A 56,635-nucleotide genomic window follows, 5' to 3' on the forward strand; every position below is an offset into this window, starting at 1 on the left:
AGGACGTTCATGAAGAAGTACGGCAAGGGCCCGGTGAAGACGCGTCTTCAGGTCATCCAGGGCGGCGGCCACAACGCCAAGGGCTACATCCGGGGCATGGGCGACGGCTCGATCGGGTGGATCAGCGGGCACATGCAGGGCCCGATCCCGGCGCCGTAGCCACCGCCACGTAGCCGCCCGGCCCCGGAGCCGCCCGGCCGGAGCCGCCCGGGCCGTCGCCGCCCGCCCCGCGACCGCCCGGGCCGTAGCCCGCGCCGTCGCCGCCGCGCGCGCCACCGCCGCGCGGCCTCGGCCTAACGACCGCCGAGCAGCTCCACCCGTACGTCCGCCGGGAAGCCGGTCGTCGGTCCGGTCCGGCGGGCGAACTCGCGCACGCCGGCCAGCTGCTCGGGCCCGAAGCGGAAGTCCAGCGTCCTGAAGTACCGCTCCAGGAGCTCCGCGTCGAAGGACTCCCAGCGCGCGGCCTGTTCAGCGACCTTGGCGACCTCCACCAGCGACAGATCGCGCGAGGCCAGGAACGCCTGATGGACCTCGCGCACCGTCTCCGGCTCGCGGGCCAGGAAGTCCTTGCGTGCCGCCCAGACGGCGAAGACGAACGGCAGCCCCGTCCACTCCTTCCACATCAGCCCCAGGTCGTGGACCTGCAGACCGAGCCGCGGCGCGTCGTGCAGCGACGCGCGCAGCGCCGCGTCTCCGATCAGGACGGCGGCGTCCGCCTCCTGCATCATGAGGCCGAGGTCCGGCGGGCACGTGTAGTAGTCGGGCCGGACGCCGTGGCGCTCGGCGAGCAGCAGCTGGGCCAGGCGTACGGAGGTGCGCGAGGTGGACCCGAGGGCCACGCGCGCCCCGTCCAGCTGACGCAGGGGGAGCTGGGAGACGATCACGCAGGACATGACGGGGCCGTCGCAGCCCACGGCGATGTCCGGGAGGGCGACGAGATCGTCCGCGTTGCGGAGGTACTCGACGAGGGTGATGGGCCCGATGTCGAGGTCACCGCGCACCAGCCTCTCGCTGAGCTTCTCCGGCGTGTCCTTCGTCAGCTCCAGATCGAGGAGCGTTCCGGTGCGGGCCAGACCCCAGTAGAGGGGGAGGCAGTTCAGGAACTGGATGTGTCCGACACGGGGCCGGCTGCGCTGGTGGTCATCGGTTGCATTGTCCACAACGCGAGGCTAGACCCGTCTCGTACGGTGGACATCGCCGGGGCCACGCGTCAGCGCGTCGGGGGCGCGTCAAACGTGTGAGTGACGTGATCTTTCCCTCTAGTGCGTCCCACACTCTGCGTGCTACGCTCATCGCAAGTTGCAGTTTGGTTTCCCTTGCAGTACAGAGCCTGCGGAGCATGTGACCCGCAGGCTTTTGTAGTTTTCAGACTTGTTTGCAGGTTCTGGAGCAGGGCAACCCTTTGGCCCAAGGAGGGCTTATGGCTACCGGAACCGTCAAGTGGTTCAACGCTGAAAAGGGCTTCGGCTTCATCGCCCAGGACGGCGGCGGCCCGGATGTCTTCGTCCACTACTCCGCGATCAACGCGTCCGGGTTCCGCTCCCTCGAGGAGAACCAGGTCGTGAACTTCGACGTCACGCAGGGTCCGAAGGGCCCGCAGGCGGAGAACGTCACCCCGGCCTAAGTTGCCCGGGTCGGCGATCGCGCACGGCTAGAGAAGTACCCAAGGAGCCCCGCTCCGTGTCCTCGGGCACGAGCGGGGCTCCTGCCTTTGCTCCCCCCTCTGCTCCTGCCTTTGCTCCTGTTCCTTTCTGCCCCTTTCTGTCGGCCCCGGCTCGTAGGTTGGAGGGCATGACCGAACGCAAACCACCGGGCGTCAGCTTCGAGTCATTCGTGGACAAGCAGATCCGCGAGGCCGCGGAGCGGGGCGAGTTCCGGAAGCTGCCCGGCTTCGGCAAGCCGCTCGACGACGACCGCGCCCCCTACGACGAGTTGTGGTGGATCAAGGGGAAGCTGCACCGCGAGGGCGCGTCGGTCCTGCCGCCCGCGCTCGCGCTGCGCAAGGAGGCCGAGGACGCGAGGGAGGCGATCGGCCGGGCCGTCTCGGAGGCGCAGGTCCGCCGGATCCTCGGGGAGATCAACACCAAGATCGCCGCGGCGCTGGCCAGACCGCCGGCCGGTCCGCCGCTGAACCTGAGGCCGTTCGACGTCGAGGCGACGCTGCGGCAGTGGCGGGCGGGGCGGTCCCGGCAGGATCGGCGAGATACCCCCTAGCCGGCCTTCAGGGCGCTGCGGGCGCGGGCCCAGGTCGTCGCCGGATCGAACGTCTCCGTCTGCCAGGTCAGGGAAGTCAAGGATCCCCGGCCCCGGTACGCGCGCACGATCTCGACGTGCGGCGGCCAGGCGACGAAGCCGTGCAGGGCGGACTCGTCGCGCCAGACGGCCACCGAGCCCACCCGGCGGGACAGCGGCTGCGCCCACAGCCACATACCGTGCGCCCCGTCCAGCTCCGCCCAGCTCGCCGCGAGCATGCGGGCGGCGCGCCGGATCCCCGGCACGTCGGTGATCCGGTCGGGCCGGAAGGCGGTGACGCTGACGAGGACCGGGCCGGGCCGGCCGCCCTCCCGGCCGGGTGTCCAGGACGACCTCAGCACGCGGCACCGACGGAGCGGCCGAGCATCGCGAGGATCCGTTCCAGCGGGCCGGCGTCGGCCGCCGGCGCGAGGCCCGGCCGGAAGGGGCTGGCCGGAGCGCGCCGGAAGTCGTCGTCCGGGACGGCGCCGGCGATCGGCAGGGCGGCTGCCAGGACGTCGGGCCCGGGGTCATACGCACGTCCCAGGCTGCGGGCGACGTCCCAGCTGTGCGCCACGTAGTCGAGGAAGTGGAATCCGACGGCCCGTCGCGCCGGGAAAGTCCTCCCGGCGCCGAACTCCGGGAGGGCGAAGGGCTGCTCCGGGCCGTCCACGGCCGCGAAGGCGGTGAGGACCCGCTCGGCCGCCGCTTCGTACCCCCAGGGCGGCACTCTCCAGTGCGCCAGGTCGTGGCCGTGCCCGACTGCCGCGGCGGCGAACCCGTGGTGCTGGGCCGTCATATGGGCGAGCAGGTCGGCCAGGTCCCAGCCGGAGCAGGGGGTCGGCCGGGTCAGGTCCTCGGGGGTCACCCGACGTACCAGGGTCACGCTGTCCCGGATCACGCGCGCGTGGAGGCCTCGCAGGCGGTCGAAGTCCTCCCGTACGGCGTCCACCGATTTAGTAGGCATGTGCTTACGATGTGCCGAGGCATACGACTTGTCAACGGGTATTTTCGTGCCCATGTCCGAGTACGCAGCTCCCGGGGAGGAGCGCCGCCCCGATCTCGCCGCGATGGTCGTACCGCTGGGCCGCGCCCTGATGGCCGCGGAGCGGCCGATCCTGGACGCCCACGCGCTGACGATGTGGGCGTACGCGGTCCTGCTGCATCTCGACGAGGCCCCCATCCGCACCCAAGCGGCGCTGGCCGAGGCCATCCGCGCCGACAAGACCCGGATCATCGCGGTCCTCGACGACCTGGAGGCGCGCGAGTTGATCCGCCGCGTGCCCGACCCGCAGGACCGCAGGGTGCGCCTGCTGTCCCTGACGCCCGCGGGCCGTCGGCTGCGGGACACCGTGCAGTCCGCGATCCAGGAGGGCGAGGAACGTCTGCTCGCCCGTCTTCCGGCCGCGGACCGCGAGGCTTTCCTCAGGGCGCTTCGGGCCCTGTCGGACGCTTCCTAGCGCGTCGGGCGTCGGGCGTCGGACCCCGGCGCCCGTCGACACGCTCGCGAGGATCGCCGCACGCCACGCCGCTTCCATCGCCCAGGTGAAACTCGCGTGGCTCCTGGCCCAGTCCCCGGCCGTCCTGCCCGTCCCAGGCACCTCCTCGGTGGCCCACTGGGAGGAGAACATCGCGGCGGCCGGCCTGTGCCTCGACGACGAGAGCCTGGCCGAACCGAACGCGCTCACCACGGACGAATGGGGAACGACATGAAGAGCGCCGACCTGCTTCTCGACGCGATGGGCCGCGTCCAGGAGGCCGTGCACGGGGCCGTGGAGGGCCTGTCCGAGGACGACCTGGCGGCCAGGATCGACGCGGACGCCAACTCGATCGCCTGGCTCGTCTGGCATCTGACCCGTGTCCAGGACGATCACATCGCGGACGCGTTCGACACCGACCAGCTGTGGACGTCCGACGGTTGGAAGGGCCGCTTCAAACTCCCCTTCCCCGCGGGCGCCACGGGCTTCGGCCACTCCAGCAAGCAGGTCGGCCAGGTCCGCGCCCCGGCGGAGCTGCTGCTCGGCTACTACGACGCCGTCCACGAGCGGACCCTGGAGTGCCTCGCGGGCGTCACCAACGCGGACCTGGACCGCATCGTCGACGACTCCTGGGACCCGCCGGTCACCCTGGGCGTCCGCCTGGTGAGCGTCATCGCCGAGGAGAACCAGCACGCGGGTCAGGCGGCGTATGTACGAGGGGTGGTGGAGCGACGAGGAAGGTCGTGACGCGAGTCGGCATACGCTGTTATTCTCCGGCGGATCACGCACGGAAGCGACGTTCCGGGTGGGGGGAACCTCCGGCCGCCTCCACGCGTCCCGACCGCGCTCCCGAAACACAACCGCGGTCGCCTTCAGCGGAGGACCGCCTTGTCCCACTACGCTCGCGTGCCGCGTCGCAGGCTCGCCGCCGCGATCGGCACCGCTCTCGCCGTCACGGTCAGCACCTTGGCCGCCGTCCCGGCGGTCGCGGCCGGCCCGGCACCGGCCGACGGCACCGGTGTGACGGCCGCCGAGACGGACCAGCAGGACGTGCTCCCGTTGCCGCGCGACGCCGAGATCGTCGGCGCGGGGTCGACGGGCTTCCTGACCTGGGACGTGGACCGGGTGTGGACGAGCTTCGCCGACGGATCGTCGACCGCCTTCTCCTCACAGACGGCGGTCTACGGTGCCCATGGTTCGGACTCCGTGGTCCTCCACCGGAGCGACCTGCTCACGCTCAAGGACATGATCACGGGAGCGGTGGTGGTGAGCGTCGCCCCGGCGAGCGTCGGCGCCGGCAGCGTGTACGCGGGAGCCGTGGACTCGACCCTCCTCGTGGCGGTCGACAACGGGGTGGGGGGCAAGGACGTCCACCTGCTCGACCAGGCCGGCGGCACGGTGTCGGACCGCAAGGTGTCCGGCCTGCCGGCGAACGCGACCTCGGTGTTCGCCTGGACAGGTGGGTCCGGCGAGGCCCTGCTGACGTACCGCACCGACACGGTTTCGACGGGAAGGACGTACTGGGCCCTGCTGGACATCGCCACCGGTGCTGTCACGGAGACCCGCGAGGTGGTCTCCCCGTACCGCTCGAACGGAGATGTCGCCCTGTCGGCCACGCACCTGGCCTGGGTCGAGTACCGTTCCGCCACCGACACGACGGTGGTCGTCGTCGAGCGGGCGACCGGCAGGACGCAGCGCGTCCCACTGGGAGCCTCCACGCGGCACGTCGAAATCGGCCTGGTCGGACGGTGGTTGACGTACGGCCAGGTCGACGGCCTGCAGGATTACGAGCCGCACGTCCTGCACGCGGTGACCGCACGGTCCCTGGACACCGGGGCCACGCGCAAGCTCCTGGACCACCTGACCTCCGCCGTCACCGCGCCCGACGGCACCCAACTGGTGCGGGGCGGCACGACGGCGAAGGGCGAGGGCCTGTACCGCCTCTCCCCCGACGCCGACGGGGCCCCGGTCGGCGCGCTCGTGGCGAGCACGGGCGAATCGACCGGCGTGGCCGTGCTCGGTCACAACGTCCCCGCTGTGATCGACCTCGACCGCAACGGCGGTCGGACTCGGCTGGAGTGGCAGCTGTCGCGGTTCAGCGTGCTGGCAAAGGTCACGCTGCGCCATGTCAGGACCGGGGCGGCCGCCGAGGAGTACCTGTTCGTCTCCGGGGCCCCGAGCGGGCCCAACGTCCCCATCGGCAGTTACCCGTGGGCGGGCGAGGTCACGTCGGAGTGGGGCGGTTGGGAAAGCGCGCCGAACGGCGCGTACACCTGGGAGCTCCGGGCCGAGCCGCTCAATGGCATCGGGCCCACCCTGGTCACCTCGGGGAAGTTCACCGCCACCCGCAAGGCCGCTCCGCACGACTACACCGATAACGGCTCCCCGGACGTGCTCGCGCGCGACACCTCGGGCCGGCTGTGGCTCAACGACACGTTCTACTCGACGTCCGGGGAGAACCAGCTCACCCAGTTCCCCGGCACACCCCTCGGCAGCGGCTGGAACACCTACAGCCAGATCGAGGCGGCCGGGAACATCGCCGGCGCCCCGGCGGGCGACCTCGTCGCCCGGGACAAGGACGGCGTCCTCTGGTCCTACCTCGGCAAGGGCGACGGCACCTTCGCCCCGCGCACGAAGATCGGCACAGGCTGGAACACGTACACCCACCTTGTGGGCGTCGGCGACGCCGACCGCGACGGCCGCGCCGACCTCTACGCGTACAGCCGCGAGGGATCGACCTACCTCTACAAGGGGACCGGCGACTGGCGCGCCCCGTTCCGGACGCGCGAGCAGGTCCGCGTGGTGTTCACCGCCTCACGCACCTACAACCATTTCGCCTGATCACCGGTCCCACCAGGCGCGGCGCACCGTGCGCCTGGTGGGACTCGCCGCGCGGTTCGGCATCACCTTCGCCGGCCTCACCGGCTTCCTGACGGATCCGGCATCGTCGCCCAGACGGTCTTGCCGACCGGCCGGGCCTTGACGCCCCACGCCGTCGCGAGGGCGGCTACGAGCACCAGCCCGTAGCCGCCCTCGTCCGGTTCCCGGACGGGCTCCGGTTCGGACTCTCCCCGGGCGTCGGAGACCTCGATACGGAGGTGGTCGTCACCGAGGGCCAACCGCAGCTCGAAGTCGCGCCCCGGGACGCGGCCGTGGGTGACGGCGTTGTTGGCGAGCTCGGCCACGACGACGGCGATGGAGTCGGTCGCGGTGATCCCCCAGTCGTGGAGCTGCTGCACGGCGAGCAGGCGGGCCAGCCGTGCGCCGCGTCGGGTGGCCGACAGGCGAAGGGCGAACTCACCGGTTGGAGTGGTGGTTTCCGTCTTCATGGGGCCGAGCCTGGTACCCCGGTCGTACGCTGACCAGCAACGACGGCACGACGCTGAGTAGCGGTACGAGCACGCCCAGAAGGCGGTACGGATGTCGGGGAATCAGGAGGAGCGGCCGGAACGGCCGTCCGAAGTCGACGGTACGGCGCACCTGTTCAGTGCGCTCGGGAAAATCATCAAGACGCTGCGGAGGAACGCGGGCCTGAGCCAGGCGGAGCTGGCCGAGGCCACGCACTGCAGCGAGGACCTCGTCTCGTCCGTGGAGCGCGGGGTACGGACTCCCCAGCCCGACTTCCTGCTGCGGGCGGACCGGGCGCTGGGAGCCGGGGGCGTTCTGGTGGCGGCGGTGGACGACGTCCGGGAGGCGCTGGCCAGGGCGCGGACACGGCACCCGGACTGGTTCCGGGACTTCGCGAAGGCGGAGGCGGAGGCGGTGGCGCTGCACTATTACGCCGTGCAGGCCGTACCGGGCATTTTGCAGACGGAGGCGTACGCGCGGGCGGTGTTCCGCCACCGCCGCCCCATGTGGGACGAAGAGACGATCGAGAAGTGGGTGGCCGACCGCCTGGCGCGGCAGGCGATCTTCGACAAGTGGCCCGCGACCACGATCAGTTTCGTGCTGGAGGCAGCCGTGCTGCGCCGCCCTACCGGTGGATGGGAAGTACACCGCGAGCAACTGCGCCGCATCCTGGAGATCGCCCGGCTCCGTACGGTGCACCTCCAGGTGATGCCTCTGGAGCACGAGGAACACCCGTCCCTGGACGGGTCCTTCACCCTGCTGACCCCGCGAGGGCGGCGAGAGGTCGCGTACACCGAGATCTACGGGCATGCCCGGCTGATCACCGACCCGGAAGAGGTACGCCAGTACACCGAGCGCTATGGGATCATCCGGGCGCAGGCACTCACGCCCCACGAGTCCCTGGCGGCCATCGAGAAGATGCTGGGAGAGCTATGAGCACCACGGAACTGGCCTGGTTCAAGAGCAGCTACAGCAGCGGTGAAGGCGGCGAGTGCATCGAAGTTGCCTATGACTGGCAGAAGTCCAGCTACAGCAGCGGTGAGGGCGGCAACTGCGTCGAAATCGCCGCCCACCCCACCACCGTCCACGTCCGCGACTCCAAGAACCCCCACGGCCCCCAGCTCGCCCTCGCCCCCGCCGCCTGGGCTTCCTTCCTCCGGCCGTACAACCAAAACGCCTGACCAGAGGTCCAACCGGGCGGGGCGCAGTTCGCGCCCGGTTGGACCTCTGGAGGATCAGGCCTTGGCCCACGCACGTACGTCCCGACGGCGGCTCGGTTCGGCGGTCACCGCCGTCCTGGCCCTGACCGTGGGCACCCTGGCCGTACCGGCCGTCGCCGCCCCGGCCGATCAGGCTGTGGCGGCCGCGGCAGCCGCGACGCAGACCACGTCGGTGACGTTCCCGCTCGGCGCCGAGATCGTCGGTGCCGGGTCCGCCGGTTTCCTCACGCGCGGCACCCGGGAGAAGCCGGAGCTGCGCTGGACGCGGTACGCGGACGGCACCTCGACCGTGCTGTCGACGACCGGCAACGCGGCCGACGGCTCCGCCTCGGACGTCGTCGTGACGGGTGACGCCTCCGCTCCCTTCCAGTACCGCGTCGTGCAGCTGCACGACATGGCCACCGGCGCCGCGCCCGTGACGATCGATCTGGACGCGCTCGGCTCGAACTACGCCTACGTGGAGGCCGTCGGCTCGACGCTCCTCGTCGAGGTGGAGAACACCGACGGCACGCGCGAGCTGCACCTCGTCAGCAAGTCCGGCGAGACCGTTTCCGACCGGAAGGTGACCGGGCTGCCGGCCGGTACGGGCTGGTTCACCGCCACGGCGGGTGTGCCCGGCCAGGCACTCGTGGGCTTCGACCGGGGTTCGGGCAGCAATGCCAAGGGCGGCGGCCGGGCGGTGGTCGATCTGGTCACCGGGACCGTCACGGAGACGTACGAGGGCTCCCGGGCCGGGTATCTCAGCTCCCAGCTCGCCCTCTCCGCCACGCACGCGGCCTGGACGGAGTACGTCGACGGCGTCGGCGTCGAGATCGTCGTGGTCGAGCGGGGCGCCGGCAGCGGCCAGGCACCCCAGCGGATCCTCCTCGGCAAGACCGAGGAGTTCTCCATCGGGCTCGTCGGAAGCTGGCTGACGTACGCCGACCCCGAGCCGCTCACCGCGAGCATGGGCAGCGCCCTCGCGCCGTTCCGGGCGCGGTCCCTCGTGTCCGGGGAGACCGTCACACTGCTTGAGCACATGACGTCCGCCCAGCCGGGGCCCGACGGCACCCTGCTCGTGCGGGGCGGCACCGTGGACTCGGGCGAGGGGCTGTACCGCCTCTCCCCCGGGCAGAACGGCACGCCGCCGCTCGCGGAGCTGGTCGCCACGACCGGTGAGCCGACCAAGGTCACGCTCACCCGCGGCGACACCGTCCCCGCCGTCATCGCCCTCGACAAGGACCGCGGCCGGGTGCAGCTGCAGTGGCTGCTCAGCCGCCGCAATGTCGATCTCTCCGTCGAGCTGACCCACACGGCCACCCGCCGGGTGTGGCAGGAGTACGTTCCGGCGAACGGCGCCGCGACCGGGCCGGGCGCCCTCGGTGTGGTGTGGGACGGCTCGTTCCGCGACGACCGGGGCGACGCCGACGCCCTCACCGCCGCGTACAACGGCGACTACACCTGGCGGATCACGGCGAGTCCGACGAACGGCATCGGACCGGATCTGGAGACGACGGGAACGTTCAAGCTCGCCCGCAAGGCCGCCCCGCACGACTTCACCGACAACGGCTCGGCGGACCTGCTCGCGGTCGACTCCTGGGGCACGCTTCTCACCTACGACAGCAACTACCTCGTCGGGGCGGACCGCATCCACTGGCACTACGCCGCGACGCTCGGCACCGGCTGGAACATCTACAACAGCGTCACGGCGGCGGGGAACCTCGGCGGCTCCGCGCACGCCGATGTGATCGCCCGCGACAAGAGCGGCGCCCTGTGGTTCTACGCGGGGCGCTACGACGGGTTCGCGCCGCGCGTGCGGATCGGTACCGGCTGGCAGATCTACGCCAAGACGGTCGGGGGCAGCGACCTCACCGGGGACGGCCGCTCGGACCTGCTCGCCACCGACACGGCGGGCGCCCTGTGGCTCTACCCGGGCACCGGCAACGCGACCGCGCCCTTCGGCGCGCGCAAGAAGATCGGTACCGGCTGGGGCATCTACAACCGGATCACCGCCGTCGGCAACATCGCCGGAGGGACCGCCGGAGACCTCGTGGCCCGCGACAAGGACGGTGTCCTCTGGTCGTACCTCGGCAAGGGCGACGGCACCTTCGCGCCGCGTACGAAGCTCGGCGGCGGCTGGAACGCCTACAGCCACATCGTCGGCATCGGCGACGCCAACAAGGACGGCCGCCCCGATCTGCTGGGATACACCGCCCGGAGCCTGTACCTCTACCCGGGCACCGGAGACTGGCGCGCCCCCTTCGGCCCCCGATCGGAGCACGCCAACCCCAACTACGGGGAGGCCGCCGAGTCCCCGTTCTGACCGCCCCGCGCGATGGGGTGGGCGGTGACCGCGTCCTTCGAGCCGGCCGCCGCTCACCCCACTCTTCGTCCTCGCCGGACATCTGTGGCGTGACGATCGATTCAGATCGTAGGATAGCTCCGCTATCCTGTCGCCCATGCAGGGGGAACTGGAAAACAGCTCTGGTTTAGCCGGTAGCGGGGCCATGCCGCTCGAGTCGGGCGATCCCCGGCGGATCGGCGCGTTCAAGCTGCTCGGCGTGCTCGGCTCCGGCGGCATGGGGCGGGTCTATCTCGGCGCCGTGCCCGGGAAGTTCGCGGCGGTCAAGCGGGTGCTGCCCATTCTCGCCGAGGACGCGGACTTCCTGAGCCACTTCGGGCACGAGCTCGACAACCTGGCCAGACTGCCCGGCAGGGCCAGCGCGAGGCTACTGGCGAGCGACCGCACGGCACAACCACCTTGGTTCGCCACCGAGTACATACCCGGCATCACCCTCAACGAGGCGATCCGGCTGAACGGCGGCCCGCTGTCCGGTGCCGCGCTGTGGCGGCTGCTGCGGGACGCGGCGGCCGGGCTGCGCGCGGTGCACGAAGCCGACATGGTGCACCGGGACCTCAAGCCGTCCAACGTCATGCTGACCACCGACGGGCTGACCCTGATCGACTTCGGGGTGGCCCGGGCGGCCGACCAGAGCCGGCTGACCCGGACCGGCATGGTCATCGGGACTCCCGCCTACATGGCGCCGGAACAGGCCGTGGCCGAGCGGGAGTTGACCGGCGCGGCGGACGTCTTCGCGCTCGGCAGCCTGCTGCTGTACGCGGCGAACGGCCGTCCGCCGTTCGGTGACGGCTCCGGGCCCGGCCTGCTCTACCGCGTCGTCCACGGCGATCCGGACTTCGGGCGGCTGGCCGAGGACGACCCGGAGCTGGTGGAGGTCGTACGGTCCTGTCTCGCCAAGGACCCGGCGGCCCGGCCGACGGCCGCCGAGCTCGTCGGCCTCACCGGCGACCACGCGGAGGCCGCGCCGTGGCCCGCGGTCGTCGCCGAGCGGATCGCCGAGCGGGCCGCCTTCGCCGCGGAGGCGCCCACGGCCGAGCAGCTCGCGGAGCCCGAGGAGGCAGGGCAGGCGGGACCGGGAGGACCGGCCGGGGACATCGGGACGATACCGCTCACTCCACAGGGCTCGAAGGAGCCCGCGACCGCCTCGCCCGACCCCGCCGTCGCCACCGGGCCCGTCGAGCCCGGCAGACGGCGCGAGCGGCGCAACCGCTTCGTCATGCTCGCCGTGCCCGTCGTCGTGGCCACCGGCACGACCCTGACCGTCGCCCTCGGTCCGTACGAGATCGGCCGGCTGGGCGCCGGCCCCCGCCCCTCCGACTCGCCCTCCGTCGTCGTCTCGCAGCCGCCGCCGGGCGGGCCCGCGTCCGTGACCCCGTCCTCCCGGCCGCCGTCCTCCGGCCCCGCGGGCTCCCCTTCGGGATCCCCCTCGGGCGGGCCGCATCCCGTACCGCCCACCACCGGCGGAGCGGGGGGCGGCGGCGCCGCGGGCGGCACCCTGCCCGGCTCAGGAAGCGGGTCCGGTGGCGGGTCCGGCGGTGGCTCCGGAAGCGGCTCAGGTGGCGGCTCCACGGCGACCGGCGGCGGCGGGTCGAGCACCACGTCCGGGGGCTCCAGCACGTCCAGCTCCTCGGGCGGTTCCGGCGGGGGTTCCACGCGGCCCGCGCCGCCGCCGACCACCGGCGGCTCGGCACCGTCGGGGACGTACTCCCTGAAGAACGCCTCCAACGGCTACTGCCTGGCCGAGTTCACCTCCGCCTACAGCTCCATGCACACCCAGGCGTGCGGCTCCCCGGCGTCCAACGGCGGCAGCGTCTCGTACGCCTGGACCTACTCGGCGGGCTCGGACGGCACCTTTCTGCTCGTCAACAAGAAGACCGGCCACTGCCTGGAGTCCAGGGGCTATGCCGGCGTCCAGGCCGTCGCCTGCAGCGGCTCCAACGCTCAGTACTGGCGGATCGGCGCCACGAAGTCCGCCGGGCGGACCATCCAGAACGTGGGCGACAGCCTCTGCATGGCGACGAGTTCCCTGGTGGTCGCGGTCAGCTGCAACGCAGGGGACAGCGCGCAGCTCTGGCGGAACATCTCACCCGTGTGAGCGGCGGGGACCGAAGACCGGGACCATGACGTCTCCCTCCGGCCCCTCCGGCCGGAAGCCGACCTCCAGCTCCATGCCGATCCGGAGGTCGGCCTCGGGGGCGTCGACCACCTCGGTCATCATCCGCGGGCCCTCCGCCAGGTCGACCACCGCGGCGACGTACGGCACCCGTTCGCCGAACGGCGGGAGGTCGTTGCGGTGGACGACGGACCAGGTGTAGAGCGTGGCCCGACCGCTCGCCGTCTCCCACGCCACGTCCTCGCTCCAGCAGAAGGGGCAGAACTCGCGCGGGTAGTGGTGCGCCCGGCCGCAGGCGGCACATCGCCTCAGCAGCAGACGGCCCTCCCCCGCCGCTTCCCAGTACGGGCGGGTGAAGGCGTCGACGTCCGGCACGGCGGTCACCGGAAGAGTCCGATCGCGTGGTCGAGGGACCAGGTCTGCCAGGACATGGCGAAGAGGGCCACCAGCGAGATCAGCGCCATCATCGCGTTCTGCCCCTGCTCGGCCCAGTCGTGGATCATCAGGACGAGGTAGAGGAGGTTGAGGAGCAGGCCGCCGACGAGGGCGACCGGGGTGAGGAAGCCGGTGACCAGGCCGAGGGCGAGGGCGAGTTCGGCGTAGACGACGACGTACGCCATCAGCTTGGGGCGGGGGGCGACGACGGCGTCGAAGCCGCCGCGCACGGCGGCCCACCGGTGCTTCGCGGCGACGTCGGCAGCCCAGGCGATCCCCGTGCCGCGCTCGAACCAGCCCTTCCTGTCCTTGTGGCGCCAGCTCTCCAGCCACCACAGGCCGAGGCCGATGCGGAGGACGGCGAGCCATTCGGCGCCGGTGAGCCAGATGGTCTGCATCGCTCGATACCTGCCCCTCGCGAACCTGATCTGACGGTACGTCAGTTCAGCGGATGAGGGGGGTTCTCCGCAAGACCTCCGCGAGCGTGACCGATTCGCAACCGATTCCCATCTTGACCGAGACCCAACAAGTGATCACGCCATTACGCTCAGCATTCATGGCCAACACCCCCCATGGCAGACCCAACCATCCCGTATACGTCATCGGCGGCGGACCCGGCGGGCTCGCCGTCGCCGCCGCCCTGAGCGCGCGGGGCGTACGAGCCGTGGTCCTGGAGAAGTCCGACGCCGTCGGCGCCTCGTGGCGCGGGCACTACGACCGGCTGCGGCTGCACACGACCCGCCGCCTCTCCGGTCTGCCCGGGCTGCCGATGCCCCGCTCCTTCGGGCGCTGGGTCGCCCGCGCGGACGTGGTGCGGTATCTGGAGAAGTACGCCGAGGCGCACGAGCTGGAGATCGTGACGGGCGTCGAGGTCTCCCGCGTCGAGCGGGCCGAGGACGGGGAGAGCTGGCTCCTGCACGCGACGGGCGGGCGCCTGCTCACGGGACGGGCCGTCGTGGTGGCCACCGGCTACAACCACACGCCGCACATGCCGCAGTGGCCGGGACTCGACACGTACGGCGGCGATCTCGCGCACGCGAGCGCCTACCGCGACCCGGCCGCCTACCAGGGCCGTGACGTGCTCGTCGTCGGCGCCGGGAACACCGGGGCGGAGATCGCGGCCGATCTCGCCGAGGGTGGCGCCGGCCGGGTGCGGCTCGCGGTCCGCACGGTCCCTCATATCGTGCGCCGCTCCACGGCGGGCTGGCCGGCCCAGCGCACCGGCATCCTGGTGCGCAGGCTCCCGGTCCGCCTGGTCGACAAGGCGGGTGAGCTGATGTGCCGCCTCTCCGTGCCGGACCTCGCGCGGCACGGGCTGCCCCGGCCGGACACGGGGCTCTACTCGCGGGTGCGCGAGGGCGCGATCCCGGTGCAGGACGTCGGCCTGATCGACGCGGTGCGCAGGGGCGCGGTGGAGATCGTCGGCGCGGTGGAGTCCTTCGACGGCGGCAAGGTCGTGCTCGCGGACGGCACACGGATCACCCCGGACGCGGTGATCGCCGCAACCGGCTACCGGCGGGCCCTGGAAGGGCTGGTGGGGCACCTGGGCGTGCTCGACGAGCGGGGGCGGCCCGCGGTGCACGGTGCCCGGACGCCGCGCGAGGCGCCCGGGCTGTACTTCACGGGCTTCACGAACCCGATCAGCGGGATGCTCCGGGAGTTGGCGATCGACGCGGAGAGGATCGCCCGCGCGATCCGGAAGGCGTCGGCCCGCCCGGCCCGCCCGGCCCGCTAGGACCACCCGGACCGTCAGGACCCCGGGCCCGCGAGGACGCGGTGGGGCGGTGGGGCGGTGGGGCGGTGGGGCGGTGGGGCGGTGGGGCGAGCCTCCGCCCCGCCTCACCCTGCCTCACCCCACCTCACCCCGGCTCAGACGACGGCGTTGAAGCCGCCCCAGCCCGTGCCGATCTTCACGCGCGGCTTCAAGCCGCCCCGGCCGTCGCCGTCGTACCGCCACAGCACGCCCGAGCCGTCCCGTGCCAGCAGGTCCGCGGCACCGTCGCCGCTCAGGTCGCCGACGCCCGTCAGCCGGTAGCCGCTCCAGCCCGTGCCGATCTGGACCCGCGGCTTCAGACCGCCCGCGCCATTGCCGTCGTACCGCCACAGGAGACTGCCGTCCTGCACCAGCAGATCCGCGATCCCGTCACCGCTCAGATCGCCGACGCCGGTGAGGCGCAGACCGCTCCAGCCTCCGGTGCCGATCTTCACGCGCGGCTTCAGACCACCCGCACCCGTGCCGTCGTACCGCCACAGCACACCACCGTCCTGCACCAGCAGATCCGCGATCCCGTCACCGCCGAGATCGCCGGCACCGGTGAGACGCAGACCGCTCCAGCCTCCGGTGCCGATCTTCACGCGCGGCTTCAGACCACCCGCACCCGTGCCGTCGTAACGCCACAGCGCACCCGCGCCGTCCTGCGCCAGCAGGTCCGGGACTCCGTCACCGCCGAGGTCGCCGACGAGCGCGAGCCGGTAGCCGCTCCAGCCGGTGCCGATCTGGACCCGCGCCTTCAGACCGCCCGCGCCGTTGCCGTCGTACCGCCAGAGCAGGCCGCCGTCCTGGGCGATCAGGTCGGGAGCACCGTCGCCGGTGAGGTCGTGCTGGAGCTGTCCCGGGGCCGGGAGGCCGACCGGGACGACCCAACCGGCTTCGGGGACGGTCACGTCGGTGGTCGTGAGCGTGGTGCCGGGGCCGCCGGGGGTGGTCGCCGAGTGGACGGTGAGCTGCTGCCGCGTGCCGCCGGAGATGTACACGATGCTGCTGCCGTCCGGGGACCACTCCGGCAACATCACGGACTCGCCCGTGGTCATCCGCGTCTCGACGCCGGTCGTGAGGTCCCGGACGTAGACGTCGTAGCCGTCGCTCCGGTTGGCCGCGAAGGTGATCTTCCGGCCGTCCGGGGAGAACGAGGGGTGCAGGCCCTGGGTGACCGGCTGCGGGGCCGCGCCGGTGCGCGGGTCGTAGAGGTGGATCGTGCTGCCGCGGAGGAAGACCAGGCGTCCGTCACCGGCGACGTCGATCTGGCCGTCCCAGGTCCGCTCGGGCTCGGCGAAGACGTAACCGAGGCCCGTGCCGTCCAGGTTGACCTGCATCACGCGTCGCCGGTCGTGTCCCGGCTTGGTTCCGAAGCCGAGGTAGAGCTTCGTCCCGTCGGACGACCAGTCGAGCTCGGCGAGCCAGCCGTCCGGCTCGTCGATGTCCATACGGACGGGCCGGGCGCCGGTGCCGTCGGCCGCGGCCACCCAGATGTCGGCGTAGCCGTCCTGGCTGATGAAGGCGAGACGGCGGCCGTCCGGGGAGTAGGAGGCGCCGGTGATCTCGGCCTTGGGCAGACCCGTACCGCTCGGCACGAGGGCGCGCCGGTCCGTGCCGTCGGCGTCGACCGTGACGAGGCGGGTGGTCCGCAGGCCGTCAACGGTCGCGTGTTCGGTGTAGACGACACGGGGCTTCGGTGCGCCGGCGACGGCGGCCGGGGTCGCGGCCTGCGCCGGGGCGGCGATGGTGGCACCGAGCCCGGCCGACGACGCGAGGACCGCGAGGGCGACACCGAGGGCCCGGGCGCGTCCCCGCGCACGGCGACGGTTCGTGACGTGGAACAAACTTCCCCCTGGAAGTAGATGCGGTACGGACGCAATGACTCACGCGTCCCGGGGTAGACCCTCAAGCGACCCGCATGGTTGTACGAGACATCCGGCCGCCCGTCCGCGGTACTCCCTGCACGCCCATTCCTGACTGAGCGTCAGACTTGTAATCTGACTATGCGTCAGGTCACAGCGAACGGGACGGACGGGCGGAGCGCAACGATGCTTGGATCGACTCACGGCACCTTCACCACCGATCTCCGCGCCCGCGTGGTCGCCTGCGGAGAGCACCCCGGGGCCCGCGGGACCGCCGTCCACGGCGTCACCGCCGTGGACGGTGACCGGGACGTCAGCGGGCGACCCCTGCATGCCCCCGTCCCCGACCTCGACCGGTTCTTCCGCCCCCGGTCCGTCGCCGTCGTCGGGGCCTCCGACGCCGAGGGACGGCCCAACACCGGTATCACCCGGCAGCTCATCGCCTGGGCCGAGCGGGTCGGCGCCGACCTGATACCCGTGCACCCGACCCGCACCGCCGTCTTCGGGATCCCCTGCGCGCCCTCCGTCACGGCCCTCGCCTCGACGCACGCCGAGCCCGTCGACCTCGCCGTCCTCCTGGTCGCCGACCCGCTCCCCGTCGTCGAGGAACTCGCCGAGGCGAAGGTGCGGTTCGCCGTCGCCTTCGCCTCCGGCTTCGCCGAGACGGGACAGGAGGGCGCCGACGCGCAGGAGCGGCTCGCCGCCGCGGTGCGGCGCTCGGGGATCCGCCTCCTCGGGCCGAACACCAACCTCAACGCCTTCGAGCGTTTCCGCGAGGACCTCGACGGACCCGCCATCGCGCTGATCACCCAGTCCGGCCACCAGGGCCGGCCCGTCCACACCCTCCAGGAACTGGGCGTACGGCTCTCCCACTGGGCGCCCACCGGCAACGAGGCCGATCTGGAGACCGCCGACTTCATCTCGTACTTCTCGCAGCTGCCCGAGGTCGGGTCCATCGCCTGCTACGTCGAGGGCCTCAAGGACGGGCGCTCCTTCCTGCTCGCGGCCGACCGGGCCGCGCGGCGCGGGGTGCCCGTCGTCGCGGTGAAGGTGGGCCGGACCGAGACCGGGGCGCGGACCGCCGCCTCGCACACCGGCAAGCTCACCGGCGCGGACCAGGTCGTCGACGCGGCCATGCGGCAGTTCGGGGTGATCCGGGTCGACGGGCTCGACGAGCTCCAGGACACCGCCGCCCTGCTGGCCCGCGCGCGCAGGCCCGTCGCCGACGGCGTCGTCGTCTACTCGATCTCGGGCGGCACCGGCGCGCACTTCTCCGACCTCGCCACGGCCGCGGGTCTGCGGCTGCCGACACTTACGCAGGCCAAGCAGGACGAGCTGCACCAGTGGATACCGCCGTACCTGAACGTGGCCAACCCCGTCGACAACGGCGGCCACCCGGTGGGCGACTGGCGCGGCCGGAAGATCATCGACGCGATCCTCGCCGACCCGTCCGTCGGCGTCCTGATCTGCCCCATCACCGGGCCGTTCCCGCCGATGAGCGACCGGCTCGCCCAGGACCTGGTGGACGCGGCGGAGGCCAGCGACAAGCTGGTGTGCGTGGTGTGGGGTTCGCCGATCGGGACCGAGGCCGCCTACCGCGAAACCCTGCTCGGCTCCTCGCGCGTCGCCACCTTCCGTACGTTCGCCAACTGCATCGGGGCCGTGAATGCCTACCTCGACCACCACCGCTTCACCGCCGGCTACCGCTCCCCGTTCGACGAGGCCCCGCGCACCCCCTCCCCGTCCTTCCGCAAGGCGCAGGCCCTGATGCGCCCGGGCCGGCAGCTCAGCGAGCACGCCGCGAAGCAGCTGCTGCGGGCGTACGGGATCCGGGTGCCGCGCGAGCAACTGGTCACCAGCGCGGCCGCCGCCGTCCGGGCGGCCGGCCTGGTCGGCTACCCGGTCGTGATGAAGGCGTCCGGCGCCCAGATCGCGCACAAGTCCGAACTGGGCCTGGTCAAGGTCGGCCTGACCTCGGCGAGCCAGGTGCGGGACGCGTACCGCGAGCTCACCGACATCGCCCGCTACGAGGGCGTCGACCTCGACGGCGTCCTGGTCTGCCAGATGGTGGGGCGCGGGGTCGAGATGGTGGTGGGCGTGACGCGCGACCCGCTCTTCGGGCCGACGGTCACCGTCGGGCTCGGGGGCGTCCTGGTCGAGGTCCTGAACGACACCGCCGTCCGCGTCCCGCCCTTCGGCGAGGCCCAGGCCCGGGACATGCTGGGCGAACTACGCGGCCGGGCGCTGCTCGACGGGGTACGGGGAGCGCCGCCCGCGGACGTGGACGCGCTGGTGGAGGTGGTGCTCCGGGTGCAGCGGATGGCCCTCGAACTCGACGGGGACCTCGCCGAACTCGACATCAACCCGCTGATGGTGCTGCCGCGCGGACAGGGCGCGGTCGCCCTGGACGCGCTCGCGGTGTGCCGATAGGAGGCCTGTCACGTGGAGGACGCAGGGGAAGAGGTCCTGCACGCCGTCGAGAACGGCGTCTCGTGGATCACGCTCAACCGGCCCGGGGTGATGAACGCCGTCACCTGGGACCAGCGGGAGCGGATCATCGCGCTGCTCGGGGAGGCCTCGGCCGACCCGGACGTACGGGCGGTGGTGCTGACCGCGACCGGCCGGGGGTTCTGCGCGGGCGCGGATCTGCGCGGAGGGCCCGCCTCGCGGCCGGAGCGGGTCCCCGGTGACGTGGCGCGGACGATCCGGCTCGGGGCGCAGCGGCTGATCGGGGCCGTACTGGACTGCGAGAAGCCGGTGGTCGCGGCGGTGAACGGGACGGCGGCCGGGATCGGCGCCCATCTGGCGTTCGCCTGCGATCTGGTGCTGGCGGCCGAGTCGGCGACGTTCATCGAGGTGTTCGTCCGGCGGGGTCTGGTGCCGGACGGGGGCGGGGCGTACCTCCTGCCCCGGCTGATCGGTCCGCGGCGGGCGAAGGAGCTGATGTTCTTCGGGGACGCGGTGGGTGCGGCGGAGGCGCGGGAGATGGGCCTGGTGAACCGGGTCGTGGCCGCGGAGGAGCTGGAGAAGACCGCACGGGAGTGGGCCGAACGCCTCGCCCGGGGCCCGACCCGGGCGCTCGCCCTGACCAAACAACTGGTGAACGCCTCCCTGGACTCCGACCGCGCGACGGCCTTCGCGGCGGAGGCGGCCGCGCAGGAGATCAACATGACGACGCGGGACGCGAACGAGGGGGTGGCGAGTTTCGTGGAGCGGCGGGCGCCCCGGTACGAGGGCCGGTAGCGCGGAAAGGGCCCCGACGACGTACGTTGTCCCCTCAACGTCCTTTCCACGAGGGGTACATCATGAGCGTTTTCGGTACAGGTCCGGTCAGCCGGAGAGGACTCATACGGCTCGGCGGGGGCGCCGCCGCCGGTCTGGTGCTCGGGGGCGTCGGCGCCACGACGGCGCAGGCCCGGACCATGGCCGGGGAAGCCGGGGTCACGGCGCTGCCCGGCTCGATGGCCTTCGACCTGAGCGACCCGTCGGACGCCCTGTTCATGCACAAGCAGGCCTGGTGTCCCACGGTGATGCAGTGCGCGGGCTATGACCATCTGAACAAGCACTGGTACGTCGCCCAGGTCATGTACAACCCGGGGGACGGGGTGTCCTACGCCACGCGGAAGCTCGAGGGCGACATCGCCATCACCAAGCTGAGCGCGGACGGCTCGACCAAGCTCGGGCGGATGTATCTGCGCGGGTTCGGGCACGGCGCCCAAATCGGCATCGAGGCGACGGCGGCGGGCTCGGCCCCGTACATCTGGATCGAGTACGACTCCGAGCCGAACTCGGACGCCACGGGCTTCGGTACCAAGGTGTGCCGGATCAAGTACGTGGGCCCTGCGGCCGATCAGCCGCCGCGGAGCTTCCACTGGGACGATCCCGAGGACCGTACGGCCATGAACTTCAAGGACCGTACGCCCGACGCACTCAAGCTGCCGGGCGCCGGGACGACGCTGAGCGCGCCGCGGCCGGTCGTCGACATGCAGCACCGCCGGCTGCTGGTGCGCTTCAACCGCAACGGGCAGCTGCAGTGCGCGGTCTGGGACCTGGACGCCGCCATCGCCGGCCCGCTGGGCGAGCCGCTGCACCACTTCGCGGATCTGCCGAGGCCGGTGTACGACGCGCAGGGGTTCTGCCTCTACGGCTCGTACATGTACATGTACGAGGGCGAGGCGTACGCCAGCGGCGGGCCGACCGACACGACGGACGTGGGCACCACGTACATCACCAGGGTCGACCTGAACACCGGGGTTTCGGAGCGTGCCCTCACCCGTGCCCTCAAGAGCCTCACCTTCCGGGAGCCGGAGGGCATGAACGTCATGCTCGTCCCCGACCCGGCGCGTCCCGGTGCGTACCTGCCCCGGCTGACCTTCGGTTTCGCCTCGGGCGAGTCGGGCGACCGCCGGGTGAACATCGCGTACAAGGACGCGTTGATCTGATCGCGGCACCGTCCGACGGGGGCCGGCCCGAGGGTTCCTATCTGACGACACGTCAGGTTCAATGGACGGTGTGATGGGACACGCTGGGATGGCGGCCACCGCCGTCCGATACCTCAGGTCGGCCGGTGCGCCCACGGCCGTGGAGCACCACCCCGCGCCACGACTCCGTGCGGTACGGGACGACGAGCGGCTGCCCGTCGACCCGGCCGAGTTCCGGCGTGTGCTCGGGCACTTCGCGAGCGGGGTCACGGTCGTGACCTCGCTCGATCCCGGCGGTCCCGCGGGCTTCGCCTGTCAGTCCTTCGCGTCCCTCTCCCTGGACCCGCCCCTGATCGCGTTCATGGTCGCGCGGACCTCGACCACCTGGCCCCGCATCGCCCGCGCCGGTGCCTTCTGCGTGAACATCCTCGGCTCCGACCAGGGGGAGTTGTGCCTGGGCTTCGCGCGCAGCGGCGCGGACAAGTTCGCGGGGGTGGCGTACGACCCGGCGCCGGTGACCGGGGCGCCGCGCCTGGAGGGGGTCCCCGCCTGGGTGGACTGCACGATCGCCCAGGTGCACACGGGGGGCGACCATCTGATCGTGGTGGGGAGGGTCGAGGCGCTGGGGGCCGAGGACGAGGGCGCTCCGCTGCTCTTCCACCGGGGGCGGTTCGGGCGGTTCACGCCGTAGCGCTCGCGGCCACCACCGGCCTGCGGCGGATCACCAGGGCCATCAGGGCCGCGGCGGCGCACAGCGCGCCCGAGGCGTACCAGACCACGTCGTACGAGCCGAAGACGTCCCGGGCCAGACCGCCCGCGAAGGCGACCACCGCCGCGCCCACCTGGTGGGAGGCGAGGACCCAGCCGAAGACGATGGCGCTGTCCTCGCCGTAGTGCTCACGGCACAGGGCGAGCGTCGGCGGGACCGTGGCCACCCAGTCCAGGCCGTAGAAGACGATGAAGAAGACCATCGGCGGGTGGACGGACGGGGCGAGGAGCAGGGGCAGGAAGAGGAGCGACACCCCGCGCAGCGCGTAGTACGTGGCCAGCAGGCGCCGGGACTCGAAGCGGTCGGTGAACCAGCCGGAGGCGATGGTGCCGACGACGTCGAAGACGCCGATCACGGCGAGCAGCGAGGCCGCCGCGGTGACGGGCATGCCGTGGTCGTGGGCGGCCGGCACGAAGTGGGTCCGCACCAGGCCGTTCGTCGAGGCGCCGCAGATCGCGAAGGTGCCGGCGAGGAGCCAGAAGGGGCCGGTGCGGGCCGCCTTGAGGAGCACGGTCACCGCGCGGCGGGCGGCGCCCTGGACCGGTGCGGGCTTCGGGACGAACTCCGCCGCGCCGTAGGGCGCGAGGCCCACGTCCGCCGGGTGGTCGCGCAGCAGCAGCCATACGAAGGGGACGATCACGAGGGCGGAGAGCGCGACGGTGACCGAGGCCGGCCGCCAGTCGTGGTGCTCCACCAGCCACGACAGAAGGGGCAGGAAGACGAGCTGCCCTGAGGCGCCGGCCGCCGTGAGGATGCCGGTCACCAGCCCGCGCCGGGCCACGAACCACCGGTTGGTCACCGTCGCCGCGAACGCCAGCGCCATGGAGCCGCTGCCGAGGCCGACGAGGACGCCCCAGAACAGGACGAGCTGCCAGGCCGCCGTCATCCACACGGTGAGCAGCGAGCCGAGCGCGATCACGCTGAGCGCGGCCGCGACGACCCGCCGGATGCCGAACCGGTCCATCAGCGCCGCGGCGAACGGCGCCGTCAGTCCGTACAGCGCGAGGTTCACCGACACCGCGAAGCCGATCGTGCCGCGCGACCAGTCGAACTCGTGGTGCAGCGGTTCGATCAGCAGCCCGGGCAGCGAGGCGAAGGCGGCGGCGCCGATGATCGTGACGAAGGTGACGGCCGCGACGAACCAGGCGCGATGGAGGCGAGGGGTGCGGACGGTCGGGGTCGGCGCGGGGGCCTTGGTTGTCTGGGTCACGTCACACAGCATCGTGATCCGTGACCGCCCCCACCACTGGCCCGAATGACAGCTTTCGCAAAGATCGGGCCACGCGGCGGAAGACCCTCAGATCCGCGGCAGGGTTCTGATCGGGCCACCCGGCGGGAGACCCTCAGATCCGCGGCAGCGTTCTGATCGGCCGCACCACCAGCAGCGCCACCACCACCAGCACCGCGATCCCCGCCCCCGCCAGCAGGACCTCCTCCGTGCCCACCGCCTCCGCCACCGGGCCGGCGAGCGTCCGCCCCGCCGCCATCATCAGCAGCGAACCGGCCACGTCGTAGGCGTGCATGCGGTTCAGCGCGTCCTGCGGCACATGCGTCTGGACCGAGGTCGACCACATCACCAGCCAGAACGCGAACGCCGCCCCGCCCAGGAACTGACCCACCCCGAGGACCGCCACGGAGGCGCCGGATCCGAGCAGGAAGAGGTTGACCGGCAGACCCAGCAGCGCCACGGCGCCCGCCGCCAGCGGGCGGCGCGGGCGCAGCCGCAGGGCGAGGAGCCCGCCGGCCGCGCTGCCGGCGCCGTTGACCGCCATCAGCACCCCGTAGGCCGCCGAGCCGTGCTCGCCGGTCACCAGGGTGGCGGTCAGCGGGACCATCGGCCCGGCGACCGTCAGCCCGTACACCGTCCAGATCGCGATGACCCCCCACAGCCAGCTGCGGGCCCGGAACTCCCGCCAGCCGACGGCCATTTCGGCGCGCAGCGAGCCGCGCGCAGCCGTGTCCGCGGGAACGGCGGGGATCCGCATCAGACCGAGGCACAGCGCGCTGACGGCGAAGGTCAGGCCGTTGGCGCCGAAGGCGGCCCCCGCGCCGGAGAGCGCGACGAGCAGACCGGCCACGGCTGGGCCCGCCATGGTCATCAGGGACTCCACGACCCGCAGGACCGCGTTGGCGCGCTGCACGTCGGGGGCGATGCGCGGGATCGTGGAGGCCACCCCGGGCTGGAAGAGGGCGGCGCAGACCCCGCTGACGGCGGAGAGCGCGTACACCGTCCACAGCGGCGGGCTGCCGGCGGTGAAGGTGACGGCGAGGACGGCCGCGCCGGGCAGCCGCAGCACATCCGCGATGATCATCATCCGGCGGGCGGTGAAGCGGTCCGCGAGGACGCCGCCGAAGACGACGAAGAGCGCGAAGGGGCCGATCCAGGCGCCGAGGGCGTATCCGACGGAGGAGCCGGAGTGCCCGGCGCCGAGCAGTCCGGCGGCGAGGGCGACGGGCACCATGCCCTCACCGAAGACGGCGGCGGCCCGGGCCACGAAGAAGAGCCGGAAGTTACGGTTCCAGAGGGCAGCCGCCCCCGCGGGTACGGGAATGGGTTCCCGGACCTCAGACTTGTACGGGAAGTGCTCCGCTTGCTTGTCCGTCACGGACCCGACTTCTAGCAGCAAATGGTCTGGACCACAAAGGGATTTACGAGGGGTCTCGTCGTGCCGCACCGTATCGCCGTCCTCGCCCTGCCGGGCCTTCTCCCCTTCGAGCTGGGCATTCCGCACCGGATCTTCGGCCGCGCCAAGGACCCCGAGGGCCGTCCGCTCTACACGATCGCGACCTGCGCGCCGGTCGCCGGGCCGGTACCGACCGACGCGGACTTCGCCATCCAGGTCGAGCACGGACCGGAGGCCCTGGCGACGGCGGACACGGTCGTCGTCCCCGCCTCGTACGAACTCGGCCCGGTCTACGACGAAGGACGCCTGACCGACGAGCTGGCCGCCGCGCTCGCCCACATCCGGCCCGGAACACGGCTCGTCTCCATCTGCACGGGCGGGTACGTGCTCGCCGCCGCCGGCTACCTCGACGGGCGCCCGGCCACCACGCACTGGGCCTCGGCCGAGCACTTCCAACGGCTGTTCCCGAGCGTACGGGTCGACGCCGACGTCCTGTTCGTCGACGACGGGGACGTGCTCACCTCGGCGGGCGTCGCCGCCGGGATCGACCTGTGCCTGCACATCGTCCGCCGGGACCACGGGACGGCGGTCGCCAACGAGGTGGCGCGCAGGACCGTCGTACCGCCGCACCGGGACGGCGGGCAGGCCCAGTACATCGCCCGCCCGCTCCCCGAGCCCGGGTCGGCGACCACGACGGCGGCCCGCGCCTGGGCCCTCGCGCATCTGCACGAGCCGATCCAGCTGCGGGACCTGGCGGTACGCGAATCGATGAGCGTACGGACGTTCACGCGCCGCTTCCGTGAAGAGGTCGGCGTCAGCCCCGGCCAGTGGCTCACCCAGCAGCGCGTGGAACGGGCCCGCCACCTCCTGGAGTCCACCGACCTTCCGGTCGACCAGGTGGCGCGGGACGCCGGCTTCGGCACGCCCCAGTCGCTCCGCTCCCACCTCCAGGCGGCCATCGGCGTCACCCCGACGACCTACCGCCGCACCTTCCGGTCGGGCGCGGTGGGCTGAGCGGCCGGCCGCCCGGGGACCTCGATCCGGCGCTCCCCCACCGCGCCGACCGCCGTCAGGAGCACGGTCAGGCCGACACCCCACAGGATGGCCGTCGAGGGCGCCACCACCTGCAGCAGGCCGCCCGCGAGCGAGCCGCTCGCCGCGTAACCGGCGCCGACGGCCGCGTACATGACCGAGTACCCGGCGGCCAGAGCGCTCGGCGGCAGCATCTGGCGCAGGGCCAGATTGCGGGTGAGCATCGCCGGGGCCTGGAGGAGACCGGCCAGGGTCAGCGCGACGGCGATCGCCCCCGCCGAGGGCAGCACGGCCATCAGGGCCACGCCCCCGGCGACACCGAGGATGAGCACGAGGGACTGCACCGGGAGCCGGCCGGGCCAGCTGCCCCGCAGTCCGTACACGAAGGCGCCCACCGCCGAGCCCATCGAGAACCCGGCGAGCAGGGGCCCCGCCCAGCCGATGCCGATCGCCCGCTGTTCGAGAAGGGCGGGCAGGATCAGCTCCGCCAGGGCCAACAGGGTCAGACTCCCGGCGCCCATGACGTACACCGGCCACACCCGCATGAGGACGCGCCGCATCGGCTCGCCGTGCTCCTGCGCCTGCGACGGCCAGCCGGCCGGCAGCGCCCACAGCCCGGCGACCGAGGCCGCCATCAGCCCGGCTTGGAGCAGCAGCGGGACGGCCGGGTCGACGCCGAGCGCCAGACCGGTCACGAGCGCGGGTGCGGCGGCCCAGATGGCGAAGGTCAGCACGGACTCCATGCTGAGCGCCTGGGTGACGGCCTTCTCCGGGACCAGGCTGGTGAGCAGCGCACGCAGACCACCGGGAGAGGCGGCCGGCCCGGCGCCCGCGAGGAAGGCCGACAGACCTAGGAGGACGGGATGCGCGCCCTCGGCGAACCCGAGCCCCGCGAAGCCGAGAGCGCCCACCACGAGGCCGACCGCCAGATGCGGCCGCGCCCGCTCGGGGTTCATCCGGATGCCCAGTACGGGCGCGGCGACGATCTCGCCGAGGACGTACGCGGCGGCGAGCACCGCCCCGAGGGTGTATCCGCCGGGCCGCTCCCGCACCAGGAACACGAGCGCGAGCGGCGCCATCGCCACCGGCAGCCGGGCGGCCAGGGCGACGGCCGACCAGACGAGGACGGGGCGGGTGACGAGCGCACGGTAGGACATGGCCACGACCGTAACGGGCGGACGGTCGTGGTCGGCCGTTCAACCGAAGGTGAGCACCCCGCGCGCCACACGCCCCTGTTCGGCGTCCTCGGCCGCCATGGCGAAGTCCTCCACCGGATACGTCTCGGTGACGAGTTCGTCGAGGAGGAGCCGGCCCTGCCGGTACAGCTCGGCGTAGAGGGCGATGTCCTTCTGGGGGCGGGAGGAGCCGTAGCGGCAGCCGAGGATCGACTTGTCGAGGAACATCGCGGCCGGCGGGAAGCTCGCCTCGGCGGTGGGCGCGGTCATGCCGAGGAGGATCGCCTGGCCGTGCCGGTCGAGCAGATCGATCGCGGTACGGACGAGGCCGGTGTGGCCGACGCACTCGAAGACGTGGTCGGCGCCGGTGGGCAGGATCTCCCGTACGCCGTCGGTGGAGGTCAGGAAGTGGGTGGCGCCGAAGCGGCGGGCCGTCTCCTCCTTGGCCGGGTTGGTGTCGACGGCGACGATCGTGAGCGCGCCGGCGATCCGGGCGCCCTGGAGGACGTTGAGGCCGATGCCGCCGGTGCCGATGACGACGACGGTCTCGCCGCGGTCGACCTCGGCCCGGTTGAGGACGGCTCCGACACCCGTGAGGACGGCGCAGCCCAGGAGGGCGGCGGAGGTGAGGGGGATGTCGGAGGGGATCTTCACGGCCTGGACGGCCTTGACGACGGTCCGTTCGGCGAAGGAGGAGTTGGAGGCGAACTGGAAGAGACGCTGCCCGCCGGGCCGGGAGAACGGCTGCCCGGGCATGCCGATCGCCTTGCGGCACATGGTGGGGCGGCCACGGTCGCAGTCGGCGCAGGCGCCGCAGTTGGCGAGGGTGGAGAGGGCGACGTGGTCGCCGGGGACGACATGGGTGACGCCGGGGCCGACGGCTTCGACGACGCCGGCGCCCTCGTGGCCGAGGACGACGGGGGCGGGGAAGGGGATCGTGCCGTCGACGACGGCGAGATCGCTGTGACAGACCCCGGCGGCCCGGATACGCACGAGCACTTCACCGGGCAGGGGTTGGCGTATCTCCAGATCGCGCACGACCTGGACCTGCTTGCCGTCGAACACAACACCACGCATGCTTCGTGCTCCTCGTATCCGGGGGCGGTAGGTTCCCTCGCCCCACCCCGTTGTGGGCATTCGTCCCGCTGGGCGGGACGGGTGGGCACACGGGACGGCGCCCTTGCCGGGCCCAGGCTCCCGGTCCGTACGCTGCCCACAGGTGCGGCGCCGTCGTGGGTTGTGCCCACCCGTTCCTCCCCCTAGGGCTCCGCCCTGGGGGGACCCCCACAGCGGAACAGTTGCCCACAACGGAGTGGGGAGAGGGCGGCGGGCGGCGCCCCGGGCCGGGGGGTCCTAGGCGTTCGGGCGGGAGCCTCTCGCTGCCGCCTGGGTCATTTCCTCCAGCCGGGACAGCAGCGGCATCGGGTCCGTCCCCACCGTCCCCGGCAGAAAGTCCGCGATCCGTTCCGGGGTCCAGGACCCCCCCTCCGCATAGCCCGCCCGCAGCTCCCTCGGCTGCGCCCACACCGCGATCTTCGGGCCGGCGATCGTATAGACCTGGCCGGTGATCTTCTCCGCCCTCGCCCGCTCCGAGAGCAGGTAGACCACGAGCGCCGCCACATCCTCCGGCTCGCCGATCTCCTTCAGCTCCATCGGCACGTTCGCCGACATCCGGGTCCGCGCCACCGGCGCCACCGCGTTCGCCGTGACCCCGTACTTGTGCAGCCCCAGCGCCGCCGACCGCACCAGCGAGATGATGCCGCCCTTGGCCGCCGCGTAGTTGGCCTGGGCCACCGAGCCCTGGTGGTTGCCGCTGGTGAAGCCGATCAGCGTGCCGCCGCCCTGCTTGCGCATCACCGCCGAGGCCGCCCGGAAGACGGTGAACGTGCCCTTCAGATGGGTGGCGACGACCGGGTCCCACTCCTCCTCGGACATGTTGAAGAGCATCCGCTCGCGCAGGATGCCCGCCACGCACACGACCCCGTCGATCCGCCCGTACTCCGCGAGCGCCACGTCCACGACCCGCCGGCCGCCGGCCATCGTCGAGATGTCGTCGGCGACCGCCAGGGCCGACCCGCCCGCCGCCTCGATCTCCTTGACGACGGAGAGGGCCACCTCCGAGGTCGGCTCGCCGCCCTCGACGGAGACCCCGTAGTCGTTGACGACGACCTTCGCTCCCTCCGCCGCGCACGCGAGGGCGACGGCCCGGCCGATCCCCCGCCCCGCGCCCGTCACGGCGACGACCTTGCCTGCCAAGAAGTTCCCCACGCCCGGCCCCTTCCCGCATTTTCTGACGGTCCGTTAGATTCACCGTAGAACTGGATTCTACGACCCGTCAGATACTGGAGAACAAGACCCCGGAGGCCCCCGATGTCACTTCCCGCCGAGTTCCACGACATCGCCAAGCGCGTGAACAACTGGGGTCGTTGGGGCCGGGACGACCAGATCGGCACCCTCAACCTGATCACCGACGCGGTGGTGCGGGAGGCGGCGCGGACCGTCATCGCGGGGCGGCGCATACCCCTGGCCCTGGATCTGGAGCAGGACGGCGTGCAGACCGGCATGATCCCCGGCCGGGTCAACCCGCTCCATGTCATGGTCCAGATCAACCAGGAGCTCTTCGGCCCCGGCACGGTCGCCACCAGCGACGACGCCGTGACCTTCGGCCTGCAGGCGGCCACCCACTGGGACGCGCTCACCCATGTCTCCCACTCGGGGAAGATCTACAACGGCCGCCCGGCCGCCACGATCACCCCGCACGGCCGCTCCGAGTACAGCGGCATCCACACCGCCCGTCACATCGTGAGCCGTGGCGTCCTGCTCGACGTGGCCGCCGCCAAGGGCCTGGACCGGCTGCCCGGTGACCACGCCGTCACCCCCGAAGACCTGGACGAAGCGGCGGAATTCGGCCGGGTGACCGTACGGGCCGGTGATGTCGTCCTCGTACGGACGGGGCAGGTCCAGCAGTATCTGGCCGGGGACAAGCACGGGTACGCCTTCCCCTCCCCGGGGCTCTCGATCCGTACGCCTGAGTGGTTCCACGCCCGCGATGTCGCCGCCGTCGCCAACGACACGCTCACCTTCGAGATCTTCCCGCCCGAGATCGAGAATCTCTGGCTGCCCGTGCACGCGCTCGACCTCGTCGAGATGGGGATGCTCCAGGGGCAGAACTGGAATCTGGAAAGTCTGTCCACAGCCTGTGCACAGAGCGGACGGTACGCGTTCCTGCTCTCCGCGATGCCCGAGCCCTTCGTGGGCGGTACGGGCACACCGGTGGCACCGGTCGCGATCCTCTGAACCGGGCGGGAACTCACGGGTGGCGGCGCACTCGCGCGCGCCCCGAGCACGGCACGACACCGCCACCCGACCAACGACCCGTGCTCGTCGAGGGCAGCACGGTCCGCGCGCTCCCTCGGCGTCCCCTCACGACGAATCGCTCACCCCAGGGTGAACAAATCGGCACGAACCGTCAACAGCGCACGGGGGAGACGGTGGCGGAGGAGGTGGCCGCCGGTGGGGCCTGGGGTGTCGTGGGGACCGCGGGCGCCGCACGGTCGACTTCGCACCAGATGCTCTTGCCGGCGCCCTCACGCTGCCAGCCCCACCGGTCTGCGAGGCCGTCCACCAGCTCCAGGCCCCGCCCGTTGGTGTCCGCGCACTCCGCGTGGCGCGGCCGCGGTGGCCGGTCGCTCGCGTCGGCGACCTCCACCCGTACCGTCCCGGCCTCGGGACCGCCACCGCCGAACAGCATCCGCAGCACGGCCGGACAGCCCGTGTGGACCACCGCGTTGGTGACCAGCTCGGAGATGAGCAGCACCAGCGTGTCGGTCAGCGGCTCGTCATCCCCTATGCCCGATCCGGCGAGCCTCGAACGGGCCCACCGCCGGGCGCGCCCCACCTCCGCCGGGTCCGGCCCGACCTCCAACTGAACCTGAAGCACCTGCACCGTTCACACCATCCGAACCGGCGGACACATCGCCTCGCGCCTCACAGCCATCGACGCCCCTACGGAACGTGACTCCCTTGTGAGACAGCATGGTTGACGTACAGTCACCGCAACAAGCGCTTCGGGCATATTCCAGCGCGAAGGAGTACGCATGGTCCATACTGTGCGACGCACGCTGCGGGTAGTCGAACAGGGGGGCGTGCAACGCCTCCACGGGTCGCGAGCGGCGGGCATTCCCGGATCCGGAGCCGCCGCACGGGCGACACCGGGAGCGTCCGGGTCCACAACCACTCGCATCCCACGGAGAGTACCGGAGCGGGACACCGACTCCGGGCCGTGACGACCCGGCCGAAGGACACAACCCGGTATCGACGTTCCGTGACTCCTTACGCCGTTCCGGTGGACGGGTCGAGGAGTGCGGCCGCCTCCATCTCCTCGGCCAGGACCGCCGGGAGCCACCGCTCGGCCCGCACCCAGGCCCGTTTGAGGTGGAGATGGACGTCGGCCTCCCAGGTGAACCCCATGCCCCCGTACACCTGGAGGCAGTCCCTGGCGCAGCGCACGGCCGCCTCGTCGGCGAGCAGCTTCGCCCCTCCCGTCTCCACGGGGTCACCGCTCACGGCGGCAGCGTAGACGGCGGCGCGGGCGACCTCTGTTCGTACGAGCATCTGGGCACACAGATGCTTGACCGCCTGGAAGGCCCCGATGGGCTGCCCGAACTGTGCGCGCTCCCGGGCGTGTTGCACGGCCATCTCAGTGGTGCGGGACGCGCTGCCGAGCTGCTCGGCGGCGGTGAGCAGCGCGGCCTCCATCGGGCCCCAGTCGCCGTCCGGGATCCGGTGCAGGGGCGTGAGGGGGTCGACGGAGACCATGGGCTCGGCGTCCCGCACATCCCCCACCACCACGTCCGCCTCCGCCAGCCACTCGACGAAGGGGCCGCCGGGGGCCGTGACGACCACCTCCCCCTCCGCCGCCCCCGGCACCTCGCCCGCCGCCAGGTGTGTGGCGATCAGCGGTCCCGGCAGCAGCACCCTCCCCGCCTCCTCGAAGACGAGCACCGCCTCGGGCAGGCCGAGCCCCACGCCGCCCGCCTCCTCCGGCAGGCGCAGCGCGAAGAACCCCGCCGCCCCCAGCTCCCGCCACAGCTTCCGGTCCAGTACGCCGCCGGCCTCGACGGCCGCCCGGAGCGCCGCCCGGTCGAAGTGGCGCGCCAGGAGCTCCCGTACCCCTGCCCGCAGCGCCTTCTGGTCGTCCGTCAGCCGGAAGTCCACGACCGGGTCACCGCCCCTTCGGCAGGCCGAGGATGCGCTCGGCGACGATGTTCCGCTGGATCTGGGAGGTGCCGGCGGCGATCGTGTACGAGAGCGAGGACAGCCGGTCGAGGTTCCAGGCGTGTCCGAGGTCCAGCGCGTCGGGGCCGAGGACGGCGGCGGCCGTGTCGTACAGCTCCTGGCGGGCGTGGGAGTAGCGCAGCTTGAAGACGGAGCCTCCGACGCCCGGCACCCCGCCCGTCGCCTCGGCCTCGCTGACGTTCCACTGGGTGAGCCGCCACAGCGCCCGGAACTCGGCGCTCAGCCGGCCCAGCCTGCGGCGCAGCACGTCATCGCCCCAGCGGCCGCCCCGTTGGGCCGCGCGGGCCAGTTCGCCGAGAACGCGGCGGCAGGCGACGACCTCGCCGACGAAGGCGGTGCCGCGTTCGAACGACAGCGTCACCATGGTGACCCGCCAGCCGTCGTTCTCCTCGCCGATCCGGTTTCCGACCGGCACCCGCACCTCGTCGAGGAACATCTCGGCGAACTCGGTGGAGCCGGCGAGGGTCCGCAGCGGCCGGACCGTGATGCCGGGGGCGTCCATGGGCATCGCGAGCCAGGTGATGCCCCGGTGTCTGGCGGCGTCCGGGTCGGTGCGGACGAGGAGTTCGCACCAGTCGGCGACCTCGGCGTGCGAGGTCCAGATCTTGGACCCGGAGACCACGTAGTGGTCCCCGTCCCGTACCGCCCGGGTCCGCAGGGAGGCCAGGTCGGAGCCGGCGTCCGGCTCGCTGAAACCCTGACACCACACCTCGTCCCCGCGCAGCACCGGCGGCAGCCACCGCTCGCGCTGTTCCTTCGTCCCCTCCGCCGCGATCGTGGGCCCGGCGTGCAGCAGGCCGACGAAGTTGGCGCCGACGTAGGGCGCGCCGGCGCGCTCGGTCTCCTCCAGGAAGATCAGCCGCCGGGTCGGGGAGGCGTCCCAGTGGACGTCCGCGTACCCGGCGTCGTACAGCCTGCGCTGCCAGCCGCAGTCGTACGCGCGCCGGGCGGGCCAGTCCCGCGGGTCGGGGCGCGGCGGCAGGGTGGGCAGGACGGCGGCGAGCCATTCCCGCAGCCGCGCCCGGAAGGCCTCCTCGTCCTCGGTGTACGCGAGGTCCATCAGACGATGCCCAGGTCCAGCATGCGGATGGCGTTGCCGCGCATCAGCTTGTAGACGGTCTCGTCGTCAAGGCCCTTGACGTGGTCGAGGGCGACTTCCTTGGTGTGCGGGAAGGTGGAGTCGACGTGCGGGTAGTCGGTCTCGAAGGTGGCGTTGTCCCGGCCCACCACGTCCAGCGAGGCGATGCCGTGCTTGTCGCGGAAGAAGCAGCAGAAGATCTGCCGGTAGTAGTACGTGGACGGGGGCTCGGGGATCAGGTCGCGGACGCCTCCCCAGGCCCGGTGCTCCTCCCACACGTCGTCGGCGCGTTCGAGGGCGTACGGGATCCAGCCCATCTGTCCCTCGCTGTAGGCGAGCTTCAGCGTCGGGAACTTCACCAGGACGCCGCTGAAGAGGAAGTCCATCATCGAGGCCATGGCGTTGTTGAAGGAGAGCGAGGCCTGGACGGCGGGCGGTGCGTCGGGGGACGCGGCCGGCATCTGCGAGGACGACCCGATGTGCATGTTGACGACGGTGCCGGTCTCCTGGCAGACGGCGAAGAAGGGGTCCCAGTAGCCGGAGTGGATCGACGGGAGTCCCAGGTGGGTGGGGATCTCCGAGAAGGTCACGGCCTTGACCCCGCGGGCGGCGTTGCGCCGGATCTCGGCGACCGCCAGGTCGATGTCCCAGAGCGGGATGATGCAGAGCGGGATGAGCCGGCCGCCGCTGTCGCCGCACCACTCCTCGACCATCCAGTCGTTGTAGGCGCGGACGCAGGCGAGGGCGACCTCCTTGTCGTGCGCCTCGGCGAAGGTCTGGCCGCAGAAGCGCGGGAAGGTGGGGAAGCAGAGCGAGGCCTCGACATGGTTGAGGTCCATGTCCTTGAGCCGCTCGACGGGGTCCCAGCAGCCGCGCCGCATCTCGGCACGGGTGATGCCCTCCAGGGTCATGTCGTCGCGTTCGAAGCCGACGGCGGCGATGTTGCGCTTGTACGGGAACTTCAGGTCCTCGTAGACCCACCAGTCGGTGGGCGGGCCGTCCGGGTCCATCGTGATCCGGTACTTCCCGCCGACGTAGGCGAGCTCTCCGATACCGGCGGTGAGCGGCTTGGGCCCGCGGTCGCGGTACCGGGCGGGGAGCCAGGTCTCGAAGAGGTGGGCGGGCTCGATCACATGGTCGTCGACGCTGATGATGCGGGGCAGTTCCGTCATGAACCCACTCCCATGGCTGAAGAGCTTTCTGATGACCCGTCAGATTCCTTCTCTCAAGCTAACGGGTTCCACAAGGCATCGGTAGTGCTGAGTTGCTCGCCGTCGCGATGACGCTTGCCCGCCGCCCGCCCTGCGCCTGCTGCGGGACAGAAGTACGTGGATCGAATACGTGACCTTTCAGGGTCCGGATCGTTGACCGAACGACGGCAACAGAGCTATTTGGAGAATGAGTTGAGCCGGAGACTTCAGCTCGCCGGAGGTGAGACCTCCCGCACGGCGTGCGCACGTGGCGTGCTTCGTCGCGGGTTCGAGGAGAAGACCGGCGAAACACTGGGGCGGGCCGCGATGGCACAGCGGGTCGACTGGTGCGCCGCCCTGGTGTCCGGGATGAGTGCGGAGCTGCTCAACAGTCGCTGGAACACGAGGGACGTGGGCGTGCTGGCGTCGGGTGTGGACGCGCAGGGACACAAACTGCCCTCACATGCATGGATGGCGCTGAGGCGTCTCAACTGGAGAGCAATGGCCCCGCAAGGCGTGAGGGTCAATGACCGGATCGTACGGATGGCGCAGGAGCAGGCCGGACGCCAGCTGCGGTCGGCCGGGTGGCGTGCAGGCCTGACAGCCGGCGTTCTGGCCACGTGGCCCGCCGATCCCGCGAAGCGCACGACCAAGGAGTGGGACGAGGTTCGGGACGCGGCGCCCGGCGGCCGATATCTCCCGTCCAGCGTGATCACGTCCCGCACCCGACAGATCTCCGCCTTCACCCACGAGCACGGTCGGCTGCCTGGCGATCTGTTCGAGCTGGAGACGGCTCCACGAGCAGCGCGGCTGCTGCTGCTTTCGGCATGTGACGCGCAGCAGGCCACCATCGAACGTCACGAGACCGATGCCGATCGGGCGTTGCTGCGCCTCCAGCTCCCCACTCGGCCCGATCCGCAGTCGTACCGGGACTGGACGTGGGTTGCCTGCCCGATCACTCTGCCGCCCACGATCCCGGCCTCGGCGGTGCTGCACCTGCCCACTCTGCGTGTCCGCCTGGGGCAGGTCCGCGTGGATCTCGCCTACAGTCACCCGGTCCCGAAGACGGCCCGGAGCGGTCACAGGGTGGCGCTGGGCGTGGACTGGGGCCTGAACACTCTGCTGACTGCCGGTGCCACCCGGCTGCACAATGACGGAACGATCACCGCGCTCGGCGTCGGCTGCATGTTCCGAGCTGCCGGTGTCCTGGCCAAGCAGCACCGTCTGCGCCGCGAGAGCGAACACCTGCAGGCCAAAGCCGATCACTACCGGCGGCTCACCGGCGAGGACACCAGCCACACCTTGGCGGCCAAACTCAGGGTCTTGAACGGCGAGCTCCGTCGTGTGTCCGATCGGCGTTCGAACCTCAACGCCGCCCTGGCGTGGGCTGCCGCCCGCTGGGCCGTGGACCAAGCCATTACCACCTCGGCCACCGTCATCTACATCGAAGACCTCCGCTCCATGGAGGCGCGGACCATGGGTCGCACGATGAACACCCGCCTCTCCCATCAGGTGCGCGGGAAGATCCGGGAACACATGAGGCACCTCGCCGCCGAGGTCGGCATCCCCGTAGTCACCGTCCCGGCCCGCAACACCTCCAAGCACTGCCCCCAGTGCCTCGTACCGCTACGGCACCGCAAAGCGCCCGACCGACCCGCCACGCCCGGCTGGAAATGGGCCATGTGCCCTGCATGCGGCTGGCAAGGCGACAGAGACCAGGGCGCTTGGCGGCGCATCGCCGCCCGTGGCCTCACCCACCAGGCGGAGACCGTCACCGACCGCGCCACAGGCGCGATGGCGATCCACACGATTGTGGACACCCTCGAGACCCGCGCCGTCGTCACACCGTCCAACGACAAGGCTGGTCCGGACCGGTCCAAGACCGGATCCACCCGGCGACAGGCAACACGCCCCGCGCCCAGGCGACGCAGGGCACCCTCCCCCGCCACCCCTTCGGGGCCGGCGGGCAAGCGTCCGGAGGGACACGCTCACACGGACCGACCCGGGCTGCCCCGAGCGGCCCACCGGAACCAGGGCGTGACGACCATCAGCACACTCACCCCTGGCCACCGTCCAAGAGGAGCGGCATTGGGTGCGGGCTTCCACTGGCACGCCCATGCGACTCCCCCTCGGTGGGGACCCCTCTGCGGGCCCGTCCCCGGTGGAGCACGTGGCTGATGAGAGACGCTATCCCCGCGCCCCTGGACCGACAAGCGGCGGACCTCTACGCTCTCGGCATGATCTGACGTACCGTCAGCTATGAGGAGTACGGGCATGACCGACACCGCACACGCCCTGGGCGAGTCCCGCACCCTCTGGGAGCTCGTCGACCGCCGCGCCGCCCTCACCCCCGACCGGCCCGTCCTGCTCCAGGGCGACAGGACCCTCACCTTCGGCGAGCTGCGCGACCGCGCCGAGCGGTGCGCCGCCGGGCTCTACGGAAGGGGTGTCCGCCCCGGCACCGTCGTCGCCTGGCAGCTGCCCACCCGGATCGAGACCGCGGTCCTCAGCTTCGCCCTGGCCCGCATCGGAGCCGTGCAGTCCCCCGTCATCCCCTTCTACCGGGACCGGGAGGTCGGCTTCGCCCTGCACGAGTCGAAGGCCGAGTTCTTCGCCGTCCCCGGCGTATGGCGCGGCTTCGACCACACCGCGATGGCGCGTCGGCTCGGCGCGCGCGGGGTCTTCGAGGCGTACGACTCCCTGCCCGACGGCGACCCGGCCGTCCTGCCGCCCCCGCCCGCGTCCGGAACGGACGTCCGCTGGATCTACTGGACCTCGGGCACGACCTCCGACCCCAAGGGCGTCCTGCACACCGACCGCTCCCTGATCGCGGGCGGTTCCTGCCTCGCCCACGCCCTGCGGCTGACCGCGGACGACGTGGGCTCGATGGCCTTCCCGTACGCCCATATCGCCGGGCCCGACTACACGGTGATGCTCCTCCTGTACGGATTCCCCGCCGTGATGTTCGAACAGTTCGCGCTACCCGACGCGGTGGCGGAGTACCGCGCGCACGGCGTGACCGTGGCGGGCGGGTCCACCGCCTTCTACTCCCTGTTCCTCGCCGAGCAGCGCAAGCTGCCGCCCGGGGAGAAGCTGATCCCGAGCCTGCGGCTGCTCGCCGGCGGCGGAGCGCCCAAGCCGCCGGAGATCTACCACGCGGTGGTGCGCGAGATGGGGTGCGCGCTCACCCACGGCTACGGCATGACCGAGGTCCCGATGATCACCATGGGCTCACCGGACGACACCGCCGAGAACCTGGCGACGACGGAGGGCCGGCCGCCGGAGGGCATGGAGATACGGATCGCGGAGGGCGGGGAGGTGCGACTGCGGGGCGAGGCCGTGTGCCAGGGCTATCTCGACCCCGCGCAGACGGCCGCCGCCTTCGACGAGGACGGCTTCCTCATCACCGGCGACGTGGGCCATGTGACCCCGAGCGGCCATCTCGTCCTCACCGGCCGGATCAAGGACATCATCATCCGCAAGGGCGAGAACATCTCGGCCAAGGAGATCGAGGACCTCCTCCACGAGCATCCCGCGGTCGGCGACGCGGCCGTCATCGGCCTGCCGGACCCCGAGCGCGGCGAACGCGTCTGCGCGGTGATCGAGCAGCCGCCCGGCGCCCCGGCCCTGACCCTCCCGGCGGTGACGGACTTCCTGCGCGCCGCGGGCCTCTCCGTCCACAAGCTGCCGGAACAGCTGGAGGTCGTGGAGGCCCTGCCGCGCAACGACACCCTGCGGAAGGTTCTCAAGTACAAGCTGCGCGAGCGCTACTCCTGACCGGTCCGGTCCTCCGTCATGAAGTAGCGGGCGAAGGCGGTCACGGCCGCCTCCTCCTCCACCTCTCCCGAGTCGCCGGTCGGCAGGGCGGCGGCGCTGGTGGCCGCCGCCTCCGGGTCGATGCCGAGCGCCCGCAGCGCCCGCTCCACGTCGGCAGGGGTGGGGGCGAGGGCGAGCAGGGCGTGGAGGAAGGGGCGGGCGATCTCCGCGAAGCGCTCGGGGTGGTCGTGCAGTCGCTTGACCGCACCGCCGACGAACTCCTGCTGGCTGACCCGCTGGTCACCGTCGATGTCGGCCATCCCGGCCATGCCCTGCCAGAACGCCTCGGCGCCGGTGACCAGCGCCTGGCCCTTGTCGCAGCGGAAGGACGTGTCGAACTCGGTCAGCAACCGTTTCGCCGCCGTCGTGAAGTCCTCGCGCGAGATGGTCCCGTCGCCGTCCTGGTCGAACGCGGCGAAACGGGAGGCGATCCGGCGCTGGTAGAGCTGCTCGGGTTCCATGGCCATGTGCGGACCTTACGACGCGAGGGCCCCCTATGCCGAGAGGGGCGGAGCGGCCACGCGCCGCGCCGGGGAGGACTGCTCGGGGAAGGACGGGGTGGAAGTCACCTGTCCGGCGAGGGACGTCACGGGCAGCGGCCGTGCCCGCTCGTCGACCGCGTCGGCGGCGTCCGCGTACACGTCGAAGAGCCGCCGGACGCCGAGCGCGGCCAGGACCCGGTTGACGTGCGAGCCCTCCAGGGCGCCGCGCGCGGGCAGCACGAGCCGCAGCCGGCCGCCGCAGGAGCGCATCAGGCGGCGGGAGGCGATCAGCACGCCCACCCCGCTGGAGTCGCAGAACTCGACGCCGGCCAGATCGAGGACCACGTCGTGGCGGCCGCCCGCGACGGCGTCGTGCACGCGTCTGCGGATCAGGGGCGAGGTCACCAGATCCACTTCGCCCTGGACGTGCAGCACGGTCCAGGGGCCTTGCTCGTCTTCGCCGACGTGGAGCGTCACCGATCGCGCCCTTCAAAACGGAGGCAGTGCTTCCTGTCCCCTCCCGCTGCCCCGCGACGGCGGAACGAAACCCTCCGCGTGAAAGGTGGCGCTTTCCCTACCATCCCCGGCCGGTCGGGGGCGCACTTGTCACAAAGGAGAGTGCTCCGTCGGTACGGCGCACTACTTTGGGGAGTGAACTCGGGTCGGAGGGCCGCCGAAGAGCTCCGGAGGGCTTCGTATGGCGAAGGACACACCACCGCGCTGGGACCGCAGGATGCAGCAGCGGCTGGCGCGCGGTGAGGCCGCCGCGCTCGGAGAGCTGTACGACCGCTTCGCCTCGCTGGTGCACAGCCTCGCCCATCGGGTGCTCGACGACGAGGAGGCCGCCGACCAGGTCACCCGCGAGGTCTTCGGCTACATCTGGGAGAACCCCGACGCGTACGACCCCAAGCAGGGCAACCTGCGCTCCTGGGTCGCCAGGCTGACCCAGCGCCAGGCCGTGTACCGGCTGCGGCAGACGGAGGCCACGGCGTACGCGGAGACGGGCCGGGGTTCGGCGGAGGAGCTGGAGCAGAAGGTGCGCCAGGCCTCGGTCGCGGCCCGCGCGGACTACATCGTGACGTCGATGCCGGCGCCGTTGCGCGCCGCGCTGGAACTGGCGTATTTCCAGCGGCGCGACTACCGCCAGACGGCGGCGGACCTCGGGGTGACGGAGGACGAGGCGCGGCGGCGGCTGCGGCTCGGGCTGCAGTTGCTGTCGACGGCGAACACCCGCCCCCTGGAGGGCTCGTCACCGCCCGGCTACGGACGCTCGCTGTGAGCGGGGCGGACGGCGACCCCGAAGAGGTCGCGCGCGCTCCGCGGATACCGGGACCGCGGTGGGCGGCGGACGACCACGCCGACCTGTCGGCACGCCCGGCGCAGGCACAGGAACCCGCGCCGCCGGAGGAGCCGGAGGGACCGGAGCAGACGCAGGAGCCGGAGCAGACGGAGGAACCCGCGCAGCCGCAGGAGCCCCCGCCTCCTCCGCCTCCTCCGCCGCCCCCTCCTCCGCCGCCGCCGTCATCGGCGGCGCTTCCGACGCACCGCGTGCTCAAGTCCCTCCTCGGGGCCTGGGCGCTGTCCGCGTGTTCGGCGGAGGAGACCCAGGCGGTCGAGGACCATCTCACCGAGTGCGCCCCGTGCGCGGACGAGGCGCTGCGGCTCCGGGACGCGGTCGGGCTGCTGCACACCGATCGGGACCTCGACCTCGACCCGCTGCTGCGCTCCCGGGTCCTGGAGAACTGCCTGGGCCGGCGCCCCGCCCGTATCCCGGTGCCCGACTGGGCGACTTCGTACGACGCGGAGACGGCCCGGCTCGACGCGCTGCTGCGGGACATCGGCGAGTCGGAGTGGCACGCCCCGGTGCGCCTGAAGTGGTTCGAGGGCGAGCGGCCGGTGAGCCGCAGGACGTCCGTCGCCGGGGTGATCGGGCATCTGCTGGCGGTGGACGGCCTGGTGTCGGCCGCGCTCGGTCTGGACGATCCGCTGGGGACGGGGACCGCGCAGGTGGCGCCGACGGAGCGCACGGAGGCGTACTGGCAGGGTTCGTACCACCCGCCGACCCGCGGGGTGCACGAGCCGTGGCGCGAGCAGAGCCACACGCTGATCCGGACGGTCTCGTTCGCGGGACGGGGTGTCGCGGACCTGACGGTGACGTACGGGGACTTCGCGCTGCCGATGCGGGACTCACTGCTGGAGCGGGCCTTCGAGTGCTGGGTGCACGCGGACGACATCGCGAACGCGGTGGCGTATCCGTACGAACCGCCCAGCGGCGCGCATCTGCACGGCATGATCGACCTGGCGGCCCGGTTGCTCCCGGCGGCGCTGGCCGGCCGCCGCCGCTCGGGCCTCGCCTCCCCGTCCCGCCACCTGGTCGCGGCGGGCGCCCCCGGCCGCTCGCTCCACCTGGAGATCGAGGGCTCGGGCGGCGGCCACTGGTACATCGCCCTGGACTCCCCCGCGGCCGTCGGCTCCCCGGACCACGCGGTGGCCCAGGTGGCAATGGACGGCGTCGAGTTCTGCCAGCTGGTGGCGGGCCATGTCCCGCCGGAGGAGGCCGCCGCGGGCCAGGACGGCGACCGCGAGGCGATCCGCGACGTCCTCTTCGCGGCGGCGACCCTGAGCCGGCTGTAGCCGGGAGAGGCAGGACTACGCGAAGACCACCGTGCGGCGGCCGTTGAGGAGGATCCTGCGCTCGGCGTGCCACTTCACCGCGCGGGCCAGCGCCTGGCACTCCACGTCGCGGCCGATGGCCACCAGCTGGTCGGGGGTGACCTCGTGGCCCACCCGCTCGACCTCCTGCTCGATGATCGGGCCCTCGTCGAGGTCGGCCGTCACGTAGTGGGCCGTCGCGCCGATCAGCTTCACACCCCGGGCGTGCGCCTGGTGGTACGGCTTCGCGCCCTTGAAGCTCGGCAGGAAGGAGTGGTGGATGTTGATGATCCGGCCCGACAGCTGCTTGCACAGGTCGTCGGAGAGGACCTGCATGTAGCGGGCGAGCACCACCAGCTCGACGTTCTCCGCGCGGACGAGCTCAAGGAGCTCCGCCTCGGCCTCGGCCTTGGTGTCCTTGGTGACCGGCATGTGGCGGAACGGGATGTCGTACGAGCCCACCAGCTCCGCGAAGTCCGTGTGGTTGGACACGACCGCGACGATCTCGACCGGCAGCGCCCCGATGCGCGAGCGGAAGAGCAGATCGTTCAGGCAGTGCCCGAACTTCGACACCATCAGCACGACCCGCATGCGCTGGTCGGCCCGGTTGATCTGCCAGTCCATCTCGAACGAGTCGCCCACCGCCGCGAAGCTCGCGCGCAGCTTGTCCACCGTGACCGGCGCCTCCGCCGAGAAGTGGACGCGCATGAAGAAGAGACCCGTGTCCCGGTCTCCGAACTGCTGGCTGTCCTCGATGTTGCAGCCGGTGATGAAGAGATAGCTCGACACGGCGTGCACGATGCCCTGTTTGTCCGGGCAGGAGAGCGTGAGGACGTACTGGTCAGTCATCCTCGTAGGGTGCCACACCCGGCGGGGCGGACAGGGTCCCCGTCCGTCAGGCGGACCGCGTCATGATACGGAGCACGTCCAGCGAGCGCGGGGGCGTGTCCGGGTCCTCGCCGTCCGCCGACGCCAGCCGTACGTGGGCCTCGCGGGCGGCGCGCACGGCCTCCGGCCACCCGTGGTGCTCCATGTACGCGGAGAACGGCGCGTCGGGGCCCACCTGGTGCATGATCCGCAGCACCCGCAGCACCGCCACGTCCACCAGGGCGGCCTCGCCCGAGTCGCGGAAGATCGTCCCGACGTACTTCTCGGCGGACCAGTTGTCCAGCCAGGTGTCCTCGACCAGGCGGTAGACGGCGTCGGTGACGTCGCCGTACCCGTCGTGGCCGGCCAGCCAGGTCGTCTCGTGGAACCCGGGATCGGAGAGCATGTGCAGCGCCGAGCGCACGTTGCTGCGCCAGCGCCACCACGGCATGTCGTTGAGCGGCATGCCGCCCATGGTGGAGGAGCGACGGCCGCGACGGGAAGAGTTCACCGAACTGGAGAGTGGACTGGACACGTTTCGATCGTACGTTCCCCCCTGGCGCGGGCGGACCGGCCCCCTGGCCCGCCGCTCGCCGGCCCCGGCAATTCACCTTCACGTCACTCCACGTTGAACCATGCTCACTCCCGCGTTACCCATGAGGCGGAAATGTGCATGCCCATGACCGGTAGGCGACTGACCTCACTCCTCGCGTATCTCACGACGGCGGCGGCCGGGGCGTCGCTGCTCACCGGCTGCGGCGTGCTCCCTGGTACCACGGGGGGATCCAGGGAGCCCGTCACGGTGATGACCTGGGCCCCCGACGGCACGCGCGCCACGAACATGCCCGGCATGCCCGCCATGGCCGAGGCGTACGCCCGCTGGGCGAACGCGACCGGCGGCATCGACGGCCACGAGCTCCGCATCCTCACCTGCAACGAAGAGAACACCTCCGCCGGCGCCGCGGCCTGCGCCCGCCGGGCCGTCCACGAGAAGGTCGTCGCCGTCGTCGGCTCGTACAGCCAGAACGGCCGCGCCTTCATGGCTCCCCTGGAGGCCGCCGGCATCCCGTACATCGGCGGCTACGGCATCTCCGAGGACGAGTTCACCAGCCCGCTCTCCTACCCCGTCAACGGCGGCCAGGCCTCCCTCATGGCCGGTCACGGCATGCAGCTGGCCGAGTCCTGCCGCAAGGTCTCCCTCGTCCGGCCCGACACCCTCGCCGGTGACAGGCTGCCCGCCCTCCTCAACTCCGGCCTGCGCAAGAGCCGGCACCAGGGAGCCACCGACATCCCCGCCGTCGAGGACGCCGCCGAGTACACCCAGCAGGCCGGCCGGGCACGCACCAAGGCCGGCCGCCGGGACGGCTGCGTCGCCGCCGTCCTCGGTGAGCGCACCCAGACGTTCTTCGACTCCTTCCGGCGCCTGCCCGAGGACGCACGGAGCACGACCGCCGGGGCGGACGGCACCGGGAACGACGACGCGAACGACGACGCCAAGGGTGAGGCGAAGGGCGATGACGCCGTCCGGATCTCCTCCGTGCTCGGCAGCGTCAGCCAGCCCGTCATCGACCGGACGGGCGGTGCGCGCAGCCCCTTCGAGGGCGCGTACGTCACCGGCTGGTACCCAGAGGCGAACGACGCGCGGTGGGCGCCGATGCGGAAGGTGATCCAGCGGCACGCGTTCGCCGACAACCGGGTCGACCCGGCCGACGCGGGTGTCCAGACGACCTGGATCGCCTACACCGTCCTGCGGAAGGTGGTCGAGTCGCTCGACCGGGACTCGATCACTGCGGGCGCCGTCTCGCACGCCCTCGACCGGGGTGTCAGCATCGACACCGGCGGCCTCACGCCCGAACTGCGCTGGCGGTACGAGGACATGCTCGGGGCGCCCGGCTTCCCCCGGATCGTCAACCACGAGGTGACGTTCCAGGTGGTCCGCCAGGGGCGGCTCGTGGCGCAGAAGCCCGGCTTCGTCGACGTCGGCGAAACCGTCCTCACCGCCCCGTAGCCCGCCCTCACGCCGCCCTGCGGAGACGACCTGGCCCTGCGGAGACTCCCTAGAGCTGGGTGGGGGTCCGCTGCGTCAGTCCGTACTTCACGGCGGTCGGGTTCCACAGCCCGGCCGCCTCCTTCTTGGCGGTCGTGGCCTCGCCGCTCTTCTTGTGCGCCTCGACCGCGTGGTTGGTGCTCCGGGCCTTCCCGTCCTTGCAGGCCTTCTTGCCCTTCATCTGGACGGCCCAGGCCGCGTAGTGGTCGTCGGCGGACGCCGAGGCCTGCCACGCCTTGGTGAGGGAGGCGGTCAGGGCCGCGTTCTGCGGCAGCTTGTCGACCCTCAGGCCCTGCAGCCGGGTCACCAGGCCGCGGCGCTGCTGAGCGGCGCCGCGCAGATCGGTGGCGGCCTGGTCGAGGTTCTTGCACTGCTTGATGGCCTCGACCGAACGGATCACCGCGTCACGGCTGTTGTTGCTGTCCGCGAGCAGCTTGTCGAGCTCCTTCGCCTGCGGTTCGGCGGGGTCGGCGGGCTTCTCGGTCGAGCCGTCGGCCGGGGCGCTCGAACTCGCCGCCACGGTCTGGCCCGGGACCTTGTCCTTCTCCTTCTCGTCCTCGCCGCCGCTGAGCAGCGCCCCGGCGCCCAGGCCGACGATCGCGCAGCCGACGACGACGGCGGCGATCAGCGCGACGGGCGACTTGCGGCGCGGCTCCGGCGCCTCGTCGTACCCGTCCTGGTAGGAGGCCTGGGGATAGGCGTCCTGGAACGGGGAGGGCTGCGGCGGAGGCGTGTGCGGGGCGAACTGCTGCTGGGGGTACTGCTGTTGCCGCGGCGGCCGGGCCATCGGCGGCTGCTGCTGCGCCTGCGGGGGCTGCGGCATGTGCTGCGTCGCGTCGCTGCGGAAGAGGTTGTCGAACTCCGCGGGCGGCTGCCGTTCACCGGGCGTCTGCGGCGGTACGGGCGCGATGTACTGGGTCGCGTCGGAGGCGCCGACGGGCTGACCGGGGGCACCCTGCTGGTGCAGCGGACCGGTGCCGAGGAACTGGGTGTCCGAACCGCCCTGTGCGGCGACGGGCGGGATGTGCTGGGTCGCCTGCAGGTCGGCGGCGGAGGGGCCGGGGGCGGCGGGGGACGCCTCCCAGGGCGCGGGCCCCGCGGGCGGATAGCCGTAGCCGCCCTGCGGCGGCTGGTGTCCCGGCTGCGGGTGCGCGCCCGGTATGGAGCCCGGCGCACCGGGCATGGCGCCCGGCATCGGGCCGGGCAGGGGCCCGGGCCCGGCGGCCGGGGGCGCGTTCTGCGGCGGGACGGGCGCGATGTACTGGGTCGCCTGCATGTCCGCGACGCCGCCCGGTACGGCCTCGGGCGGCAGCGGCTGCGCCGGCGGCAGGGGCCGGCCCTGCGGTGCCCCGCCGGGGCCCCAGGCACCGCCCCACGGCTGCCCGCCGGCCGGGCCTGCGGCCGGGCCGGTCTCCACGCCGCCCTCGGCGGGCAGCACGACACCTTCGTGCGCGGGCCGCGCCGCCGGATACTGCGGCTCCGGACCCTGTCCGCTTTGCGTCACCGGGACTCCTACTACTGGACCTACGGAATCGTCGGTTCACGCTACCGGGTGCGTCCGGCGCCGTGCACACGCGTGTGAGACCGGTTACAGACCCACAACGAAGCCGCCCGTGACCGTCGTACCGACGCGTCCCCTTCCCCTGCCGCGAAACGGGCCGGTCGGCCGAGGTGGAGTCGCCGTCACGCCGCGTGCAGCGCGAGACGCGCCCCGAACTCCTGGACCGCCGGCTCCCCCGCGTACGGCTCCAGCCGTTCCTTGAGGTCGTCCAGATACTCCGCGCCGCGCGAGGACCGCAGCGTCGCCAGGAGCTCCAGGGCCCGCGTGCCCGTGTGGCAGGCCTGCTCCACCTCCCGCCGCTGGACCTGCGCCGACGCGAGCAGGACCAGGCCGATCGCCCGGCGTCGCGCGCGGGTCGGCGGATGGCCGCTCAGCGACTCCTGGGCCGCCCGGGCCGCCTCCTCCGCCTGCCCGAGGTCGCGGTGGCAGTGGGCGAGCTCGTCCGCCAGATAGGCGTGGTCGAAGTGGGCGATCCAGTCCGGGTCGTCGCCCGACTCCGGGTCCGCCCGCTCCAGGGCCCGTACGGCCCGCCCCGCGACGGCCTCGAAGGAGTGGACGTCCCCGAGCAGCGCGTGCCCGCGGGCCTCCGCCGCGCAGAACATCGCCTCCGCCCGAGGTGTCACCCGCCCGCGCGCTCCCTCCTGCGCCGCCCGCGCCAACTGGGCGATCTCCCGGGGGTTTCCGAGCTGCGCGGCCAGATGACTCATCGAGGCGGCGAGCACATACCCGCCGTACCCGCGGTCGCCCGCCGCCTGGGCCAGTCGCAGCGCCTGGATGTAGTACCGCTGGGCGAGCCCCGGCTGGCCGGTGTCCACCGCCATGTACCCGGCCAGCTCCGTGAGCCGCGCCACCGCCGCGAACAGCTGCCGTCCCACCGCGTCGCGGTACGACCCCGAAAGGAGCCCGGCCACGACGCTGTTGAGGTAGTGCACCACCACCGGCCGGACGTGCCCCGAGCCGAACCTGCGGTCCAGGTCCACCAGCGCCGCGGTCATCGCGCGGACGGCCGCGACGTCCGAGACGCCCACCCGCGCCCCGGCCGACCGGGCGACCTGGGCGTCCGCGCCCGTGATCAGCCAGTCCCTGCTCGGCTCGACCAGCGCGGAGGCCGCCACCGTCGAACCGGAGAGGAAGTCGCGGCGTCCCACGTCGCTGCGCCACAGCTCGCAGACCTGCTCGATCGCGCCGAGCACGGTCGGCGCGAACTGCAACCCGACCCCGGCGGCCAGGTTCTTGCCGTTCGCCATGCCGATCTCGTCGATGGTGACCGTACGTCCGAGCTTCCGGCCCAGCGCCTCGGCGATGATTCCCGGCGCCCGGCCGCGCGGCTGCTGCCCGCGCAGCCAGCGCGCCACCGACGTCTTGTCGTACCGCAGGTCGAGGCCGCGTTCCGCGCCGACCATGTTCACCCTGCGGGCGAGGCCGGCGTTGGAGCACCCGGCCTCCTGGATGAGCGCCTGCAGTCTTTCGTTCAGCTGACGAGCGACGAGTGGTCTGGCCGCCATGACTACCCCCTGAGGCCGGTGTGCGAGCGAGAGAACTGATCACTGCCCGGCGGATATATGGTCAATGCCGATGTGAACACGCGAAACCGGACGCATCGGCCATGGCGCCGCGGCCGATCCCCACCTGTGGCTACCCCTCCACCGCTCCCCGGCCGCATGCGCGCCCCCGTCCGTGCACCCATGCGCCCCGGCGTGCAGGATCGATGCGCCACACCGCTCTTCGCCTCGCCCGTAACCCCAGGTGACGGCGGGAGTTGAGTTCACCGTGGAAGAGACCATGGGAGTCACGGAAGCCGCACACATCCCCAAGCAGCGAGGAGAGCAGCTGCTGGACTGCGCCGTGCGGTATGCGGAAGAGCGGCATTGGGACGTGTTCCCCGGCACCTGGCTTGAAGCCGTGGAGGGCAGGGAGCGCTGCTCCTGCGGGACGGACGGCTGCGTCGCAGCCGGCGCCCACCCGGCCAGGCCCGACTGGTCGACGCAGGCGACCGGCAGCGCCGTCGGCGCCCGGCGCATGTGGTCGAAGCAGCCCAAGGCCTCGATCCTGCTGCCGACCGGCCGCACCTTCGACGCGATCGAGGTCCCCGAGTCGGCCGGCTTCCTGGCGCTGGCCCGGATGGAGCGCATGGACCTCACGCTCGGCCCGGTGACCTGCACCCCGGACCGCCGGATGTTCTTCTTCGTCCTGCCGGGCGCGGCCACCAAGGTCCCCGACCTGGTCCGCAAGCTGGGCTGGGCCCCGGCCTCGATCGACCTGGTCACCCGCGGCGAGGGCCACTACGTCGCGGCGCCGCCCACCCGGGTCGGCGGGCACGGAGCCGTGCAGTGGGCTCGGCGGCCGACCCCGGCGAACCGCTGGCTGCCCGACGCCGAGGAGCTCATCAGCCCGCTCGCGTACGCGTGCGGCCGGGAAGCGGCGGCGGCGAGGGCTCGCAGGCCCTGAGAGAGGGCCCGCGGACGCCCCTTAGGGTGTGCCCCGTACGTATACGGGGACGACCGAGGGGTTGACGGGGCATGCCTGACCAGGCATTTGACGGAGTGTACGAACAGGCGGGCCGCGCACCGGACGACGGTGCGGTGCCCGCCGTTCGCGTCGAGGGGCTGTGGAAGCGCTTCGGGCAGCAGATCGCGGTGAGCGGCATCGATCTCGTCCTGCCGGCGGGCAGGTTCATCGGGCTCGTCGGGCCCAACGGCGCCGGCAAGACGACCACGCTGTCCATGATCACCGGGCTGCTGCGGCCCGACCACGGGCGGGTGCTGGTCGCCGGGCACGACGTCTGGCGCGACCCGGAGTCGGTCGCCGAGGTCAAGGCCCGGATCGGCATCCTGCCGGAGGGGCTGCGGCTCTTCGAGCGCCTCTCGGGCCGCGAACTCCTCGCGTACAGCGGGCGGCTGCGGGGGCTGCCCGGTGCCGAGGTCGACAAGCGGGCCGCCCAGCTGCTCGACGTCCTGGACCTGGCGGGCGCGCAGAACAAGCTGGTCGTGGACTACTCGACCGGTATGCGGAAGAAGATCGGGCTCGCGGCGGCGCTCCTGCACAACCCGGAAGTCCTCTTCCTCGACGAGCCGTTCGAGGGTGTCGACCCGGTGTCGGCGCAGACCATCCGCGGGGTTCTGGAGCGGTACACCGGCTCCGGCGCGACCGTCGTCTTCTCCAGCCATGTGATGGAGCTGGTGGAGTCCCTGTGCGACTGGGTCGCGGTGATGGCCGCGGGCCAGATCAGGGCCCAGGGCCCGCTCGCGGCCGTGAAGGGCGACGCGCCGTCGCTGCAGGCCGCGTTCCTGGAGCTGGTGGGCGCGGGCGGGCGGGAAGCGGCCGGGGACTCGCTGGACTGGCTCGGCGGGGGCGGCGCCCGATGAGCACGGCCACCACCGCACCGCCCTCCCTCACCTCCGTCTTCGTACGGCTCAAGCTGGCGCTGCTGCGCAACGGCCTGCGGCAGTCGGCGGGGCGGACGGCGGCGTACGTCTCCTCGATCGTGGTCTCGGTCCTCTTCGCCACGGGGATGACGCTCGCCTTCGTCCTGATGCGGGGCAGCGTCCACGCGGGCACCGTCACGGTGCTGATGACCGCGGTGCTCGCGCTCGCGTGGACGGTGATGCCGCTCTTCGTGTCGAGCGGTGACGAGACGCTCGATCCGTCGCGGCTCGTGATGCTGCCGCTGCGGCCCCGGCTGCTGGTACGGGCCCTGTTCGTCGCCTCGCTCGTGGGCATCGGCCCGGTGTTCACGCTGTGTCTGGCGGTGGGCGCCGCCCTCGCGGTGGTGCGGGGCGCCGCGGCGACCGTGACGGCGGTGATCGCCGTGCCGCTCGTGGTGCTGGTGTGCGTGGCGCTCTCGCGGGCGGTCGCGGCCGCCAACGTACGGTTGCTGACCTCGCGCAAGGGCCGTGATCTGGCGGTGCTGAGCGGGCTGCTGATCGCCGTCGGCATCCAGGTGGTCAACTTCGGCGTCCAGCAGCTGAGCCGGTCCGGCGGCCTGTCCACTCTGGAGCCGGCGGCGGAGGTGGTGTCGTGGCTGCCGCCCGCCTCGGCCGTCGCGGCCATGGAAGCGGCGGGCGAGGGCGCGTACGCCGTGGCCGCGGCCCGGCTGCTGCTCACGGCGGCCGCCCTGGCCGCGCTGGTGTACTGGTGGCAGCGGAGCCTGGTCAGGCTGATGACGAGGCCGGACGGTTCGACGATCGGCGCGACCGCCGACGCCGGGGCCCGGGACAAGGGCGGCTCGGGTCTCCTCGCGCGGCTGCTGCCGGCCGGACGCACGGGTGCGGTGATGGAGCGCGGCCTGCGGTACATCTGGCGCGATCCGAAGACGAAGGGCGCCTGGGTCTCCTCCCTGGCGATCGGGTTGATCGTGCCGCTGGTCAACGCGCTCCAGGGGACGGGCTCGGTCTACTTCGCGTGCTTCGCCTCGGGGATGCTCGGGATCCTGATGTACAACCAGTTCGGTCAGGACACCTCGGCGTTCTGGATGGTCGCGCAGACGATCTCGACGCCCGCGGACGCGTACGCCGAGCTGCGGGCGCGGGCGCTGGCCCTGCTGGTGATCACCCTTCCGTACACGGTCGTGGTGACGGTGGCGACGGCGGCGGTGCTGGGCGACTGGTCCTCGCTGCCGGACGCGCTGGGCCTGGCCTTCGCGCTGCTGGGGGCGATGCTGGCGACGGGTGCGATGGCCTCCGCCTCCTTCCCGTACTCGATCCCGCAGGACAGCGCGTACAAGAACGTGGCTCCCGGGCAGGGCGGGCTGGCCTGGATGTCGATCCTCGGCGGGATGCTCGCGGCGGCGGTGCTGTGCGCACCGGTGATCGGGGCGACGGTCTACCTCCACCTCGCGGACGAGGAGTCCCTGTTGTGGGTGCTGCTCCCGGGCGGCGTCCTGTACGGCGCCCTGCTCGCCTGGGGCGGCCTGAGGCTGGCGGCACCCCGGACGGCCGGGCGGCTGCCGGAGATCCTGGCGGCGGTCAGCAAGGGGTGAGTCCCGACGGGCAGTGGGCCGCCGGGTCGGCCCACTGCCCGCGCGGTCACACTGTGACGGCCGATCGGGCGCCGTACAGGGGCACCTGACACACAGAGAGATTCGGGCGACGTGGCCATTTCCTCCCTCTCCAGAGCCGTCCGGCGGGTGACGGCGCTCGCCGCCGCCGCCCTGCTGATGACCTTCGGCGTGGCGTCGTCCGCCCAGGCCGACGTCGTCTCGCCGTCGACCGCGCCCTCGGTGCGGATGCTGACCTACAACGCCTGCGGCGCCGCGTGCGCGCACACCGGTGTCACACCGGGCGAGTGGGCCGGGACGATCCAGAGCGCCGTGGACCACTGGTCCGCCGACTCCCTCATGCTCACCGAGGTCTGCTACGGGCAGTACGCCGCCCTGCGCGACCGTCTCACCGGGTACGCGCCCGCGTGGTACGCGACGAGCAGCGGGCCCAGCGGGTGCGGCAAGTGGGGCACCGACCTGCGCTTCGGTCTCGCGGTCTTCGTCAAGACCTCCTCCGTGGAGCGACTGACCGCGCAGCTGCCGGCCAACCCGGAGGACAGCAACACCCGCGGCCTGCTCTGCGCCAAGGGCGCGATCGAGGGGCGCACGACGCTCTCCTGCGTGACGCACCTGTCGCACCGCGGCGACAGTGGCCGCCTGGCTCAGGCCCAGGAGGTCCGCAGGCAGGTCGACGCCTGGGCGGGGACCCTGCCCGTGATCCTGGCGGGCGACTTCAACGCGGCCCCGGTCAGCCCCGAGACGAGCGAGTTCTACGGGTTCCAGGGCGGTACGGGTCGTTACGGCGAGGTCGACGAGAGCGACCAGGACTACTTCCACTCCGGCTGCACGGGCACCTACTGCCGCTCCGGAGAGACGACGCATCCGAACGGGAAGCTGGACTACATCTTCGTCTCGGCGGATCACTTCCGGTCCGTGCAGGGCGACGCCATGGGCAAGACCGAGAACATGTCGGACCACAACCTCCTCCGGGGCGCCGCGGCCTGGGAGTAGCGGGTCCGGGGCGGGTCCGAAGGGTGGCCTTCCGGTCGACCAGAGAGGCCGGCGAGTGTTCCAGGGGTGAACCAATTCCCTAAAGCCCCAGGTCACCGGGTCGTTCGAGGTTGTACCACTGGGGCACTTCCGGCCGTCGGAGCCGCCGTGACGGCTCGGCACACCCCTCCTCAGCTGCCCGAACGACCAATCGGTCGGGTACTGGAAGGGCATGCGGAATGGTCGCGGCCGGAAAGTTGCGGCGGATGTGCGATCACGCTGAGCGCCGACAAGACTCCCTTCCGCAATCGCACCCGCATCCGAAAAGGAGTCATTTCGTGCGTTACCTCCGCAGCACCCGTGCCGCCACCGCCTTCGCCGCCGCAACCGGCCTCGCGTTCGTCGGCACGGCCCTCACCGGCAGCGCGTACGCCGAGCCCGCCAAGCCGGCCTCCCTCTACCCGCCGTCGGCGATCGTGCTCACCCTCGGCCAGGGGGAGTCCGCCGCGACCGCCTCGGTCCGGCGCGCGGTGACCCTGGACTGTGCCCCCCTGCCGGGAGGCAGCCACCCCTCGCCCGCCGCCGCGTGCGCCGAACTGGCCGCGGCCGGCGGTGACCTCGGCCTCCTGACGGCGATACCGGGCAACCGCCCGTGTACGCGCGAGTGGGACCCGGTCACGGTCACCGCCGACGGCGTGTGGGAGGGCCGGCGGATCAGCTGGTCGGCCACGTACGGCAACGCGTGCGAGATGCGGTCCAGGGTGGCCGAAGGCGCCGTCTTCTCCTTCTGACCGGCCGGACCGTGCCCCAGGCGCGTGAACTTGCGGGCCCCCACCCGAGGGTGGGGGCCCGCCCGTTTTCCGCGTGTGGCCTCCGAGCGGCTTGAAAGGGGCGCTGATTCGATACGCTCTCGCTCGACTTCGGAGCACCGGCACGCTCCGGATCGCCGCTAGCAGGGGGATGGTTCCTTATGAGCAGTGCACCTTCGGCCGACCTTTTCCAGCCACTGAAGGCGGACGACCCGGCCGTGGTGGGCGGGTACCACCTCGCGGCCGTGCTGGGCTCGGGTGGCATGGGCAAGGTGTACCTCTCGTACACGCCCGGCGGCCGGCCCATCGCCCTCAAGGTGATCCGGCCCGAGTTCAGCGGCGACGCCGAGTTCCGGCGGCGCTTCCAGCAGGAGGTACGGGCCGCGCAGCGCGTGCAGGGCCTGTACACCGCCCCGGTCATCGACTCGGACACCGAGGGCTCGCAGCCCTGGCTGGCCACCGCCTACGTGCCGGGGCCCTCCCTCGCGCACGCCGTGGCCCAGCACGGCGGACTGCCGCTGCGCAGTGTGCTGCTGCTGACCGTGGGGGTCGCCGAGGCCCTCAACGTCATCCACGGCGCCGGCATCGTCCACCGCGACCTGAAGCCCGCCAACGTCCTGCTGGCCTCCGACGGCCCCCGGGTGATCGACTTCGGCATCGCCCGCGCGGCCGACTCCACCGCCCTGACCAGCACCGGCGTCAGCATCGGCACCCCCGCGTTCATGGCGCCCGAACAGGCGGCGGCCGGCACGATCACCCCCGCCACCGACATCTTCGCCCTCGGGCAGATCGCGGCCTACGCGGCGATCGGCGCGCCCGCCTTCGGTGACGGGCCCTCCCACGCCGTGCTCTACCGCATCGTGCACGAGGACCCCGACCTCAGCAGACTGCCCGACGAGCTGCGCCCCCTGGTGACGCGCTGCCTCAGCCGCGACCCGGCCGATCGCCCCGCCCTGACCGAGGTCATCGAGCTGTGCCACGCCATCTCGCCCGACCCGCTGCGCCAGGGCGAGGACTGGCTGCCGAAGGCGATCGCCGGGTCGATCACCGAGCGGCTGCAGCTGCCCGCACCGGTGAAGCCCCCCGCGCCGGCCCCCGTCACCCCCACCCCGACCGAACGCTCCCCGCAGCATCCGGCGCCGGGCGCCGGAGCCCCGCCGTACCCGCCCACCGTCGGCGCGGCGGCCGCGGCTCCGACACAGGCGGCTCCGGGTGCCCCGGCCGCCCCCGCCATGCCGCCCCGGGCCCCGGGTGCCACTGCCCCCACCGCTCCGGGCACCCAGGGCGGCCCGGGCACGATGCCGCCCGGCTACCGGACGCCCTACCCCGGCTACCAGAACGCGCCCGGGTACCAGAACCCGCCCGGGTACGGGCCGGGTTACCGCACCCCGCCGCCCTTCCATCCCGGCGGCTTCCCGCCCCAACCGCCGAAGCCCAAGCGGACAGGGCTGATCGTCGCCGCGTCCATCGTGGGCGCGATCGTGCTCCTGGGGGTCATCGGGTCCCTGCTGCCCGACAGCCCGAAGGACAACAAGTCCGCGTCGTCCGGAGGTACTTCGAGCACGGGCGGCACGAACACGGGCGGGTCCGGCACCGGCGGGTCGACGGACGCGACGGACGGGACCCAGCCGCGGACCGACCCCAAGCCGGTCTCGTACAAGAACGTCGACATGACGGGGAACTACTACCTCATGCTCGCCGACAACCCGCCGCGCCCGACCGAGGACACCGAGAGCGGCGTGCTCTACGGCCACGGGGACCTGTTCTACTACCACGACTCCATGTTCGGGGAGGACAAGCTGGGCACCGCCAACGGGAAGCTGGTCCTGTTGAACAACGCCCAGAAGGGCTCCCTGGAGACCTGCCGCGCCGAGACCCGCTACACCGAGCGGATCGGTCTCGACCAGCTCACGAACGGCTCGCAGATCTGCGTCCTCAGCGACGCGGGGCACATCGCGGTGGCGACCTATCGCGGCAAGTCGGGCGCGAAGGACCCCAGCAAGTACGTCACCGTCGACCTCACGATCTGGCGCAACGCCGCCGACCCCAAGGAGAGCTAGACCGCAGAAGAGCCGGCGGGCCAGGGAGCGGGCCTGGACGGTGTCCGCCCGCCCGACGCGCCGGCCGTGGCGTACCGGCCCGGAGTCGTGCCCGTGAGCCGCTTGAAGTGCCGGGTGAGGTGCGGCTGGTCGTGGAAGCCCGCGGCGGCCGCCACCTCACGCGGGGGCTGTCCGTCGAGCAGGAGGCGGCGGGCCAGGTCGACGCGCCGGGACACCACGTACTGGTGCGGGGCGATGCCGAAGGCGCCGCTGAAGGACCGTACGAGATGCGCGGGGTGGGTGTGGAGCACGCCCGCGGCCTCGCCCAGGGTGATGCCCTCGACCATCCGCGCGTCGAGGAGGTCACGCAGACGCCGGGCGACGCCGTGGTCGGGCGCCGCGCTGCCGAAGGCCGGGCTGGGGCGCAGGTGCGCGCGCAGCCGCTCGCCGATGAGGGCCAGGCGGCTCTCCGCCTCCAACTCCTCGCCCGGGCCGGTGAGGACCGTGTGCAGCTGTCCGACCCGTCTGCGCAGCAGGGGGTCGGCGAGGTCCGGGCGGTCCACCGCCGGCCCGATGAAACGCTCGTCCAGTTGCGTCATGTCGAGGTAGAGCACGCGTTTGCGGAAGCCGCCGGGGGTGGCGGGCGAGCCGTTGTGCGGCACCTGCGGCGGGAGCAGGCTCACGGTGTCCTTCGGTGTGCCGTGCTCGTGGCGGTCCAGGTCGTAGCGGACCGCGCCGTCGTCGACGATCAGCAGAGTCCAGGCGTCGTGGACGTGCATGGGGTAGGCGTGCTCGGTGAAGCGGGCGTGGAACACCTCCACCACGCCCGGGACCGGCGGGCGCCAGGCTGAGATCTCCTGCCGCGGCATCACGCAAAGAACGTACAAGACGGGGAGGACACGCGGACCGCAGTCTCGGACCATGAGAATCGAGAACGATGACGCGCCTGTCCGCTTCGACACCAAGATCGCCGTCCTGCTGCGCGACGACCTCGAGTCCTGGCAGCGGCTGAACGTGACCGCCTTCCTCGTCAGCGGGCTCGGCACGGCGGCGCCCGAGGTGATCGGCGAGCCGTACGCGGACGCCGACGACACCGCCTATCTGCCGATGTTCCGCCAGCCCGTCCTGGTCTTCGAGGGAGGGAAGGAGACGCTGACCGCCGCCCACGGCCGTGCGCTGTCCCGCTCCCTCCTGACCGCCGTGTTCACCTCGGACCTGTTCGGCACGGGCAACGACCGGGACAACCGGGCCGCGGTGCGCGCCGTGGGCGGAGACCAGCTCGATCTGGTGGGCATGGCCGTGTACGGGCCGCGGAACGCGGTGGACAAGGTGCTCAAGGGCGCGCGGATGCATCCCTGAACGGCGTGGTGGTAGGAGAAGTGGCGGTACGAGAAAGGGCCTCCGCCCGGAGGCGGAGGCCCTTCGCGCCGTGGATCAGAAGGCGCCGTTCAGGCCGTGCCATTCCGTGTTCACCGGTTCGCCGGTGCCCAGCGCGCCGGTGCCGGTGCCCGGGTACGTGACCAGGCAGCCCACTCCGCGGCATGCCTCGTTGACGTAATCGGCCTTGGAGACGGTGGCCAGGTCGAAGTGGCCGTCGCCGGTGAAGTCACCGACACCGAGGAAGGTCTCCATGGTGTTCCAGCCGCCGGAGCCGATCAGCACACGGGGCCCGAGGTAGCCGGCCTTGCCCGGGTAGAGCCAGAGCTTGCCGGTGGAGGGCTCGCGGGCGATCAGGTCGGCCCGGCCGTCGGTGTTCATGTCGCCCGCTCCGACGAGAGCGTTCATGCCGTTCCAGCCGCCGCTGCCCAGGAGCGTGCGCGCGCCCAGGCCGCCGGTGGTGGTGCCGGGGTAGAGCCACAGCTTGCCGGTGGACTGTTCGACGGCCAGCACGTCCGAGCGGCCGTCGCCGGACAGGTCACCGAACGCGGCCATCCGGCTCATGGCGTTCCAGCCGCCGGTGCCGATCAGCACGCGCGCCCCGAGGCTTCCGGTCCCGGTGCCCGGGTACAGCCACAGCTTGCC

At 72.3% G+C, this 56,635-nt stretch carries 51 protein-coding genes and 2 pseudogenes (1 of these 53 cut by a window edge); 29 read left to right on the forward strand and 24 right to left on the reverse strand.

Features of this window, described 5'->3' with window-relative positions:
• Window positions 1–293: 293 nt before the first annotated feature.
• A complete protein-coding gene (locus tag J7E93_RS12015) occupies window positions 294–1,160 on the reverse strand; it encodes a menaquinone biosynthetic enzyme MqnA/MqnD family protein (RefSeq protein ID WP_215068318.1) in 867 nt (288 codons plus the stop codon).
• Window positions 1,161–1,420: 260 nt separating this feature from the next.
• Here J7E93_RS12015 and J7E93_RS12020 point away from each other — a divergent pair, with 260 nt between their 5' ends.
• Both J7E93_RS12020 and J7E93_RS12025 read left to right on the forward strand, forming a co-directional pair.
• A complete protein-coding gene (locus tag J7E93_RS12020; RefSeq protein ID WP_003967102.1) occupies window positions 1,421–1,624 on the forward strand; it encodes a cold-shock protein in 204 nt (67 codons plus the stop codon).
• Between the two features lie 167 nt (window positions 1,625–1,791).
• Entirely contained in the window at window positions 1,792–2,214 is a 423-nt protein-coding gene (locus J7E93_RS12025; protein ID WP_215068320.1) for a DUF1992 domain-containing protein, read from the forward strand.
• On the opposite strand, the gene J7E93_RS12030 is transcribed toward J7E93_RS12025, so the two are convergent.
• Together J7E93_RS12030 and J7E93_RS12035 are read right to left on the reverse strand one after the other, a co-directional pair.
• A complete protein-coding gene (locus tag J7E93_RS12030; protein ID WP_215068322.1) occupies window positions 2,211–2,594 on the reverse strand; it encodes a hypothetical protein in 384 nt (127 codons plus the stop codon). The genes J7E93_RS12025 and J7E93_RS12030 overlap by 4 nt on opposite strands.
• A complete protein-coding gene (locus tag J7E93_RS12035) occupies window positions 2,588–3,199 on the reverse strand; it encodes a TIGR03086 family metal-binding protein (protein ID WP_215068324.1) in 612 nt (203 codons plus the stop codon). Before J7E93_RS12035 ends, J7E93_RS12030 begins: the two co-directional genes overlap by 7 nt.
• Before the next feature lie 52 nt (window positions 3,200–3,251).
• Here J7E93_RS12035 and J7E93_RS12040 point away from each other — a divergent pair, with 52 nt between their 5' ends.
• The 4 genes and pseudogenes from J7E93_RS12040 to J7E93_RS12055 all read left to right on the forward strand — a co-directional run bounded on the left by J7E93_RS12040 (window position 3,252) and on the right by J7E93_RS12055 (window position 6,551).
• Window positions 3,252–3,692 (forward strand): MarR family winged helix-turn-helix transcriptional regulator, encoded by a 441-nt coding sequence (locus J7E93_RS12040; RefSeq protein WP_215068326.1) that lies wholly within the window; start codon window positions 3,252–3,254, stop codon window positions 3,690–3,692.
• 46 nt (window positions 3,693–3,738) lie between these two features.
• Window positions 3,739–3,945 (forward strand): annotated as a pseudogene (locus tag J7E93_RS12045) (aldo/keto reductase); the annotation flags it as partial.
• Window positions 3,942–4,457, forward strand: coding sequence for a DinB family protein (locus tag J7E93_RS12050; RefSeq protein WP_215068328.1), 516 nt, complete (start codon window positions 3,942–3,944; stop codon window positions 4,455–4,457). The pseudogene J7E93_RS12045 and the gene J7E93_RS12050, both read left to right, overlap by 4 nt.
• A 141-nt stretch (window positions 4,458–4,598) precedes the next feature.
• Window positions 4,599–6,551, forward strand: a complete 1,953-nt coding sequence (locus J7E93_RS12055) for a VCBS repeat-containing protein (protein WP_215068330.1) — start codon at window positions 4,599–4,601, stop codon at window positions 6,549–6,551.
• 77 nt (window positions 6,552–6,628) lie between these two features.
• Here J7E93_RS12055 and J7E93_RS12060 read toward each other — a convergent pair whose 3' ends face one another.
• On the reverse strand, window positions 6,629–7,039 hold the full coding sequence (locus tag J7E93_RS12060; RefSeq protein ID WP_215068331.1) for an ATP-binding protein: 411 nt from the start codon (window positions 7,037–7,039) through the stop codon (window positions 6,629–6,631).
• Between the two features lie 91 nt (window positions 7,040–7,130).
• Here J7E93_RS12060 and J7E93_RS12065 point away from each other — a divergent pair, with 91 nt between their 5' ends.
• From J7E93_RS12065 to J7E93_RS12080, 4 genes are all read left to right on the forward strand, one after another.
• Window positions 7,131–7,994 carry a helix-turn-helix transcriptional regulator gene (locus J7E93_RS12065; RefSeq protein ID WP_215068333.1) on the forward strand — a complete coding sequence of 288 codons (864 nt, stop codon included), beginning with the start codon at window positions 7,131–7,133 and terminating at the stop codon, window positions 7,992–7,994.
• Window positions 7,991–8,239, forward strand: coding sequence for a DUF397 domain-containing protein (locus J7E93_RS12070; RefSeq protein ID WP_215068336.1), 249 nt, complete (start codon window positions 7,991–7,993; stop codon window positions 8,237–8,239). The genes J7E93_RS12065 and J7E93_RS12070 overlap by 4 nt, the downstream gene beginning before the upstream one ends.
• 61 nt (window positions 8,240–8,300) lie before the next feature.
• Window positions 8,301–10,580 carry a VCBS repeat-containing protein gene (locus tag J7E93_RS12075; RefSeq protein WP_215068338.1) on the forward strand — a complete coding sequence of 760 codons (2,280 nt, stop codon included), beginning with the start codon at window positions 8,301–8,303 and terminating at the stop codon, window positions 10,578–10,580.
• Window positions 10,581–10,764: 184 nt separating this feature from the next.
• Window positions 10,765–12,714: a serine/threonine-protein kinase gene (locus J7E93_RS12080; protein ID WP_215068340.1), complete on the forward strand. Its 1,950-nt coding sequence runs from the start codon at window positions 10,765–10,767 to the stop codon at window positions 12,712–12,714.
• On the opposite strand, the gene J7E93_RS12085 is transcribed toward J7E93_RS12080, so the two are convergent.
• Complete coding sequence (locus tag J7E93_RS12085) at window positions 12,703–13,116, reverse strand: Zn-ribbon domain-containing OB-fold protein (protein WP_215068342.1); 414 nt, start codon at window positions 13,114–13,116, stop codon at window positions 12,703–12,705. The genes J7E93_RS12080 and J7E93_RS12085 overlap by 12 nt on opposite strands.
• Window positions 13,113–13,565, reverse strand: coding sequence for a DoxX family protein (locus tag J7E93_RS12090; protein WP_215068344.1), 453 nt, complete (start codon window positions 13,563–13,565; stop codon window positions 13,113–13,115). Before J7E93_RS12090 ends, J7E93_RS12085 begins: the two co-directional genes overlap by 4 nt.
• 158 nt (window positions 13,566–13,723) lie before the next feature.
• Between J7E93_RS12090 and J7E93_RS12095 the strand changes: the two genes are divergently transcribed.
• Entirely contained in the window at window positions 13,724–14,902 is a 1,179-nt protein-coding gene (locus tag J7E93_RS12095) for an NAD(P)/FAD-dependent oxidoreductase (protein ID WP_251066431.1), read from the forward strand.
• Between the two features lie 134 nt (window positions 14,903–15,036).
• Here J7E93_RS12095 and J7E93_RS12100 read toward each other — a convergent pair whose 3' ends face one another.
• Entirely contained in the window at window positions 15,037–16,767 is a 1,731-nt protein-coding gene (locus J7E93_RS12100; protein ID WP_215068348.1) for an FG-GAP-like repeat-containing protein, read from the reverse strand.
• A gap of 204 nt (window positions 16,768–16,971) precedes the next feature.
• On the opposite strand from J7E93_RS12100, the gene J7E93_RS12105 reads away from it, so the two are divergent.
• From J7E93_RS12105 to J7E93_RS12120, 4 genes are all read left to right on the forward strand, one after another.
• Complete coding sequence (locus tag J7E93_RS12105) at window positions 16,972–19,215, forward strand: acetate--CoA ligase family protein (protein ID WP_215068350.1); 2,244 nt, start codon at window positions 16,972–16,974, stop codon at window positions 19,213–19,215.
• Between the two features lie 12 nt (window positions 19,216–19,227).
• Window positions 19,228–20,028, forward strand: coding sequence for an enoyl-CoA hydratase/isomerase family protein (locus J7E93_RS12110; RefSeq protein WP_215068352.1), 801 nt, complete (start codon window positions 19,228–19,230; stop codon window positions 20,026–20,028).
• A 62-nt stretch (window positions 20,029–20,090) separates the two neighbouring features.
• Window positions 20,091–21,227 (forward strand): hypothetical protein, encoded by a 1,137-nt coding sequence (locus tag J7E93_RS12115; protein WP_215068353.1) that lies wholly within the window; start codon window positions 20,091–20,093, stop codon window positions 21,225–21,227.
• Between the two features lie 88 nt (window positions 21,228–21,315).
• Complete coding sequence (locus J7E93_RS12120) at window positions 21,316–21,897, forward strand: flavin reductase family protein (protein WP_215068617.1); 582 nt, start codon at window positions 21,316–21,318, stop codon at window positions 21,895–21,897.
• Here the strand turns inward: J7E93_RS12120 and J7E93_RS12125 are convergent.
• A complete protein-coding gene (locus J7E93_RS12125; protein WP_215068355.1) occupies window positions 21,887–23,197 on the reverse strand; it encodes an MFS transporter in 1,311 nt (436 codons plus the stop codon). The genes J7E93_RS12120 and J7E93_RS12125 overlap by 11 nt on opposite strands.
• A gap of 121 nt (window positions 23,198–23,318) precedes the next feature.
• A complete protein-coding gene (locus J7E93_RS12130; protein WP_308368445.1) occupies window positions 23,319–24,527 on the reverse strand; it encodes an MFS transporter in 1,209 nt (402 codons plus the stop codon).
• Between the two features lie 114 nt (window positions 24,528–24,641).
• Here J7E93_RS12130 and J7E93_RS12135 point away from each other — a divergent pair, with 114 nt between their 5' ends.
• Window positions 24,642–25,613 (forward strand): helix-turn-helix domain-containing protein, encoded by a 972-nt coding sequence (locus J7E93_RS12135; protein ID WP_308368391.1) that lies wholly within the window; start codon window positions 24,642–24,644, stop codon window positions 25,611–25,613.
• Here J7E93_RS12135 and J7E93_RS12140 read toward each other — a convergent pair.
• From J7E93_RS12140 to J7E93_RS12150, 3 genes are all read right to left on the reverse strand, one after another.
• The gene (locus J7E93_RS12140; RefSeq protein WP_215068361.1) at window positions 25,577–26,788 is read right to left on the reverse strand and encodes an MFS transporter; all 1,212 of its coding nucleotides are present in this window, start codon (window positions 26,786–26,788) and stop codon (window positions 25,577–25,579) included. The genes J7E93_RS12135 and J7E93_RS12140 overlap by 37 nt on opposite strands.
• 39 nt (window positions 26,789–26,827) lie before the next feature.
• Window positions 26,828–27,883, reverse strand: a complete 1,056-nt coding sequence (locus J7E93_RS12145; RefSeq protein ID WP_215068363.1) for a Zn-dependent alcohol dehydrogenase — start codon at window positions 27,881–27,883, stop codon at window positions 26,828–26,830.
• A gap of 276 nt (window positions 27,884–28,159) precedes the next feature.
• The gene (locus J7E93_RS12150; protein WP_215068365.1) at window positions 28,160–29,074 is read right to left on the reverse strand and encodes an SDR family NAD(P)-dependent oxidoreductase; all 915 of its coding nucleotides are present in this window, start codon (window positions 29,072–29,074) and stop codon (window positions 28,160–28,162) included.
• A gap of 102 nt (window positions 29,075–29,176) precedes the next feature.
• Between J7E93_RS12150 and J7E93_RS12155 the strand changes: the two genes are divergently transcribed.
• Complete coding sequence (locus J7E93_RS12155) at window positions 29,177–30,103, forward strand: cyclase family protein (RefSeq protein WP_215068371.1); 927 nt, start codon at window positions 29,177–29,179, stop codon at window positions 30,101–30,103.
• 172 nt (window positions 30,104–30,275) lie between these two features.
• Here J7E93_RS12155 and J7E93_RS12160 read toward each other — a convergent pair whose 3' ends face one another.
• The 4 genes from J7E93_RS12160 to J7E93_RS12175 form a co-directional block, all read right to left on the reverse strand.
• Window positions 30,276–30,752 carry an ATP-binding protein gene (locus tag J7E93_RS12160; protein ID WP_215068373.1) on the reverse strand — a complete coding sequence of 159 codons (477 nt, stop codon included), beginning with the start codon at window positions 30,750–30,752 and terminating at the stop codon, window positions 30,276–30,278.
• A gap of 386 nt (window positions 30,753–31,138) precedes the next feature.
• A complete protein-coding gene (locus J7E93_RS12165) occupies window positions 31,139–32,023 on the reverse strand; it encodes an acyl-CoA dehydrogenase family protein (protein WP_215068375.1) in 885 nt (294 codons plus the stop codon).
• Between the two features lie 7 nt (window positions 32,024–32,030).
• Complete coding sequence (locus J7E93_RS12170; protein ID WP_215068377.1) at window positions 32,031–33,164, reverse strand: acyl-CoA dehydrogenase family protein; 1,134 nt, start codon at window positions 33,162–33,164, stop codon at window positions 32,031–32,033.
• A complete protein-coding gene (locus J7E93_RS12175; protein WP_215068379.1) occupies window positions 33,164–34,354 on the reverse strand; it encodes an amidohydrolase family protein in 1,191 nt (396 codons plus the stop codon). The genes J7E93_RS12170 and J7E93_RS12175 overlap by 1 nt, the downstream gene beginning before the upstream one ends.
• 291 nt (window positions 34,355–34,645) lie before the next feature.
• On the opposite strand from J7E93_RS12175, the gene J7E93_RS12180 reads away from it, so the two are divergent.
• Together J7E93_RS12180 and J7E93_RS12185 are read left to right on the forward strand one after the other, a co-directional pair.
• Window positions 34,646–36,550: a zinc ribbon domain-containing protein gene (locus J7E93_RS12180; RefSeq protein ID WP_308368397.1), complete on the forward strand. Its 1,905-nt coding sequence runs from the start codon at window positions 34,646–34,648 to the stop codon at window positions 36,548–36,550.
• A 96-nt stretch (window positions 36,551–36,646) separates the two neighbouring features.
• On the forward strand, window positions 36,647–38,149 hold the full coding sequence (locus J7E93_RS12185; RefSeq protein WP_215068381.1) for a class I adenylate-forming enzyme family protein: 1,503 nt from the start codon (window positions 36,647–36,649) through the stop codon (window positions 38,147–38,149).
• On the opposite strand, the gene J7E93_RS12190 is transcribed toward J7E93_RS12185, so the two are convergent.
• Both J7E93_RS12190 and J7E93_RS37000 read right to left on the reverse strand, forming a co-directional pair.
• Window positions 38,140–38,655 (reverse strand): EF-hand domain-containing protein, encoded by a 516-nt coding sequence (locus J7E93_RS12190; protein WP_374105377.1) that lies wholly within the window; start codon window positions 38,653–38,655, stop codon window positions 38,140–38,142. The genes J7E93_RS12185 and J7E93_RS12190 overlap by 10 nt on opposite strands.
• 126 nt (window positions 38,656–38,781) lie before the next feature.
• Window positions 38,782–39,147 (reverse strand): annotated as a pseudogene (locus J7E93_RS37000) (STAS domain-containing protein); the annotation flags it as partial.
• A 220-nt stretch (window positions 39,148–39,367) separates the two neighbouring features.
• On the opposite strand from J7E93_RS37000, the gene J7E93_RS12200 reads away from it, so the two are divergent.
• Both J7E93_RS12200 and J7E93_RS12205 read left to right on the forward strand, forming a co-directional pair.
• Window positions 39,368–39,949 (forward strand): sigma-70 family RNA polymerase sigma factor, encoded by a 582-nt coding sequence (locus J7E93_RS12200; protein WP_215068385.1) that lies wholly within the window; start codon window positions 39,368–39,370, stop codon window positions 39,947–39,949.
• Complete coding sequence (locus tag J7E93_RS12205) at window positions 39,946–41,304, forward strand: zf-HC2 domain-containing protein (protein ID WP_215068387.1); 1,359 nt, start codon at window positions 39,946–39,948, stop codon at window positions 41,302–41,304. The genes J7E93_RS12200 and J7E93_RS12205 overlap by 4 nt, the downstream gene beginning before the upstream one ends.
• A 15-nt stretch (window positions 41,305–41,319) precedes the next feature.
• Here the strand turns inward: J7E93_RS12205 and purU are convergent, their stop codons facing one another.
• Together purU and J7E93_RS12215 are read right to left on the reverse strand one after the other, a co-directional pair.
• Window positions 41,320–42,171 carry a formyltetrahydrofolate deformylase gene (gene purU / locus J7E93_RS12210; protein WP_215068389.1) on the reverse strand — a complete coding sequence of 284 codons (852 nt, stop codon included), beginning with the start codon at window positions 42,169–42,171 and terminating at the stop codon, window positions 41,320–41,322.
• Between the two features lie 46 nt (window positions 42,172–42,217).
• Complete coding sequence (locus J7E93_RS12215; protein WP_215068623.1) at window positions 42,218–42,664, reverse strand: hypothetical protein; 447 nt, start codon at window positions 42,662–42,664, stop codon at window positions 42,218–42,220.
• Window positions 42,665–42,868: 204 nt separating this feature from the next.
• Here J7E93_RS12215 and J7E93_RS12220 point away from each other — a divergent pair, with 204 nt between their 5' ends.
• A complete protein-coding gene (locus J7E93_RS12220; RefSeq protein WP_251066432.1) occupies window positions 42,869–44,197 on the forward strand; it encodes an ABC transporter substrate-binding protein in 1,329 nt (442 codons plus the stop codon).
• A 49-nt stretch (window positions 44,198–44,246) separates the two neighbouring features.
• Here the strand turns inward: J7E93_RS12220 and J7E93_RS12225 are convergent, their stop codons facing one another.
• Together J7E93_RS12225 and J7E93_RS12230 are read right to left on the reverse strand one after the other, a co-directional pair.
• Complete coding sequence (locus J7E93_RS12225; protein ID WP_215068392.1) at window positions 44,247–45,740, reverse strand: hypothetical protein; 1,494 nt, start codon at window positions 45,738–45,740, stop codon at window positions 44,247–44,249.
• 179 nt (window positions 45,741–45,919) lie between these two features.
• Window positions 45,920–47,302 carry a transcriptional regulator gene (locus tag J7E93_RS12230; protein WP_215068394.1) on the reverse strand — a complete coding sequence of 461 codons (1,383 nt, stop codon included), beginning with the start codon at window positions 47,300–47,302 and terminating at the stop codon, window positions 45,920–45,922.
• 265 nt (window positions 47,303–47,567) lie between these two features.
• On the opposite strand from J7E93_RS12230, the gene J7E93_RS12235 reads away from it, so the two are divergent.
• The 6 genes from J7E93_RS12235 to J7E93_RS12260 all read left to right on the forward strand — a co-directional run bounded on the left by J7E93_RS12235 (window position 47,568) and on the right by J7E93_RS12260 (window position 54,634).
• Window positions 47,568–48,245, forward strand: a complete 678-nt coding sequence (locus J7E93_RS12235; RefSeq protein ID WP_215068396.1) for a bifunctional DNA primase/polymerase — start codon at window positions 47,568–47,570, stop codon at window positions 48,243–48,245.
• A gap of 71 nt (window positions 48,246–48,316) precedes the next feature.
• Window positions 48,317–49,162, forward strand: coding sequence for an ABC transporter ATP-binding protein (locus J7E93_RS12240; protein WP_215068398.1), 846 nt, complete (start codon window positions 48,317–48,319; stop codon window positions 49,160–49,162).
• A complete protein-coding gene (locus J7E93_RS12245) occupies window positions 49,159–50,775 on the forward strand; it encodes a transporter (RefSeq protein ID WP_215068400.1) in 1,617 nt (538 codons plus the stop codon). Before J7E93_RS12240 ends, J7E93_RS12245 begins: the two co-directional genes overlap by 4 nt.
• A gap of 111 nt (window positions 50,776–50,886) precedes the next feature.
• Window positions 50,887–51,786 (forward strand): endonuclease/exonuclease/phosphatase family protein, encoded by a 900-nt coding sequence (locus tag J7E93_RS12250; protein ID WP_215068402.1) that lies wholly within the window; start codon window positions 50,887–50,889, stop codon window positions 51,784–51,786.
• A gap of 317 nt (window positions 51,787–52,103) precedes the next feature.
• Window positions 52,104–52,556, forward strand: a complete 453-nt coding sequence (locus tag J7E93_RS12255) for an SSI family serine proteinase inhibitor (RefSeq protein ID WP_308368401.1) — start codon at window positions 52,104–52,106, stop codon at window positions 52,554–52,556.
• Window positions 52,557–52,735: 179 nt separating this feature from the next.
• Window positions 52,736–54,634, forward strand: coding sequence for a serine/threonine-protein kinase (locus J7E93_RS12260; RefSeq protein WP_215068406.1), 1,899 nt, complete (start codon window positions 52,736–52,738; stop codon window positions 54,632–54,634).
• On the opposite strand, the gene J7E93_RS12265 is transcribed toward J7E93_RS12260, so the two are convergent.
• A complete protein-coding gene (locus tag J7E93_RS12265; protein ID WP_251066449.1) occupies window positions 54,631–55,482 on the reverse strand; it encodes an AraC family transcriptional regulator in 852 nt (283 codons plus the stop codon). The genes J7E93_RS12260 and J7E93_RS12265 overlap by 4 nt on opposite strands.
• Window positions 55,483–55,534: 52 nt before the next feature.
• Here J7E93_RS12265 and J7E93_RS12270 point away from each other — a divergent pair, with 52 nt between their 5' ends.
• Window positions 55,535–55,972, forward strand: a complete 438-nt coding sequence (locus J7E93_RS12270; protein WP_215068410.1) for a DUF2000 domain-containing protein — start codon at window positions 55,535–55,537, stop codon at window positions 55,970–55,972.
• Between the two features lie 75 nt (window positions 55,973–56,047).
• On the opposite strand, the gene J7E93_RS12275 is transcribed toward J7E93_RS12270, so the two are convergent.
• A protein-coding gene (locus J7E93_RS12275; RefSeq protein ID WP_215068412.1) for an FG-GAP-like repeat-containing protein crosses the window boundary here: on the reverse strand, window positions 56,048–56,635 show its 3' end. It continues 630 nt past the right edge of the window; 588 of the gene's 1,218 nt are visible here — the last part of the coding sequence; its start codon lies off the right edge, out of view — the gene reads right to left on this strand; its stop codon occupies window positions 56,048–56,050.

It is taken from the genome of Streptomyces sp. ISL-36 (genome assembly GCF_018614205.1).
Lineage (GTDB): Bacteria > Actinomycetota > Actinomycetes > Streptomycetales > Streptomycetaceae > Streptomyces.

Excerpts from the sequence above, each read along its gene's own strand:
- J7E93_RS12265 (WP_251066449.1), bottom strand. The coding sequence starts at position 55,482 with ATGCCGCGGCAGGAGATCTCAGCCTGGCGCCCGCCGGTCCCGGGCGTG.
- J7E93_RS12025 (WP_215068320.1), top strand. The coding sequence starts at position 1,792 with ATGACCGAACGCAAACCACCGGGCGTCAGCTTCGAGTCATTCGTGGAC.
- J7E93_RS12270 (WP_215068410.1), top strand. The coding sequence starts at position 55,535 with ATGAGAATCGAGAACGATGACGCGCCTGTCCGCTTCGACACCAAGATC.
- J7E93_RS12245 (WP_215068400.1), top strand. The coding sequence starts at position 49,159 with ATGAGCACGGCCACCACCGCACCGCCCTCCCTCACCTCCGTCTTCGTA.
- J7E93_RS12095 (WP_251066431.1), top strand. The coding sequence starts at position 13,724 with ATGGCCAACACCCCCCATGGCAGACCCAACCATCCCGTATACGTCATC.
- J7E93_RS12105 (WP_215068350.1), top strand. The coding sequence starts at position 16,972 with ATGCTTGGATCGACTCACGGCACCTTCACCACCGATCTCCGCGCCCGC.
- J7E93_RS12230 (WP_215068394.1), bottom strand. The coding sequence starts at position 47,302 with ATGGCGGCCAGACCACTCGTCGCTCGTCAGCTGAACGAAAGACTGCAG.
- J7E93_RS12140 (WP_215068361.1), bottom strand. The coding sequence starts at position 26,788 with ATGTCCTACCGTGCGCTCGTCACCCGCCCCGTCCTCGTCTGGTCGGCC.
- J7E93_RS12035 (WP_215068324.1), bottom strand. The coding sequence starts at position 3,199 with ATGCCTACTAAATCGGTGGACGCCGTACGGGAGGACTTCGACCGCCTG.
- J7E93_RS12040 (WP_215068326.1), top strand. The coding sequence starts at position 3,252 with ATGTCCGAGTACGCAGCTCCCGGGGAGGAGCGCCGCCCCGATCTCGCC.
- J7E93_RS12070 (WP_215068336.1), top strand. The coding sequence starts at position 7,991 with ATGAGCACCACGGAACTGGCCTGGTTCAAGAGCAGCTACAGCAGCGGT.
- J7E93_RS12190 (WP_374105377.1), bottom strand. The coding sequence starts at position 38,655 with ATGGCCATGGAACCCGAGCAGCTCTACCAGCGCCGGATCGCCTCCCGT.
- J7E93_RS12125 (WP_215068355.1), bottom strand. The coding sequence starts at position 23,197 with ATGCTGTGTGACGTGACCCAGACAACCAAGGCCCCCGCGCCGACCCCG.
- J7E93_RS12050 (WP_215068328.1), top strand. The coding sequence starts at position 3,942 with ATGAAGAGCGCCGACCTGCTTCTCGACGCGATGGGCCGCGTCCAGGAG.
- J7E93_RS12215 (WP_215068623.1), bottom strand. The coding sequence starts at position 42,664 with ATGGGCGGCATGCCGCTCAACGACATGCCGTGGTGGCGCTGGCGCAGC.
- J7E93_RS12080 (WP_215068340.1), top strand. The coding sequence starts at position 10,765 with ATGCCGCTCGAGTCGGGCGATCCCCGGCGGATCGGCGCGTTCAAGCTG.
- J7E93_RS12155 (WP_215068371.1), top strand. The coding sequence starts at position 29,177 with ATGTCACTTCCCGCCGAGTTCCACGACATCGCCAAGCGCGTGAACAAC.
- J7E93_RS12090 (WP_215068344.1), bottom strand. The coding sequence starts at position 13,565 with ATGCAGACCATCTGGCTCACCGGCGCCGAATGGCTCGCCGTCCTCCGC.
- J7E93_RS12170 (WP_215068377.1), bottom strand. The coding sequence starts at position 33,164 with ATGGACCTCGCGTACACCGAGGACGAGGAGGCCTTCCGGGCGCGGCTG.
- J7E93_RS12145 (WP_215068363.1), bottom strand. The coding sequence starts at position 27,883 with ATGCGTGGTGTTGTGTTCGACGGCAAGCAGGTCCAGGTCGTGCGCGAT.
- J7E93_RS12065 (WP_215068333.1), top strand. The coding sequence starts at position 7,131 with ATGTCGGGGAATCAGGAGGAGCGGCCGGAACGGCCGTCCGAAGTCGAC.
- J7E93_RS12115 (WP_215068353.1), top strand. The coding sequence starts at position 20,091 with ATGAGCGTTTTCGGTACAGGTCCGGTCAGCCGGAGAGGACTCATACGG.
- J7E93_RS12175 (WP_215068379.1), bottom strand. The coding sequence starts at position 34,354 with ATGACGGAACTGCCCCGCATCATCAGCGTCGACGACCATGTGATCGAG.
- J7E93_RS12060 (WP_215068331.1), bottom strand. The coding sequence starts at position 7,039 with ATGAAGACGGAAACCACCACTCCAACCGGTGAGTTCGCCCTTCGCCTG.
- J7E93_RS12185 (WP_215068381.1), top strand. The coding sequence starts at position 36,647 with ATGACCGACACCGCACACGCCCTGGGCGAGTCCCGCACCCTCTGGGAG.
- J7E93_RS12240 (WP_215068398.1), top strand. The coding sequence starts at position 48,317 with ATGCCTGACCAGGCATTTGACGGAGTGTACGAACAGGCGGGCCGCGCA.
- J7E93_RS12120 (WP_215068617.1), top strand. The coding sequence starts at position 21,316 with ATGGCGGCCACCGCCGTCCGATACCTCAGGTCGGCCGGTGCGCCCACG.
- J7E93_RS12260 (WP_215068406.1), top strand. The coding sequence starts at position 52,736 with ATGAGCAGTGCACCTTCGGCCGACCTTTTCCAGCCACTGAAGGCGGAC.
- J7E93_RS12020 (WP_003967102.1), top strand. The coding sequence starts at position 1,421 with ATGGCTACCGGAACCGTCAAGTGGTTCAACGCTGAAAAGGGCTTCGGC.
- purU (WP_215068389.1), bottom strand. The coding sequence starts at position 42,171 with ATGACTGACCAGTACGTCCTCACGCTCTCCTGCCCGGACAAACAGGGC.
- J7E93_RS12220 (WP_251066432.1), top strand. The coding sequence starts at position 42,869 with ATGACCGGTAGGCGACTGACCTCACTCCTCGCGTATCTCACGACGGCG.
- J7E93_RS12200 (WP_215068385.1), top strand. The coding sequence starts at position 39,368 with ATGGCGAAGGACACACCACCGCGCTGGGACCGCAGGATGCAGCAGCGG.